Genomic DNA, 57,671 nt, shown 5'->3' on the forward strand with positions numbered 1-57,671 from the left:
GTCCGCACATGCACCAGAGATAGGGACCCGAAAAGCAAGAGTCTACTTCGGGACCGCTATTCGATCGCGCCGCCCTCGCCGACAGCCTCCGCCTCTCTGACGGCAGGCAAGCGTTGGCTATTGCCTATCCCGGAAATCGAGCAGCTTGGCGTGACGTAGCTTCTCCTCGCCCTTCAGGAACCGCACGCGGCCGACCAGACCGGGCTTGAGCCATTCTGCCTTTGCCTTGGCCAAGCCTATCGGAGCCGGCCCGCCGACCTTCCGTTGCACACGATCCAAAGCGCTTGTCGCTTATCAGCCTTGAACGTGACGAAGGCGCCGCCGGCATAGCGGCCCTTGTCTGCCATGAGGACCATGGCTGGTTTGCCCGCCTCGCGTTGAACGCCAATGATGTCCATTTCCTTTTCGGCATAGCACTTGATCTTGCGCCAGTTCATCGTCGTCCCGCTGCGATATTTGCTGTTCTTGCGCTTGGAAACTATGCCCTCCAGGCCGGCTTGGTTGACAAGGTGATAGACGGCATCGCCGGTCCCAGGCATCGCTTCGCTGAACTGGATGCGGCCACCGGTCGGGATCAATGCCTGGAGAATGTCGCGGCGGTCTTCCACCGGCATGTCGCGCAAATCGTAGCCGTTGAGGTGCAGGAGATCGAACGCCACCAGATAGAGGTCTCGCGACGGATTGCGGCTCGTGACGGCTGATTGCAGTGCATGGAAGTCAGACAGGCCAGCTTCATTGATGGTGATCGCCTCACCGTCGATGATGAAATCCGTCGCTTCGATCGCCGCTGCTTCGCCGGCAAGCTGGATATGGCGACCTGTCCAATCGTAGCCATTCTTGGTGATCAGCCGAATCCCGTCGTCGTCCTTTGTGACTTGGGTCCGGTACCCATCGAACTTGATCTCGTGGAGCCATTCGGCGCCCTGTGGCGGGGTGTCGACCAGTTCGGGCTCCATTGGCTTAATGAACTTCAGACGCATCAACTCACTCACGCAAACCGTCGATTCAATAAGCTTTAGCTAAAGTAGTTCCGGAACGTTTGGCGTGGCCGGATGTTGCCACCCGCATGACGAAGCTATCTGACCTCGGCCCCCCGATTCCCGGCAAACTGCATGGAGGGAAGCACATTGAAGAGCATCTTCACTTCTACAACTGCCCGCACTGCGGTCAGCGGGTCGACCAACGGGATCTGCGCCAAGTCTTCTGGCATGAGCGGCCTGGTCATGAACCGCTGGAGCTGGAGCCTGAGGCGAAGGTGATAGAATTTCCAAAGCGGAAATAACAAAGCCCGCCGGGCGTGAGCCAGCGGGCCGTTGACGGCAGATCTTCGATTAGCCGGTTGGGCCTGTGACCCTGTTCGACGAAGAGATTTAGGCCGTAACAGCGGACGGTGAGATCGGCAAAAGAATCGAAAGAACCGCCTACGGGCAAAGAATGCATAAACTTTGATGGGTCACATTAGAGCTTGGTTCGCCGGCTCGTGGTAATTGCACGCTCGCTAATGTCTGTCGGGGGTTTGAAATGTTCAGGATTTTGCGCGGCTTTGCCCGCTCCCGCAGCGGGTCGATGATGCCGCTCTTCCTGATGAGCCTGATGCCCCTGATCGCGGTCATCGGCTTCTCGGTCGACTATACAAGCGCGGTCCAGACCAAATCCAACCAGCAGCAGGCGCTGGATGCCGCGATCCTGACGATCACGACCATGGACATCACGTCGACGCTGGCGCAACGCCAGACGCTGCTGCAGGATTCCTTCGCCGCGAACGGTGGACAAGGCACCGCGACGCTGACCAACTTCGTGGCCGGCAATACCGCCACCGCCACCACGGCGCAGGCCACGGCGAGTTTCGCCATGCCGACCGTTTTCATGAGCATCGCCAGGATCAACACCGTACCGATCGCCGTCGCCTCTGCGGTCAGCAAGCCGCCCGCGCTGGTTGCGGCTACCTTCAAGGTCTCCGGGGTTTCGGGTTACTGGAACAAGACAATGACGCTTTACGGCACGCAATTCGGTGCGACGGTGGCCAAGCCGCTGATGACGATCGACTATACCTATGGGAACACCAAGGATCCCAAGGGCTACGGCACGACCAATGTCAACGTCCTCACCACCGATTCAGCCGGCAAGACCGTCACCACGCTGGTCCAGAAGCAGGTCTGCACCGTCGGCAACAATCCGCCAAGCGGCGTGACCCTCAAGACCGATGCGAGCGGCACGAAATACTACTGCGTCGATACGATGTATCCGGCCAACAGCGCCGGCGCGGCGATCGACGTCAGCGCGATGGGCGGCCTCTATTTGCAGATGGACGTACCGTCGGGCAACCCGAAAAAGCTGATCTCAAACGATCCAACGACGTCCAACCGGCTCTATAGCGGTTTGAGCGCGACCACCTTGACCGAGACGGCCACCGGCCAGCCTGTCGACATCTTCAGCGTGGTGCCTTGCGGCGCGACAGCCTACCAGGCTTGGGAAGATGGCGGCAACTCGGTCCCGGCGCCAGTCAGCAACGCCGACTTCTTCTACAACGTGACCGGCAAATGCGACTACAACAAGCGGCCCTCGGAGACGGCGCTGACACAGTGATGTGGACGATCCGCCACAAGGAAGACCAGTCAGTCCGCCAACCCGGCATCGTGGTGGACGATAGCATCGAGCACCGTTTCATAGACGCTGCCGGTCTCTTCCTCGATTTCCGTGCTGCTGATCCCGATCGCCTTGGCGTCGGCGAAAAGCTTCTGAATAGACTCGGCAACTGAAAATCACGTCCGAACTTGCCAGACCTGACACATTGCAGCTCATCCACTTGTCAAGGAAATTGACGCCCCGCGTGCTCATTCGGGCATAAGTCGCCGGGACGTATTAGGTTCCGCTCATCCTTCTGGCCGCGGAGTGACGCCCACTGCGGCCGCCTCACTTCCCTTTGCTTCGCTGGATCGCTTTTGGAGAGCGGCTTGCAGCCGTGCAGCGGCCAGCAAAACGCTGTCCGGGGTCGGTTCGGGGGGATTGGCCTTTTCCATGTTTTATAACAAATGTTAGTCCCGATTGTTCCGGCTGAGGCTGCTGGCGCGTGTCTACGGCGCAGTCTTTTCAAGTCGCAAGCTGCCGAGAGCTTCGAGCGACTGCGCACTCTGCCCTCGATAATGATCTCTGCCGAGGACTGTGACGCGGCCCTCGGCTTGATCAGAATGGTGATCGAGCAAACGTGTCCCGCCGGCGTCCTGCCTAGCCGAGAGATGGTCAATGCGCTCTATGGGCCGGCCCCGAGGGATGAGGCGGAGGCGCTCGCCAAAGCGATCATCGCCACTGTGGAGAAACTGACCACGCCGCCCTGAGACCGCGAGCGACGACTACTTCGTCAAACCGGGTTGGAATGCACTATAGCATCAAGGATGGTTTGATAGAGGCTGTCGACCTCCTCGTCTATCTCCCCCCGCTTTATGCCGACTGCCTTGGCATCGGCAATGAGCTTGTGCGTGAGTTCGTCAACGGAGATCACGTCCGCGTTGGTGGTCCCAGGGACGTTGTTGGCGATCCATTGATCGAGAAAGATGACGCCGCGCGTGCTCATTCGGGCATAAGTCGCCGGGACGTATTAGGTTCCGCTCATCCTTCTGGCCGCGGAGTGACGCCCACTGCGGCCGCCTCACTTCCCTTTGCTTCGCTGGATCGCTTTTGGAGAGCGGCTTGCAGCCGTGCAGCGGCCAGCAAAACGCTGTCCGGGGTCGGTTCGGGGGGACTGGCCTTTCCATGTTTTATAACAAATGTTAGTTCCGATTGTTCCGGCTGAGGCTGCTGGCGCGTGTGTCTACGGCGCAGTGTTTTCAAGTCGCGAGCTGGCCGGAACCAAAGCGGAGAATGAGTATTTCCTAATGGAAGGGGGCTCCCAGGGACGCGACACAATGGATGGACATTTCGAACTGGAGCTAGCTAAGGCCAGGCTGAGCGTGAGCCAAGCTGAATCCGACCTGAAACGCCTCGAGCGGATAACGGACAAGCGCTATGGCGTGGGCATCGATCTCGCCCTCTGCGACACAATAAGAGGCGCCCAGCGGCGTGTCGGCGAAGCAAGAGCGCACCTGACGAGGATCAAGGCCGGCAAAGCCTGATCTCGCATTAGAAAAGCAAACGCCCACTGGTGCGAGCCAATAGCCAGTCACGGACGACGGTCGCCCGCATTCGATCAGCCCTGGCTTCTGGACCCCTCATATGGAGTGGCCTGTCAGGCCTGTCGAGGTTTTGTTACCGCCCCCTACGGCTGGGTAGTGCCTAAATCCGAACGACCCTATCCAGCCTTAAGCGTATCCGCTGGCCTTCCGCATAGGACAGCGCAAAAGGTTCCAGTATAAATGACCGGGTGAGTTCCCGGTCTTTCTCAAGCACGCGGACGAACCATTCTCCGCAGGCCTCGAACACTTCAATGCAAGGCAGAGCCTTGCCGTTCAGCATCACGACAACATCATCCATCACAGCTCCCTTGAAGGCAACGCGCAACGTCATTTCTACACGTCCGTTGAAATCTGTCTTTCAATTACAAAAGACATACAACTTCGATTCTACAGTGCCGGACTGTTGAGGACATAAGGCGCTGCTGGTGGGCCGAGATTTACCCGCGCTAAGTTTAGTCCAGCTTCTGGATCCGGCCCTTTTCGATGTGGAACGCCCCGCTGTTCCCGCCTTGGCGTTCGAAATCCGACTGAATTTCGTCCCATGTGCCAAGATACTGGCCGCACTCGGCGCAGTTGATCGGCGTTGAAGGTTGAGCGTCTCCAGGAATCTGCAGGCGGATCGTGCCGCAGTATGGGCATTCCAGGAGATGGTCCAGGTACTTACCGGCCATGGTTGCTTGCAATGCACTCCGCACAGAGTTCTAGCGAGAAGAGTTCAAACGCAAGGATGTTGTCCCGCTCCGGCGCCGAAAAATTTCAATCGCTTAAGGGGCACGATTATCATATGTTAATCCCTGAAGCGCCGAAACGGGACGCGACGATGACAGGTAAGAAGCCGCCGCAGGACAACCTCATCGAAAGGCTTATCCGAGAGACCGGGATAGCGAGGCGCAAGCGACAGAGCTTGTCCTGTTGCTGGGCAGAGAGTGGAATTTGTTCGTTCGCGAGGCGAAACTCCTTCTGGGCGAAAAATAGCATGCCGGCCAGTTCTGATTGTACATGCGAGGCTCGACGGAAAAAGCCCGCCGGCCGAGCCAGCGGGCAAGGGTTACTTGGGAAGGCCGCTGGAGTGGACGGCCCGATCCCGAACACTCGTGTCCGGTAAATGTTCCATAGCTAAATTAGTCCACCAACAGTCCAGCTTGCAGTTAGTCGCGATGGTGACCTTCGCCAGCAAGTCTCTGAACAATACCGTCGCAACGGTGGTGGTGTGTTCCGAACCCGTCGGCCACCAAGGGGGACGGCGGCGGCGCGGGCGTGAGGCTGCGGAGAATCTGGCGTGATCTTCAGCAGATATCAGGCGGGCGGTGGCAACGACATGCCGACCCGGCAGTACAGACGAAAGTCGCTCGCACTTGATCAGCGCTGGCTTCTCACATCACACGTTGCTCAGGCCGGATACGGCTACCTGGGCAGCGATGCTACCCAGGCGTTCGCGCTTCTGCAGTTCTGCCTTTTCATCGGCCTTCTTCACGGTAACTCTCCCCCGCGTTGTCCCTCAGCGTAAAAAACTGGCTTTGTCGACAAAGCTTGTCAAGCAATGAAATGGCCCGCTGCCACGAGGGGAAAGCAGCGGGCCGGTGCGCCACGGGCGGGGAGCATGAGTATGGCGCCTGTGGGTGGAACTTCGGCTAATCCAACTTGTTCCGGAAGGATATGGCTCATGGTGCGCAATTGGCCAACCGACATAGTGAGCTGATCCGCTCAGCATATTTGTGGCGGAGAGTCCTTGAATGGCGGCGCCGCTGTCGCCCATGGGAGACGGAAGGCTGCTGACGTTCCAAACGTGAGATCTCTTACCTCAGTATGAATACCCGGCAATTAGCATAGGCGGCAGGATCATCATCACCAAAAACTTTGGTGACGACATGATGGGTATGATCACATGCTCGCCTTCTTGATGATCATCGTCGCCATGGCCAAGCGTGATTGTTCTTTGCCGAGTCCACGCTGGGAGCCGCCCCTGACTCAGCATCTGGTGGCGGGGCTGGCGACGGCTGCACCGACTACATCAGGCGGCCACCGGTGACCGCAATGACAGCTCCGGTGATATAGCTTGCGCCTGCCGTGGCAAGCAGAACGTAGGTGGCCGCCAACTCGGCCGGATGGGCGGGGCGTCCGATGGGCGTGTTGCGACCGAACTCGGCGACCTTTTCCGGTGGCATCGTTGAAGGGATCAGGGGAGTCCAGACGGGGCCGGGGGCGACGGCGTTGACACGGACGCCGCGCTTGGCGACCATTTTAGACAGTCCCTTGGTCAGATTCACGATAGCGCCCTTGGTGGCGGCGTAGGCCAGGAGCTGTGGGGACGGATCGGCTGCCTGGATTGACGCGGTGTTGATGATGCTGGCACCATTGCCCATGTGCCGCAATGCTGCTTTTGACAAAAAGAACTGGCTGTAAATGTTCGTCCTGAACGTCTGATCCAGCTCTTCCGCAGAGAGCTCCGCAATATCGTCAAGCGTGGCTTGGTGAGCAGCGTTGTTGACCAGGATGTCGACTTGCCCCAACTGACGCATGGCCGTCTCGACTATGTCTACGCAATGCCTTTCGTCCCCGACGTCGCCGGCAACAAGAACGGCACGCCTGCCCGCTTTCTCCACCCAGTCGGCCGTCTCGCGCGCGTCGTCGTGTTCATTCAGGTAAGACAAGACAATATCGGCACCCTCCCTGGCAAAAGCAATGGCCACTGCGCGACCGATCCCGGAGTCCCCACCCGTGATAATAGCCGTTTTGCCTTCAAGCTTGCCACTCCCCTCGTAACTGTGCTCCCCGTGATCGGGCCGCGGGGACATTGCGTTCGTCTGGCCCGGAGCACGCTGCTGTTGCTTCGGCAGTTTCTCTTGCAGGTCGAGGGTGTCCACATCAGAGATCATATTCATTCGTCTCCTTAACCGCTGCGCCCAACCACTCGAAGACCGGGATGTTCCACTGAGCCGTCGCTTAAGGACTTCAAGCGCAAGCGCCGGCCGCCCCCTCGCATCCCGTTACCATCTTCGCAGAAGGCGGTTGCACGCGCGAATACCTGGCCACGCGCTGGTCTGTCTGGCGGACAAGACTGGCGGCGCATCCAAGATGCTATGAGCAAATTTTTGGGTGCATTGCCAGAAGCCGGCACGATGAGGGCGTGCCTGTCAGGATCAGACAATTTCAACCCTAGGAAACACACAAAAAGCTCGCTGATCAGGGTGCTGGTCCACGAATATCTGCTTGCCTGCCTCACGCTCAAGCGCGTCTTGAGTGTCACGGTAGTTTCAAGAAAGTTCACGCCCTGGATTGCCAAGCAGTCACCGCGATGGATGCGGCTCATGCCAAATCAGCTCCGCTGATCCCAATGTCGCCGTCAAAGATCTTCGGAACAGTCGTGCCCTGATGTCGAGCCCTGTTTCTCTCGGCGTCCAGCAATTCATACTCCCCAGCTAAGCCGTTCATGAACAGCTTGAGTAGGTGTGCAGCCAAGCGCTCCCGCTGTGGCGACTTGGACGCGACACCGCGCTCGTTACTGATCGTCTCTGGAATGGCTCCAAAATTCTCTCCACGCACCGGAACATCGGTCCGCCGTTGCGGTTCGACAGGCAGCGGACACAGTCGATCCAAAGAAGCATCGGCCCGCTTACGACAGGCGCGAGGTCCCACCCCTAGATCTTGCGGGCAGAGGAGCAAGCTATGCGGGCGTTGGTCTGGCACGGCAAGGAAGACATACGCTGCGATCAGGTTTCCGATCCGGAAATTGTGGATGAGCGTGACGCCATCATCAGGGTGACGAGTTGTGCGATTTGCGGCTCCGACCTTCACCTCTACCATAATTTTGTGCCGGCCATGCTGCCCGGCGACATCATGGGCCACGAGATGATGGGGGAGGTCGTGGAGGTCGGGAAGGGAGTCAACGGCGCTCTGAAGAAAGGCGACCGGATCGTCGTGCCGTTCACCATAATCTGCGGTGAGTGCGACCAGTGCAAGCGACAGAACTTTTCGGTTTGCGAACGCACGAACCGTAAGAAGAATCTCGGTGACAAGGTGTTCGGGCACACCACCGCGGGTCTGTTTGGATACACTCATCTGACCGGCGGCTATCCCGGGGGACAGGCGGAGTACATGCGGGTGCCGTTCGCCGACGCCACGCACGTGAAGGTGCCTGACAGCCTTACCGACGAGCAGGTCCTCTTCCTCGGCGACATCTTTCCCACAGGATGGCAAGCCGCGGCTCAGTGCGAAATAGAGCCCACCGATACCGTTGCGGTGTGGGGCTGCGGCCCAGTTGGGCAGATGGCGATACGCAGCGCCCTGCTGCTCGGCGCGAAACAGGTGGTGGCGATCGATTGCCTGCCGGAACGGCTGTCGATGGCCGCGGCAGGCGGTGCCATAGCCATCAATTTTGCCGAGGAAAGTGTCGTTGAACGGCTGCAGGAACTCACCGGTGGGATGGGTCCTGAGAAGTGCATCGATTGCGTCGGCATGGAAAGCCACGTCTCGCTGGCCCAGCCCGATACCCTCTACGATCGCGCAAAGCAGTTGATGCTGATGGAAAATGATCGACCGCACGTTCTGCGTGAGATGATTTATGTCTGCCGGCCGGCCGGCGTGATCTCGATCCCCGGCGTCTACAGCGGGCTGGTCGACAAGCTCCCGATGGGACCGGCAATGAACAAGGGGCTCACGTTCCGCATGGGGCAGACCCATGTCAACCGTTGGACCGAGGATCTGTTACGCCGCATCGAAGATGGCCAGATCGACCCGTCCTTCGTCATCACCCATACCGTCGGGCTTGAGCAGGGACCCGAAATGTACAAGGCGTTTCGCGACAAGCAGGACAGCTGCATCAAGGTTGTACTGAAACCGTAGGAAATCGTCATGACCGTGGTTGCTAAAGGTTCCAACATCACCCGATCGCCTGGCGATCCCAAAGTGCTGAAGGCTGGGCCGAGTGTGGTCGGCGCCTCCGACGGCCTTGCCCGCAAGCTCGGCTGGTTCAGCATCGTGCTGGGTGCCGTCGAGGTGGTTGGCGCCGAGCGGATTGCCGGCGCGCTCGGCATGAGCGGCAAGGAAGGGCTGATCCGCGCGTATGGGGCGCGAGAAATAAGCAGCGGCATACTCTCGCTTTCGGTGGACAAGCAGGCCGGGTTGTGGAGTCGGGTGGCTGGCGACGGCCTGGACATCGCGACATTGCTGACGGCGTATCGGGATGACAACCCAAAGCGCGACAATGTGGGCCTTGCGCTTGCCATGGTCGCCGGTCTTGCACTGCTCGACATCATCGGTGCGAAAGGCGTGACCGGGCGCCACTCACGCAACGGAACTAAGCCACGCGACTACAGCGATCGCAGCGGCTTTCCCCGAGGCGCTGCAGTAGCCCGAGACCTTGCCCGCTCGCAGCGCGGCCGGGAGGCCGGCGCAGCCTGACAGAGTTGCCGAAACCGTGGCGGCATGCGACCCGCGAGAGGTCGTGTCCCAGAGGGGGTTGGTCTCGGCGACCCTACGTTGATAGAACAGGCTAGGCCGTGATCATGACCGTCGAGTGGCCGTTCTGTGCGTCGGAAGCATCGGGGCACGGTAGCCCGCAATGTCTCTTGGCAAGGTTCCGGCGATCCTCAGGCCGAGCCGCGTTCGGGCAAGTCGGTCTCTTCCGCCACCTCTTTTCGCAGATCTCGGCGCAAGCGTTCCGCTTCGTCGGAATTGTTTTCGTCGTCAGTCCGCTCAAGTTCGCGATCGATTGTCTCGCGCGAGCCTTCCACAGGATCCTGTTGCGGAGATGTTTTCGGGCCGGTTTCCATCTTGCCTTTGTCCGGAACGGCGCAGTCGAGAGATTTCGACATCTTCAGCTTCCCTTCGTCTGCCAACATGACCGACTTTGGAATGAGCATCGTCGGACCCTGCCGAACCGGATCGTCGATGATTTGTTCCGGGCTAGACCCCGGTTTCGTTTTGCCCGTCCGCATCAGGCGATGCCCCTCCCCCATTCCAAGTTTCGCTGAAATTCCTGTGTTTGGCGCCACCGTGGCAACGGAACTACAGCCGTGCAGAGTCGAACCGGTGAAGGCCGCGCTGGTCAAGCAGACCGATGCGGGTCCGCCTCAGCATCTCGCTGCTTGAAAGCGAGTTGTGGAAAGCTGGCAGTCGCAGGAATGGCGTTCAGGGTATCAGCTAACAGCCTAAAAAGCCCGCCTCGCTAGACTTGAGAGCGTGCTTGCAACCTATGCACCCATCGGGCGTTGGACAGCAACGGCTTGGGTTATGCGCAACGCACCAAGTGATTTTCGGGAAGCAATATGGCTGACAGGCGCTCAATCAGAACTCCGCTGGCTCGAGTGCGGGGCCTTGGATCGGCTAAACATGGAACCGAAGCGTTCATACTGGAACGGCTGACATCTACTGCACTGTTGATCCTGGTCATTTACATCGTCGCGGTCGTTATCAGGCTGATCGGAGAGCCTCGAGATGTCGTCGTCCGCGTCATCGGGTCGATCTATGTCGCACCCGCCCTCATCGCCTTCATTTTGGTCAACTGCATCCACATGCGGCTGGGCATGCAATCGATCATCGAAGACTACTGCCACGCGACCGTGCTGAAATCGATTCTGCTGATCGCCAACTGGTTGTTTTGCTGGGCGGTAGCCCTCGTCAGCTGTTTCGCCGTGCTCGTGATCAGCTTCCGATAGGCGCAGGTTCTCCCTTCAAGATCACGGCCAGCGCGGCGCGCCTTCCAACTCAGCACCGTCCCGTCACCTGTCGCGCGCGGCAGCCGCCATCATTCGATTCTCGGGAGCTTGTCCCATTGATGGAAAGGGGGTGGAGAGGGCAACTCCCACTCCAATGTGGTGGCTCCTGCTCCCCATGGGTTCATGCCGGCCGCCCTTCGCCGGGAGAAAGCCTCCAAGATGCCGAAGAGGAAAACCACGACACTCGCGGCCGACAAATATGATCCGTACGATGAAATCATGTTCCAGCCGGCGAATGCGTCGGGATAGTCGATATAGCGACGCGGCATGCTCGCCAGGCCAAGGAAGTGATGGGGGAAGAAGACGAGGTTGACACCGACGAAGGTCGTCCAGAAATGGATTCCGGCTACAAGTGGGTTGTACAGATATCCCGTCATTTTCGGGAACCAGTAATACCAGCCCGCGAATATGCCGAAGATCGCTCCGAGTGAAAGTATGTAGTGGAAATGCGCGACGACAAAATATGTGTCGTGCAATTCACGGTCGAGGCCGGCATTTGCGAGTTGGACGCCCGTCACCCCGCCAACAGTAAAGAGGAATATGAAGCCGAGCGCCCAGAGCATCGGCGTCCGCAGGCTGACTGAACCGCCCCACATAGTCGCGATCCAGGAGAACACTTTTATCCCGGTCGGCACTGCGATCACCATTGTCGCGAAGGTGAAGTAGCGCTGAGTGTCGAGGCCTATTCCGCTTGTGTACATGTGGTGTGCCCAGACGACGAAGCCGATCGCCCCGATCGCCACGATTGCGTATACCATCCCGAGATACCCGAAGATCGGCCTTCGCGAGAAAGTCGAGATCACCTGACTTACGATGCCGAAGGCGGGCAGGATCATGATGTACACTTCCGGATGGCCGAAGAACCAGAAGAGATGCTGGTAAAGCAGCGGGTCGCCTCCGCCGTCCGGCGCGAAGAACGTGGTTCCGAAATTGCGGTCGGTCAGGAGCATGGTGATGGCGCCGGCCAACACCGGCAGAGCTAGCAGCAGCAGAAAGCCGGTGATGAGGATCGACCACACAAACAGGGGCATCTTGTGCAGCGTCATCCCCGGCGCGCGCATGTTGAAGATGGTCGTAATAAAATTGATAGCCCCCAGTATAGAGGAGGCACCCGCAATGTGCAGCGACAAGATAACCAGATCGACCGCGGGACCGGGATGGCCGGAGGTCGACAGTGGCGGGTAGAGAAACCAGCCGGTCCCGGAGCCATAGCCGCCCGGCACGCTGGGCACGAAGATCGACAACAAAAGCAGCATGAATGCCGGTGGCAGCAGCCAGAACGAAACGTTGTTCATACGTGGGAACGCCATGTCGGGGGCGCCGATCATGATCGGAACCATCCAGTTGGCGAAGCCGCCGATCAGGGCGGGCATTACGGTGTAGAAGATCATGATCAGCGCGTGGGCCGTCGTGAAGACGTTATAGAGTTGCTTGCCCGCATCGATGGCCTCGTCGCCTTGATAGCCGTAGATCATCGACGCCAGTCCGGGGAAAAACTGGATCCCGGGTTGCTGCAGCTCAATCCGCATGCTCACCGACAAAAGCATACCAATGACGCCCGCGAGGAAAGCGAAGATCAGATAGAGTGTACCGATGTCCTTGTGGTTGGTCGAGAACAGCCACCGGGTGATGCCGCTTGGCTTGTGGTCGTCGCGACTGCCCAGATCTGTTGCGATATGTTCACTCATGACCGTCTCCGCTTGGGCCGTCCGTCAACCAGCACCCGAACCGTGCTGGCAGTTGAATGTTCCCCCCACAGACCTGCGTCTGGAACATTCAACGGAAGCCATGGTTTGGCTCAGCGCAGCATCACCCTGCGGAGGAGGATCAGCATTCATGCTGGCGATAATTGCTGCGGCAATGGTTCTGACGACGGTGGTTGGTGGGCTGATATCCGCCTTCTCGATCGAGGCGCGTCACGGCCTCCACGACCCCACGCTAGACCAGTCCACGCCTACGCGACGGCCCACCCCGGCCTGGAGGCAGTGGTCCTGACATGGATGCGATTACCGAGACGTTCGATCGGAGAATCCGAGCAGGGTGGCTGCTGCTCGGCTTCGCGCTCGGTGGGTTTCTCGACGGCATCGTCCTGCATCAGATCCTGCAATGGCATCATCTTCTCTCGGGCCTCGCCGACCCGGCGGGCTCCAACCTGCGCTTCCAGATCATGGCCGACGGCCTCTTTCACCTTTTCATGTATGTGCTCGCGGTGGCCGGCGCAGTGCTGCTTGTGGCCGCGAGGGCGGCCGGCGCGCGGCCTGGGACCACGACTGAGATCCTGCGGGTTGCCTTGGTCGGGTTCGGCGTCTGGCATATTTTTGATGCCGTTTTGTTCCATTGGCTGCTAGGGCTGCATCGGATCAAGATGAACAGCGACATGCCGCTCGCCTGGGATATGGCGTGGCTCGTCATCTTCGGCATTGTGCCCCTTCTTATGGTGGTGGTGCTGCCCAACCGCGGCGGACCGGCACGCGGCGCGTCGGCAGCGCTTACCAGCATCGTCTTGCTTGCAGGATTGGCAGCGGGCGCCGGCCCGCTCTTCAACGGTGCCGCCAATTCGGTCATCGTCTTTCGGGGCGGCATGGAACCAGCGACGATGATGCGGGCCATTCAAGTCGCCGACGCCCGTCTGAAATGGGTCGACGGCAGCGGCACCGTCTGGGCGGTCGACCGCGTCTCGTGGCGCGGGTTGGTGATCCTTTACGTGCGCGGCGCCCTAGTCGTCAGCACGACGCCAATTATTACCGGATGCCTCGCCTGGACCGATCCCGCCGGAGCGAGCCCTGACTTCAGATCGCTGCGAGCCATACCTGACAGCCTATGACTTTCGAACCGGACAGGAGCATCAAGCATGCAACTCGCCAAGAGCAGGCATGGGCGAATCTTGAATTCGCGCATCGTCGTGGTCGGCAGTGGCTTTGCCGGTCTGAAGGTTGCCAAGGCGCTCGGAAGGCGGAGATCGGGGGTGACGATCATCGACCGCCACAATCACCACCTGTTCCAGCCCTTGCTCTATCACGTTGCAACCGCCGCCCTGTCGGCGCCTGACATCGCCGAGCCAATCCGCAAGATACTGGGCCGCTGTCCCTCGGTTCAGTTCCTCTTCGGCGATGTCGCTGGGATCGGCACCGAGGGCGGGATGCTTGTGCTGGCCGATGGAACCCGGTTCCCTATACATACTGGTCCTGGCAACCGGTTCGCAGCCGTTTTATGTCGGCCAGGACAGCTGGGCTCGGGTTGTCCGGGCTTGAAGACCATCGAGGATGCCCGCACGATCGGGTCGCGATTGCTGCTGTCGTTCGAGCTTGCGGAACGGATAACCTATCCAGTCGAGCAATCCCGGCTAATGACGATCGCCATCATCGGAGGCGGCCCGACCGGCGTGGAACTCGCGGGCTCGATCGCAGAACTCAGCCGGCACACCCTGGCGCGCGACTTCCGTAACATCCGGCCGGAGAAGACAAGCATCATACTCGCCGAAGCCGGCGACCGTCTGCAGCTGGCGGATTCTGCGCCTGGAAAGGCTCGGCGTCGAGGTCGCCCTCGGCAATCGCGTCGAGGCGGTCGAAGCACAGAAGATCACGGTAGGCGGCAAGGTCATCCCGGTGGCCTTGACGCTCTGGGCCGCGGAGTGGCCGCTTCGCCGCTGGCGGCCCGGCTTGGTGTCGGGCTCGACCGCGGCGGCCGGGTGAAGGTTGCATCCGACCTGCAGGTAATCGGCCGTTCCGACGTCTTCGCGCTTGGCGACGTGGCGCTGTTCCTCGACGAGAACGGCCAGCCATTGCCGGACCTTTCACAGGGCGCCAAGCAGGAGCGCGAGCACCTCGGCAGGGCACTGGCACGCCGGGTGGATACCGGCGAGGCGTTGCGGCGCCAGGCTGATCGCCGAGGAACGGGTTGAACCGGGTTCACCATCGTCGCCCGTCGCGGAACAGCCAACCCCGAGAGAGGCGTTGCCAGGGATGCGGGCGCCCTCCCCGGCATTGTCCGCGCGCCACCATGAGATTATAGCGCGTGCGTTCGGGGCTCACCGGGCTGCGCTCAGGGTTGAAAACCAGCCTTCAGCGATGTCAGGAGACGCCCGGCAAACGGTCGTGGTTCAAGAGCCAGCGTGAAAATGCCGGAGGGGTTGAGGAGGGTTTGCGGCCTGGACACCGACAGGGCTGTTTCCCACCCCCAGCTATCGAGCAGCGGGTAGATGGAGTAAGCAAGCAACGGGACGCCAGCCGATGCAGCCGCAGCGCATTCCAGCAGCATCTCCTGGTGCCAGCGCGCGCCATAGTTGAAATAGGGCGTTCCGGTTTCGGTGACCATCATAGGCAGGTGGTAGCGATTGTAGTAGTCGGTGATCACCGCCTCGAGGCCCGCGCGCGCGCCTGAACTGACCTCGCCGGCATAATTCTGGGGCTCGGCACTGAGGTGTTTTCCTTTCGTGTCGAAGTCCTCGTTGTGAGCGTAATAGTCGACCCCGAAAACGGTGTCCCTCTTCATCGTTACCTTGAACTCCCTGTTTAGTTTTCGATGCAGGTCCTGGACTTCCTTCAGCATATGCAGGACCCGCTGCAGGCTGTCCGGCAGCGGCCGGCCGGTCGCCGGGCTGCCGTCGAGATAATGCTTGATGGCCCAATCCAGGGATGTGCGCGACGAGGGCGCGGTCGCGTTCCATTTCGCGAGGTGCTCGGCGGGCGTCATTAGCTCCAGCTTTTCGAAATCCGCTTCGAGCAGCCAGTCCTCTCCAAGAATCAGGTCGCTGCCGAAAAAGCGTATGTGCCGGTTGAACTCATCCCATCCTGGCTTGAAGACCGCTGCCTCGGGGTGGATGTAAAGCATGCGCCGTTTGCTTGGCGCCAGTTCCTCCTCTATGGCAAGCCGCGCCAGCACGGCGGCCTTGGCGACCTGCACGGCACGCTCGATGTAGTAGGTGGTGTGCAACGGGCTTTGCCAACGCGGAAATGCCCCGTTCCACATCTCGCTGTTGAAGCCGATGGTCGTCTCCGGCTCGTTGATCAAGGTCACTGCCTTGATCCTTGGGCCATAGCGATTGATCGCCGCCCGCGAGAAGGCGGCGAAATAGGCTGGCCACTCCTGACTGAGCTGGCCCGGCCCTGGGTGCGACCGTCCGGTCCGGCGACCCGGAACCGATCCTCGATGCCGAAATGGTGCAGGTCGAGGCTGACCCGCAGGCCGGCGCGGTCGAGGTCGTCGATCAGCCCGTCATGCGCCAGCCAGGTCTCGTCCCGCTCCGGATCAATCAAGTGGTTCGAGAGGCCAAGCCTGACGTTCAGGATCCCGAGATAGAGCAGACGGGCAGCTAGGACACGCCGCCGCTCGTGGTCAAAGAGGCCTTGGTCGTCGAGGGAATCCCAGCGGTAGCTTTCGTCGCGGGTCAAGGGATTGCCGGATTCGACACCCGTCCAGAGGAAGCTCTTAAGCGACGGCCGCCCATATATCTGCACGTATAAGTCGCTAGTCGCCGCATTCCGCGCGCGCTCGTAGGCTGATGGCGCAACGACCGGTGTCACGGCGCGACTGATCAGGGTCGGCTCATTGAACTGGGCATCTACCGATCGCGGCTCCCGGTCGAGTTGCTCGACAAGAAGGGTCTTCGCTCTTGCCCAGTTGATGAGCGCGGTGTCCGTGTCCCCGGCAAGCGCTGCCCAGCTTTGGGCGAGACTGATAGAAAACAACAGGAGCAACGCGGCGGCGGAACTCAGGCAGGTGTCCGACGGAGCCAGTTTAATGCCGGATGATCGTACGGGCATGGTCTTTCTGCTGCTCACTTAGGCCTCAGGACTTCAGGTCCCCGGGCCGAACTGCAACCTCGCCGCTAAGTTCCTCCTCCGGCAGCGTCATAGTGTCTTCGATGTGTCGGAATGGTCGAGGGTTCGTGATTGTGCGCGCCACAGCCGGAGCCTTATTGACGTTCCGTACGCGCTCCGACCATCGCCCTCGATCGGCCGCTCGAGGAAGGCCTTCACCTTGCCGTAGATCTCCTCGCACAGCCGCGAGACCTGGCTCTTGGAGATGCCGCTCATCCCCATGGCCTTGACCAGGTCGTCAACCGATCGGGTCGAGATGCCTTGCACACAAGCTTCCTGGATAACGGCGGTCAGCGCCTTCTCGGCCATGCGGCGCGTTCGAGGAAACCCGGGAGGTAGCTTCCCTTCCTGAGCTTCGGGATGCGCAGCTCGACCGTGCCGGCCCGCGTCTCCCAGTCCCGGTCGCGGTAGCCATTGCGCTGGGCGAGCCGCAGCGGGTTCTTCTCGCCATAGCCACTCCGGTGGCAGCCCCAACCTCCATTTCCATCAGCCGCTCGGCGGCAAAGCCGATCATCTCCCGCAGCAGATCGGCATCCGGGGTCTTCTCCACGAGCGTGCGCAGGTTCATCATGTCGTCGGTCATCGGTGGTCCTTCCAAAGTGGGGTTGGTGTCAACAACCAAACTCTACCGGAAAGCGCCGATGACCACCGACACGCCGCTCACTCGCTACAGCGCTACTAACGGCGCGCTCGTGAGTGGCTTCGTAACCGCCGAGCTACACCACCCGATGGGACACGACCCGACGACACGAAGTTCATTCCAGAAATCGCGGACGCGGCACGCAACCATCCACAAACCTCCGCGGTGCCGGAGCGGTAGCACCGCAGTGTCTGCATCCGGCGTGACGGTCGCGCCAGGATTATCTCAGGGCAGCGCTCCAACGCCGGTGTACTGCAGCCACTTGCGCGTGTTTGCTTGGCGTCCAGATCAGCTGGGTTGCTACCCTTATTGTTGGCTCTGCCCCTCGCTCTGCCTGCAGTACACCCGCCGCCGCAACGCTTGCTATTGTTCGGCGAGTTCATCCGGAGGGACTGAGCGAACATGTTTTATGGGCGCTGGACGTTTTACGGCTCGATGCCTCGCCTGAACACGGGCGAACGGCTGCATGGGACGTTCGGCCGGGGCCGCTCTGTGAGTACCACCTCAGCACGTCAGGAGATAGAGCTGCCGGCGCGGTATGCCGGCCGCAAACCATAATTCAACATCACTACCAGCATCATTTAATACATCGTGCGGAACATCCGCGCGACGGCGAGGTTTGGCTGGCACTGAACGCCTCTCATAATATTTCTAAGGACCAAGATGGATATCGATCTTCAGCGTAAAAACAACCACAGGCTGCCACAAATCCGCAGAAGCTTATTGTGCTTCTCTCACCTTAGATGGAACTTCGTTTTTCAAAGACCGCAGCACATTCTAACCCAGGCAAGCCAATGCTACGATGTATTTTTCTTCGAAGAGCCGATTTTTACGGAAGAAACCACTGCCTACCAGAAAAGCTATACGAGCACTGACGGGGTGACAGTGGTCGTGCCGCACATTCCCAGACATCTCAACGGACCGCAGATCACGCGTGCGCAACGCAAGCTGGTTGACGGCTTAGTGGAAAGCCTCGAAGCAACGCCGGCACTGCTGTGGTACTATACGCCCATGGCCCTGCCTCTCAGCCGGCACATTTCCGCTGAGCTTTGCGTCTACGACAACATGGATGAGCTTTCGAGCTTCCGCGCGGCGCCGCCCCGGATGATGGCGCTGGAGCGCGAACTTCTCAGGCGCGCCGATGTCGTCTTCACCGGTGGTCAGAGCCTTTATGAGGCCAAGCAGCATCGTCATCGCAACATCCACCCATTTCCAAGCAGCATCGACAAGGCTCATTTCGGCAAGGCCCGCCTTGCCGGTACGCCGTCTCTCGATCAGGACAGGATCCCCGGCCCCAGGCTTGGTTTCTTCGGCGTCATCGACGAGCGCATGGATCTGGACCTGGTGGATCGCATGGCAGCCTTGCGGCCGGATTGGCAGTTCGTGATGATCGGCCCGGTGGTCAAGATCGACCCGGCAGACCTTCCCCGCCGGCCGAACGTTCACTGGCTGGGCGGCAGGGATTACAAGCAGCTTCCTCATTATCTGTCCGGGTGGGACGTCGGCATCATGCCGTTCGCCAGGAACGAGTCGACCCAGTTCATCAGCCCGACCAAGACCCCGGAATTCCTCGCCGCCGGCGTACCGGTGATTTCGACCTCGGTCCGGGATGTTGTGCGGCCGTACGGACAGCTCGGCCTGGTCGAAATCGCGGATACTGCGGAGAAATTCATAGAGCGTGCCGAACATCTGCTAGCTCGCCCGAAGGACGAGTGGCTGCGAAAGGTGGATCGACACCTGTCGGGCATGTCCTGGAGGTCGACCTGGCAGGAAATGCTTTCGCTTATCACGGAGACGCGAGAGCGGCGCACGTCCGGTCCCCAAGCGATACATGCGTCGGAGAGCAGCTATGTTTGATTGGCTGGTTGTCGGCGCCGGCTTTGCCGGGAGTGTGCTCGCCGAGCGCCTCGCCTCCCAGCGGGGAGACCGGGTCCTCGTGGTCGACCGGCGTCCGCATGTCGGCGGCAATGCCTATGACTGCTACGATGAGGCCGGCCTGCTGATCCATAAATATGGACCACACATCTTCCACACCAACTCCGAGCAGGTCTTCGATCATCTTTCGCAGTTCACCGAATGGCGTCCGTATGAGCACAGGGTCCTGGCCGAAGTCGACAAGAAGCTGGTGCCGGTCCCGATCAATCTCGAAACGATCAACACACTGTACGGGCTGGATCTGACGCCGGAGCAGCTCGAGGAGTGGTTCGCTGCGCGCGCCGAGCCGGTCGAGGAAATCAGATCGTCCGAAGACGTGGTGGTGAGTCGTGTCGGGCGTGAGCTCTACGAGAAATTCTTCCGCGGTTATACCCGCAAGCAATGGGGCGTCGACCCCTCGGAACTGGACAAGTCGGTGACCGCGCGCGTGCCGACCCGGACCAATCGCGACGACCGCTATTTCACTGACAAGCTTCAGTACATGCCTGCCGCCGGCTATACTCGCATGTTCGAGCGCATGCTTCATCACCCGAACATCCAGGTCATGCTCAAGACCGACTATTCGCAGATGCGCGAAGAGTTCGCCTACAAGCGGCTGATCTTCACGGGACCGGTCGACGAGTATTTCGGCTACTGCTACGGCCGGCTGCCCTATCGCTCGCTGCGCTTCGAGCACAAGACGCTGCAAAAGGAATGGCACCAGCCGGTGGCCGTCGTGAACTACCCGATGGAGCACGACTACACGCGCGTCACTGAGTACAAGCACCTAACGGGTCAGCAGCATCCCTGGACCAGTTTGACCTTTGAATACCCAACGGCGGACGGCGACCCCTATTACCCCGTACCGACGGCGGAGAACGCCGATCGCTATCGGAGGTACGAGGCCCTGGCGCGTACCACGGAAGACGTCTGGTTCGTCGGCAGGCTGGCTACCTACCGCTACTACAATATGGACCAGGTCGTCGGTCAGGCCCTCGCCACCTACCGGAGAATCGAAGCCTCGGTTCCCAGTGACAACCGCGCCCCTCTTGAGACCGCGGTGTCCAAGATGAGCGGCATTCTGCAAGCGATTTAATGATTGGCGGCGACGATGCGGACCGAGACCATGCAGGCCACGCCGGAGATCTGGGGAGGCGTCGAGTGCAGCATCATTCGGTTGAGGAACCGATGGCGTGACGAATTATCGGAGACGGGACATGCCGGCAGGCTGGACGATCTGGACCGCATCCGGCAGCTTGGCATACGAACGCTCCGGTACCCGCTGCTGTGGGAATCGATCTCGCCGGACAATATCGAAACCGCCGATTTCGCCTGGCACGACAAACGGATGCCGCGGCTGAAAGAGCTAGGCATCGAGGTCATCGCCGGACTGCTACACCATGGCAGCGGCCCCCGCTACACCAATTTGCTCGATCCGGCTTTTCCCGAGCTCCTGGCTCGGCATGCCCGGCGCGTCGCCGAACGCTACCCCGAGATCCGCCGCTTCACCCCCGTGAACGAGCCGCTGACCACAGCCCGTTTCAGCGCTTTGTATGGACATTGGTATCCCCACCGCCGGCACTTGCCAGATTTCGCACGAGCGCTGATCAACCAGTGCCGCGGTGTGGCGCTTGCCATGCGGGCGATCCGCGAGGTGACGCCGCACGCGGCTCTCGTCCAGACCGAGGATCTCGGCAAGACGTTCAGCACGCCATTGCTTGGTTACCAGGCGGATTATGAGAACGAACGCCGCTGGCTGACGTTCGACCTGCTGTTTGGCCGTGTCGAGCGCAGCCATCCATGGTTCTCCCGCCTGATCGATCATGGGATACCGGAGCAGGAGCTCCAGGCCTTCGTCGACGAGCCCTGCCCTCCCGATATTGTGGGGGTCAACTACTATCCGACCAGCGAGCGTTTCCTTGACCACCGCTGCTCCAAGCTCCCAGCTGGAGCCTCGGTCGGCGGCAATGGCCGGCATCACTATGCCGACCTTGAGGCCGTGCGGATGCATCTTCCGCTTGGGTCGGACGGGCCGGAACCCCGCCTGCGCGAGGTCTGTGCGCGTTATGACCGGCCGGTCGCCGTAACCGAAGTTCACCATGGCTGCAGCCGCGACGAACAGCTTCGCTGGCTGAACGAAGTCTGGAGCGCTGCCAATCGGCTCGCTGGCGAAGGCAAGAACATTGCCGCCGTCACCGTCTGGGCCCTGTTCGGATGCGTCGACTGGAACAGCCTGCTGCTGCGCAAAGATGGAGCCTATGAGGCGGGAGCCTTCGACGTCCGCAGTCCATCGCCGCGCATGACCGCCCTGGGAAGTGCGGTACGGGAAATGGCCGGCGGCGCCGGCCTGAAGCATCCGGTTCTCGACAGCCCCGGCTGGTGGCGCCGGGACACGCGGTTCTTCAGCCCACCTTTCGAAACCACCGCCGAACGCAGCGGGGGCGGAGACGCGCGCAAGGTGCTCATCCTCTGCAAGGATGCGGCGCTGGGTAGCGCCTTTTGCCGGATCGCTGCCCACCGGGGGCTGGAATTCATCGCCTTTCCCGCCAATCAGATGGACATCACCGACCCTCATTCCATGCGCCGCCTGCTGCTCAAGTATCGGCCTTGGGCCTTCGTCCACGCCGCCACTCCGCAAGGGGCCGAAGCGGGTCCTGTCGGCTCGATTGGGACGAGCAACGGGCCGGCGGATGGCGCGGTGCTGGCATCTGTCTGTGCCGCCGCCGGTGTTGCGTTGATGACCGTGACGTCGGATGCGCTGGTCGGCAAGACGCTCACCGACCGTTTGGTCGAGAGCAGCCCCATCACCCCGGCATCGGGCATACGCAATCTCAACGCGGCAGCCGAAACGATGGTGATGAAGCATCATCCCGCCGCGCTGGTCATCCGCACGAGCGCCGTCTTCGGACCCTGGAACACCGCAGACGTGCTTTCGCAGCTGCTGGATGAAATCGCAGCCGACCGTTCGCTCCGCTTGCCGGCGGACGCAGTGTGCTCCCCCACTTACCTGCCGGACCTGGCTCACGCCGCGCTCGACCTGTTGATCGATGGCGAGACGGGAATATGGCACCTCGCCAATGACGGCGCGGTCAGTTGGTCCGATTGGGCAAGAGAGGTCGCCCAGTCGGCCGGTCTCGATGCGCGCCTGGTGCTGGGCGATCATGGCCGCGGGGTCCTCGCCCCTGCCGCCCTGGCAAGCGAACGGGGTCAACTCATGCCCTCCCTGGCAAGCGGCATGGGACGCTTCCTCCGGGAGTGTGATGTTCGCTGGAACAAGACCTCGGCTGCCCTCGGCAGCTGAGAAAGCGACTGAAGTCCTAGAGGCCGAGATGAGAGAACCGACAGCGTTTAACAGCTTTTTCCTTGGTGGATTCGAGTGCTCGAGCCATCGCCGGGCCGATGGCGTCCGCCTCGATCTGCTTCGCGCCACCAGCCATGACGAAGCGTCCGAGACCGACTATCGCGAACTCCAGCGTCGGGGGATCCGCACCGTGCGCGACGGGCTGCGCTGGCACCTCATCGAGAAAGAGCCCGGCAACTACGACTGGTCGAGCTTTCTGCCAATGCTGCGCGCCGCCGACGCCACAGGGACACAGGTGGTTTGGGATCTCTGCCACTACGGATGGCCCGACCATATCGACATCTTCTCACCGGAATTCGTCGAGCGCTTCGCCCGCTTCGCGGAAGCCGCAGCCCTGGTCATCCACGCCGAGATCGGCTCGGTGCCGTACTTCTGTCCGGTGAACGAGATTTCATACTGGTCATGGGCGGGTGGCGATACCGGCCGGATCAACCCATTCGCGAACGGCCTTGGAGGCCAATTGAAGCGCATCCTGGTAAGAGCCGCCATCGCTGCTATAGACGCGATCCGACGAATCGATTCCCGGGCCCGCTTCATCACCGCGGAACCGTTGATCAATGTGGTCGGCTATCCTCACGATGTCGAGCATCAGCTCGAGGCGGAGGGTTACAGGCTCTGTCAGTTTGAAGCGCTCGACATGCTTGCCGGGCTTCAGGAACCGGAGCTGGGCGGCCGGCCCGAATACCTCGATATCGTCGGCTTGAACTTCTATCCCGACAATCAATGGCTCCTGCACGGCCCGACAATCCCGTTCGGGCACCATGCCTACAAGCCGCTGGCCGACATGCTCGTTGAAGTCGCACAACGCTACAATCGACCCCTCTCGATGTCCGAAACGGGCGCCGAGCGCACGGCCAGGCCATCGTGGGTGCACTATGTCGTGGCCGAGGTCCTCGAGGCCATGCAGCGGGGCGTCCAGATAGAGGGAATCTGCCTCTATCCAATCATCGACTACCCCGGATGGGACAATGGCCGGATGTGCGATGTCGGCCTGCTCGGCCCGATGGGGGAGCACGGCAGGCGTCCAGTTTGCAAGCGCATGGAGGATGAATTGGGCGAGCAGAGCCGAAAACTGCTGGCGCTTCAGCGCGAACTCACGTCAGGGCCATATGCCGGAGGGACCTATGCGGTATCTGAAGCCACAGGCAAGTAGCCCGCTGCCTCCGTTCCTGGAGGGGTCGGCTGCCTTCATAAGGCATTATGTGCGCAGGCAGCTGCCGCAATTCATCATCCTCGCCGTGCTGGTGATATCGGCCGCGTCCTGCGCTGTCGCCATCCAGTACGTGATGAAGGTGCTCGTCGACGCGATGGCGGGCCCACGCGAAGGCTCAGCCGCGCAGACAGCGCTCGCCATTTTCATCAGCCTCATCGCGGTGGAGAGCATCCTCTGGCGTCTCTGCGGCTGGCTCGGCTGCAAAGCGACCCTCGCGATCGGCGTTCAGATGCGGCTCGATCTGTTCGACTTCCTGAACGGTCAGCCGATGAAGTACTTCGCCGAGAACCTGGCGGGTTCCCTTGGCCAGCGGGTTACCGCGACCGCGGGCAATTTCGGCGCCCTGACTAACATCGTCATCTGGCGGGTCGCGCCGCCGGCTGTCGACTTCATCGGCACCGTCATCGTGTTCACGGTCGTCGACTGGCGGATGGCGGTGGCCCTGGCGTCCGCGGTCGTCGTTATCATGGGCGGCCTGCTTGCCTTCGGGGAACGTGGAAAGCACCTGCACCGCACATATGCATCTTATGCGAACGAAGTCGGTGGAAGCCTGATCGATGTCATCACCAACATGTGGTCTATCAAGGCGTTCTCAGCCCGGTCACGCGAGCACGCAAGGCTGGCAGCGAGCTTTCGAGCCGAAGCCGATGCCCAGCGTGACAGCTGGATGTACACGGAAAAAGCGCGCCTCATCCACGACATTGCACTTTGGGTCATGGCCGGCGGCATGCTCGCCTGGGCGGTCCGGCAATGGAGCCGGGGGGAAATCACGCCCGGCGACGTGGTCCTGGTCAGCGCCTTGACGTTCCGCATTCTTCACGGGTCGCGCGACATGGCGTTGTCGCTCGTCGACATGGTCCAGCATTTCGGGTTCATCGAGGACACGTTGCGCATCATCGGCCAGCCGCAGACCGTGGTCGACCTTCCGGGGGCGCCGGCAATCCGTCCGCATGGCGGGGCGATCGAGTTCCGCAAGGTTTCTTTCACCTACGGCACCGAGGTCGATGCGATCCACAACCTCGACCTGTCCATCCCCGCGGGCCAGAAGGTCGGTATCGTCGGTCCGTCCGGAGCGGGCAAGTCGACTTTCGTCCACCTGCTTCAACGGCTCTACGACGTTCAGGGCGGCCAGATCTTGATTGACGGCCAGCCGATTGCCTCGGTCACACAGGATAGTCTGCGCGAAGCGCTGGCCGTCGTGCCCCAGGAGATCCTGCTGTTTCACCGGACCGTGATGGAGAACATTCGTTTCGCCCGTCCCGAGGCCAGCGATGAAGAAGCCCGCGCCGCTGCCCGGGCCGCTCACTGCGAGGCGTTCATTTCAAGACTGCACGAGGGCTATGACACGGTGGTCGGGGAACGGGGGGTGAAGCTCTCCGGTGGCCAGCGGCAAAGAATCGGGATTGCCCGGGCATTCCTGAAAGCCGCTCCGGTCATCGTTCTCGACGAGGCTACGTCTGCCCTGGATACCGAGTCCGAACTGGTGATCCAGGCCTCGCTGGTCAAGATGTTCCGCGATCGCACGGTGATCGCCGTCGCGCATCGCCTTTCCACGCTTTCCAGCTTCGACCGCATCTTGGTGATGAATGGGGGGCGCGTTGTCGAGGATGGCAACGCGGCGGAGCTCAGAGCTCATGGCGGTCTATTTGCCCGCATGTGGAGGATGCAGGCCGAAGGCCTCACCCTTGACGCGGCTGAATGAAATGCAATTAGGCGAATTTAAAGCATGCAGAAGACCCTATAGCATTCGATTGTGAGGCAACCCCGCATCGCTAACCCCTTCACGAAATCAGAACACCGGCACCGCCTGCAAGGGAATGATCACCATCACAGGCCTCCTGCTGGCAGGCCAGACGAAGTTTGGAATGCCGCTAGTTGCGGGCCGGTCACCTCTCCGGCGCCACAAGCTTCTCGGCTGCGGCTGCGGTGCTCCAGGCTGACCTCAACGCCACGCTGGCCTCGGTCGCGTCGGTGACTGGTGCGATCGCGCCGACAACGGCCGCTGTGGTCGCGTCGATCGCCGGCCACGTCATGACCGTTACCGGCGTCACCTCGGGTACGCTTGTGGCCGGTGCTGTCCTGTCCGGAGCCGGTGTCGCGGCGGGGACGGCGATCACCAATCAGCTGTCGGGCACGCCGGGCGGCATTGGCGAGTATGCGGTCTCGATCGCACAGATCGTCGCCAGCGAGGCGATCTCGGCGACCTATGGCACGCTCACGGTCACTGCGATCGCTTCCGGTACCCTGTCGGTTGGCCAGACCCTTGGCGGTGCCGGCGTGAGCGCAGGCACGCGCATCACGCAGCTCGGCAGCGGTCGGGGCCTTGCCGGCACCTATTTCGTCAACCTGACGCAGACGGTGGCGAGCGGCACGGTCACCGGTTCCGCGACGCCGCTCGGTGTCTCCTTCGAGTCCGTGGCTGGCGGCTTCGTCATCACCTCCGGCATAGCCGGCGAGCCGTCGAGCACGGCTTTTGCGACCGGCACGATTTCGGACGATCTCTTCCTCACCCAGGCGACGGGCGCGGTGCTCTCGCAGGGCGCCGATGCAACGACCCCCGCCGCCTTCATGAACGGCATCATCACCCTCACCCAGAATCGTCCTCCGGCGCCTGGCTTGGGCTCGAAGGACAGATTCAATGCATGAGATTTGCGCCATGGGTGTTCGCCATCTCTCGCATGATCTCGTTGAGCCAGTTCTCCGTGGACTGACCGAGTTGCCTATAGTCGACGTCTCGGATGGCTTGCTCAAGCGTCCGCTCGACCAGCCGGTCAGATGCGTTTACGTCTCCCAGCAACAGACGCGCTGCGAGGCGCAGTTTGGGCAACAGTGTGAAGACGTCGTCTGGCGGAGGGGGCACGGAGGTGTCCGCGTGTTCAGACAGTTGTGCGGGGAAAAGTGCGTGTAGCACGGCCTTGCTGCCTGATGATTTCCGCAAATTGCTGGCGTGGCGAAGATGTTCGGGAATAGGGATGTCGTCGTCGCCACTGAAGAAGACGAACGGGATTCCTCGGCGCATCAACTTGTCCGCAATCGGGAACACGTGTCGACCGTTGAGATTGACGTCCAGGATTGCGGCTTCGGCTTGATCGGTATGTTCAGACGCCTGCTCGACGCTCGCCGCAGGTCCGAGAACAATGGCGCCCATATTGCTGAAAAACTCCGCAAGCTCTCCCGAAATCGACCATTCGTCCTCGACAATCAGAATGTGCAGCCCCCGCAATTCGCGCACGTCCTCATCCTTTCTTCGACGGGAGTTCAGGGTGCAGAGAAGCTAGTTCCCACTCTCTGTCATCCAGCGCCGCCTGCAATTGTTTCGCAAGCACCAGCATGCGAACTGGGACGGGCCCTGGATCTAGACATTCGATTGATCGAGTCGCTTCCCGCGCCCTTGTTGCCAGGCGCTTCAAGCCAGCGGAGCGTTTTGTCATTTGAACCACCACGGGAATAACTTTCAACGTCTTACCCGCTGTATCGTTCCATTTGGGCCGAATGCGACAAATTCGGCGCGTTTCCGAGCGCAACGCACGGTCAGCATACTGAGGGAAACCACGTCAGACGGACTTGAACTGCATTGAGAGCGCGGCGGGCCTCCTGTTCCTCCAGGTTTGACCACGGGTTCAGGCTCAGACTGATGTTGGATGCGCTCCCTGTGGAGTTCGGCAATGCCATTTGATCCGCGACCTTCCGGAATCGTTTGCCACGGTGCGCGGCCGAGAGCACGACCGTCACCGTGCGGATGAGATGTTGAGCGTAGTTCCTCGCATTCTTGCGCTCGCACCCGCTCAGCCTTCTTCGCTCGACGTGCGCTGGGTTCGCAAAATGGTGCATCGCGGTCTCGTGGACAGGCATGCGCCCGCCGCCCGGTGCTGTCCGAGTTGCATCGTCTTTCCAGCACTGCTGACATCACAGCGGCTGAGCAGTCGAAACCCGAGAAGGCTACCGGCTTCTTTACCCGCCGCTGCGGTCGCGTGTAGCCGAAGCCGCGCTTTCGGCGGTCAGCCCCAAGCGTCTGATAACCCACGGCATGGTCAACCCTTGGACAAAGATGGAAAAGGCAACGACTGCGAACGCGGCAACGACTATTTGACTGCGCTCGGCGACGTTTTCAGGAAGGGCCAGCGCCAGGGCCAGAGCAAGGGCACCGCGCAGCCCGCCCCAAACCAAAACATGCTGGTAGCTTGCATCCACCTTCAGGGACGTCGCAGCAAGGAGGGCACAGAAAGGATAGATAGCCAATGTCCTGCCAACCAGCACGAGCATGATGGCGACCGCCGAGGTGCCTGAAAATATCCCAAGTGGCTGATGGGCTTCATGGCCACCGATCAATATGAACACGATCGAATTCGCCAGAAAGGCCGCGTACTCCCAGAACGCCAGAACGTGACTTCTGGCGTTGGCGGAAATCGCGCCTTTCCACCCTACGTTGCCTACAATCAAGCCTGCGGTGAGAGTAGCCAGCACGCCCGACATGCCAAGATCCTCCGCAAGCAGAAACGAACCATAGGCCGCAATCGTCGTCAGGGTTATTTCAACAAGATGATCTTCGGTCCGACCGGCGATCAGAAGGAGCAAGGCTGACACCCCTGCTCCTGAGGCAATCCCACCCGCGATAGTCCACAACAGCGATCCAGCAACGCTAAGGGGCGTCGCCTCGGCGCCTGCCGCGATTCCGGCCAAGATGCCGAAGCCAACTGCGGCTGCGCCGTCGTTGAGCAGACTTTCCGATTCGACAAGAAGAGCGAGGCGGGGCTGAACCTTCATTTCCTTAAAGGCCGCGATGACCGACACCGGATCCGTCGCTGCTATCAGCACGCCGAACAGCCCCGATCCGATCCAAGTCCATCCGAGCAGCAAATGCATGCCAGCCGCGACCACTGCGGCGGCGATCGCGACCCCAGGAAAAGCGAGCAGAACCGTGACCGGCAGGTCCAGTCGAAAATGACGCCATTCGATCGCAAGTGCCGCCTGGAAAATCAGCGGCGGCAAAAACACGGTGAAAATCAGATCCCGGCTGAGGGGGAGTTCGGCAACGCCGGGCATGAAGCCAAGGGCGATACCCGCCGCAACGAGCCCGACACTGTAGGGAAGTTCCAGCCGTCTGGATATCATCGCCACCAAAGAAGCGGTGAGCAAGATCATCCCCAGTGTGAGGATTGGAAGATCATTCATAGCGGCCTCAGATAAGGTCCGATCACACAAGTAGCGCTCTGACGTCGTACTGGACCGCCGACCAACCTCACCGGTGGTGGCGTTGGACATCACGGCCCGGGAAGGGCATAAGCGGCAACCTGATCGCCGACCTGGTCCTTCAGAATGGTGTTCCCGCCGGCCACGAACACCACGTACTCGCGGCCGCGGTACTCGTACACCGCAGGATTGGCCACCGCGGGCGCCTGGACGATGTCGGACCACAGTTCCTGTCCGTTCGCGAGAGAATAGGCGCGCACCTTCGCGTCCATCGAACCCCCGATGAATATCAAACCACCCGCCGTCACGGCGGGGCCACCGATCGTCACCGAGCCGAGGGATTCAGGCATATAGAAGCCCCACTTCTGCGATGCTCCCATCGGCCGGCGCCATTTGACGTCGCCGGTGGTCATGTCGATGGCGGCGATTTCTCCGAAGGGGGGTGCCCAGCACGGCATGCCAAGCCAGTTGAGAGCGTTGTGCAGCGACATGCCGTAGGGTGCGCCCTCTTGCGGATAGTAGCCCTGCTCATTGCCGGAATCGCCGGCGAGCCGTTGGTATTCATCGCGCGGATAGAGCTTGATGGATTGGACGACATGCGAGAAGTTGACCACCGCCGTTTGGGTGCTTGGATCGAAACCGACCCCGCCCCATTGCACTCCGCCCGCCGAATCCGGGTAGGCCAGCACGCCCTCGCCCTTGTGTGTCGGCGGGCTGTACATGCCACGATAGGAGAGGTTGTCCCATAAGCGGGAGCACTCGCCCAGGCCGACGACATCAGCTATTCGCCAGATGGGTGGCTTTTTGGACTGGTCCAGCAGCGGTGCGGGTTTGGTGGGGAACGGCTGCGTGGGAGCGTAGACTTCCCCTTGGACGCTGCCGTCGCCGCCCGGTACAGGGCGTTCATCGATCGGCCAGACGTCTTTTCCGGTGCGCCGGTCGACGACGAACAGAAAGCCCATCTTCGTCGCCTGCATGAGGGCAGGAATTTGTTTGCCCGCCACGGTGATGTCCATAAGCGTAGGCGCCGAGTTGATGTCGTAGTCCCAGATGTCGTGATGGACCCACTGTCGTGACCAGACGACCTTGCCGGTTTCAAGATCTAGTGCGGTGGTGGACGTCGCAAGCGGTATCGGGTCGGCACGATTGCCGCCCCAGTAGTTCGGCGATGGGCTGGAGACCGGGAGGTAAACAAGCCCGAGCCCTTCGTCCACGGACATTGCGGTCCAGACGTTGGCGGTCCCAGTACGTTTTGCGATCTGCGCCGGCAGCGACGAGAACGACCACTGTCGCGCGCCCGTCTGAGGATCCAGCGAGAAAACCGTGCCGGGGGGAGCCTCGGCATAGGCCCAATCCTTTCCAGCCCAGCCGAGGATGACGTGGTCGCCGGCCACGGTGGGCGGCTGCAATAGGGAAAGCGGGTACTTGGCGTTGATGTCGTTCCACTGGTTCACATCCAATACGCCACCCGAGCCAAATTTCTTGCAGAGCTGTCCGGTATCGGCATCGAGCGCAAAGAGGTGCGCATCCATGGTGCCTAGATAGACAATCTTCTGACAGCCCTCGCCCGCCACGGCATTCTTGCTCTGCCAGTAAGCAACGCCACGGTTTTTCAGGGCCGGCTGCGTCAAGGCCTTGAGAGTGGATTTGGACTCGAATTTCCATTTGATCGCCCCTGTGCCCGGGTCGAGCGCAAGCACCCCATAGAAGGGGGTCCCGATATAAAGGGTGTCATTGGCGAAAATGGGGGTTGCGGACCAGACCGACGGTGGCAATGCGCCCGATCCGTCTGACATATCGCCAGTATGCAACTCCCATACTTTGCGGAGCGAACCGACGTTCTCTGCGGTAATCTGTGTAAGCGGAGAGTACTTCTGGCCATTGAGCTGGCCGTGAAAGCTGTTCCAGGTCGGCTGTGGCGGGATCAGCGGGATTGGCTTGGGCTCAGGGAGCGGGGCTGTTGCCGCCTCCTCCGGCGAGCCTGCTTCCCCGGCCAAAGGGCTGGCGCTCCCGCTGCTGTCCTTCGGCTGACTGCCGGCATCCGGTATGCCGCCCGGTTGTGACGCGGGTGAAGTATTGTCATTCTGGGCAGAGACGGAATGAATGCCGAGCCCCAGCAACAGAAAGACGGCAAATGCCAGGCTCGAGCCGAAGACGGCAGTTCTCATCGGGACGTATCCTGAATGTTGGTCTGACGGAAACCCAGGGTGATCAACAGCCCAGCCAGCACAACGGAAACGGCCGCCACGAGCCACCAAGCGTGGAGAAAGATGGCCGCAATGAATGTGCCGAGTGCTCCTAGAAGGCCCAAGACCCACGCTAGGGTGAAAACGACACCACCTCTTCTGAAGCGCAGTACAAGCCCATCCAGCGCAAGAGCCAGGCTGGCGACGAGCACGAGCATGGCTCCGGGGGTTCCGGTTACCCCAGTCAGCGGGGTGGCGAAGTAATAGAACGCGATTGCGAATGCCAGTACCGCCGCTGTGATGACGACGAGCGGGCCACGATGACTAGTGTTCGGCAGTAGTTGTGTTTTCATGAACGTTCCTGCGACGTTTCTTAAGCGACCGGTTTCTTAAGCGACCGTCCGCGGGGGGGGCGTCTTGCGATACGAAGCACGTCGCTAACCCGAGCTCAGCCGGTATGTTCCAACCTCCGCTTCACCATCGCGTGAGCGGCGGACGCGCCAGAGAAATGCGGTTTTTGACATTCTCCGGTCTGGATTGCCTTTCCGGCCTCAACTTCGCGGGCATCATACCACCCAGATATGTGCATACGCTTCAGCACTGGGCGGCTTTCGCACCTCACGAGGCCGGGAGTATAGGGGAGCAATGTGGCGCGGAATTCATCCCAAAGCGGCAACGAACAATGTGGCGCGCAATTCACCCCAAGGCTGGCAGCCGACTATCCGAAAGCCGCTGTCGGAAAGAGCCGCGGCAGGAAGGGCGAGCGCCTGGCGATCGAGCCGGGTCGCCCCTCGCAACGACTGGCGCTCGATGGCGAGATCGGAGCGCACGGCAAGCGCCAGCCGCCGGCGTACGTGAGCGTGCTCGAGTTTGCGCAGTTCAACGACCGAGCCATGCCGTCGCGTTGGCAAGCGCCCTTAGACGCCAACCATCTGGGAAATGCCCATGGGCTGTCGAACTATGGCACCCCAGGTGCCGCTGGTCATCTTCTTCTTCCACGAAGACAGCGCGCGCACGATCGGGTGAGCGCGGAGCTTTTCGTTGAAGGCGCAATAACCCATCTGCTGGCCATCGATCCCATCCGCAATGAACTGTACTTCATTGCCGGCAGCGATGCCGCCCGGGTTGATAGCGGTTTGCCCCCTATATTGCACCGCTGAAACCACGCGAAGGTTCGGAAAATTCTTCTTGAGCAAATCCTCGACATTGACGTTGAACGAGTTCGTCGCGGTCATCGCGAGCTGAGATTCCGGCGACATGGCCAGTGTCATCTTGGTGTTCTGGTCAACCAGGCCGGCGGTTTGGGTGACGAGCTGGAGCCAGAGCGACTGGAGGTCGGCATAGATTTCGTTCGCAGTCGCGACGATCTGGCCATTGTTGATCCACTTCACGCCCCCATAAGCTTTCGGGGACGGGGTAATCGGCGCGGCGAGGTTCGGATCATTGAGAAGGCCGAAGTTCTGCAGGCCCTGCACGCCCTTAAAATAGGTGGTGTTCAGAAAGCGGTGAAGCACCGTCACGCCGGCGGCGTCGACCTCGCCGACCCAATTGACGCGGCCAAGACCGGCACGCTCGATTTCCAGCTCGCCGTATTCGGAGATCGTCTGGAAGAGATAGGACTGGCGCTGAGGCCAGTTCATGTTCGCGCCGGCTCGGCCGTTGTCGTTGTAATCGCCGTAGCTCGACACTTCACCAGTCTGCTCGATGACGGGGAACATCGCCGTCTGGTCGATCCAGGTGCCCTTCCGGGTTTCGCCGAAGATCTCGGCGGCCTTAGTGGGGGCAAAGAGGATGCGGTAGACCTCTGGGTCGACCAGCGTGGTCAGGAATGCCGGAATGCCGGCATTCGACGCCGTCGCCAGGGAGGGCTGCGCATCCATCGCAAGATGGTTGGTGCGGAAAGCCTCGACGATGTAGGCTCGTGCTTCGGGAAGATAGATGCCGGCCTGCTCGAACATGGGGCGATGCTGCGTCCACGTCGCGGCGGCCTGATTGTAGTCATGGAATTGCATTGTGGTTCTCCTCAACAGACAGCCGCTTCACGGCGCATTGGTTCGAGGTTGATGGGAAAGGGTTTAGCCCTGCGGCCAGGAAGTGATTTTCATCAGCTCGCCCGGTTGGGCAAATGAACGCACGGTCCACTTGGTCTCGACGTTGGTGGCTGCGGTGAGAGCCGCAGCATTGACGACGGTGTTGACGTCCACGGCATATGTTCCGACTCCGCCGGTAGGGCCGGTGAGCTGCTGGGTGAGCGTGGTGACGGCGGTGATGCCGGCGCCAGTGAGCGTGTCGCCGTTGCCGAAGACGCCAACGACGTTGCCGCCAGCCGTGAACACGCCATAGGTGCCCGCAATCACGGTGCCCGGGTCGACATTCTGGTCAGGGATCGACACCGCATAGGTGCCGGTCTTGCCCAGTGAGCCGTCGATTTCGGCGCTGGTGAGCTGCTGCACGATCTTGGTGCCGTTCGCCACGTCGGTACCGGAGATGGTGGTGCCTGAGTAGATCGTGCCGGAGTTGAGAGCGGAGACAGTTAGCACGTTGCCGACGATCGAAGCGACAAAGCCGCTGGTTGCGGCGGCGATCGAGCCTGCCGAGGTGGTTGCGCCATTCGGCGTGCCGGTCGGAGCGGCCGTAGACCTGCCATCGGCATAGTTGGCATAGACCTTCTGGCCGTACAGTGCCGGGGTGGCGCCGGAGTTCTTCACCCAGAAGTCGCCTTCGTTGAAGACGGTGATGGGGAAGCCGGCCGGAACCAGCATGGTCGATTCCTGCAGGTAGACCTCGATCAGGCCCTGCTGCTCGCGGTGCACGAAGCCGGCGACGGGCCCGGTACCAAAGGTATTGACCACGGCCGGCGCATTGTCGCTGTCGAGCTGGGCATAGTTCAGCCAGGCAAAGCGGCCGACGATCGCGCCCAGCGCACCGCATACCAGCGCGCCAGCGGCGGCCAGGATCGTGCTGCGGGGGTTGGTGGAAGCGAAGTCGCCCTCAACGGCGGGGGCGGGATTGTAGGCGACCTGCGTCTGAAAGCCAGACATGGGCGGTTCTCCTCAAAAAGCAGCCGGCATGTTGGCCGGCTCGAAGGGGGTTTCTGGCATTTAGGCCGCTCGCTTAGAGCGACCTGACAATGTGGGACTTGGCTGCCGGGAACATCTCGTGGAACAAGCTGACGCCTGCAGCGTCCATGGCGACACGGGCAGGCTGCTGCGCCTGGCCGGCGCCAGGCAGAGGCTGGGCCTTAAGGATGGCCGGCAGTGCCGAGGGATGAACTCCGTCGATATTGACGCCTAGCGACGTGAGCGCGGTGCGATAGACGGCATCGGCGCTGTCGTGAGCCATGGCGAGCTTACCGATGTAGGGGCGCACGGCCTCTTCCGCAGCGCGAACCTGGGCGGACTCTTCGCGGGCCTCGCGCTTGGCGCGATCGACAGCAGCCGAAACCGCAGCGGCGATCGCCGTGTCCATGGCCTTCTTGTCGACCTTGTCATCGTCGTCGTCATCGTCCTTCTCCGCGTCTTCAGCGGCTTTCTTCTTTTTGTCCTCTTCCTCGACGGCGTCGTCTTCGGCCTTTTTCTTCTTGGCCTCTTCGTCGTCCTCGTCCTCTTCGTCGTTGGCTTCCTTCACCTCGACCCCGTCGAGCGCGACCAGGAGCGCCTCGAGATCGTCGAGCTTGGCGTCAGCGGCCAGCTTGCCCTGGGTCGCCTTGCCGACCGCCTCGATGATGGCGGGCCGCTTGGCCTTGAAATTCTTGGCGGTGATGTCGGCCAGAACCGGGCGCAGATCGATCTTCTGATCGGCGGCCAGCTTGGGCATGACGTGGGCTAGGATCGCGCCGTGGGCGACGGACGCCATGCGCGAAGCAGAGCTGTTTTCTTCATCGTGTTGATCTCCTGTTTGCTGTCGCCGACCACAACATCAGGCCCGGCGCGGCCTTCCTCAACCAAGGCGACGTGATTGGCGGAAATGTCCCGCATCACGCCGTCGTAGGATTCTCCAGCCAGCGTGCCGGGCGTCATGTCGGCCCGGTAGCGATAGCTGCTCGATAGTTCTTTCTGCCGATCCGATTCGATCAGCGCGATTGCAGCGCCATCCCAGATGCTGAGCGGCGCCATGAGGTACGGCGCATGGAACTCGACGGCATCGCCCAGAGCCCCGACAACGGCTTCGCGCGGGTGTTCCTTGGCGCTGACTGGAATGTGCTTGAGCAAGAGCGGCTTGCCGACGAAGGACGGGGCGGCCTTGGCCAGCTCCTCCGCATTGCGATAGAGGCGGAAGACCCGCTCGGGATCCAGCCCCAGCGCTTCGAAAGCCGGGATCTCGCGGCCGTAATAGGGGCAAACGTTGGCCTTGGAGATCGGCGTCATCTCGACGCGCAGATGACCGTCCTGGTCGAACACGCGCACGCTGTTGCGATCCATCGCCAGTGCGTCGTTGGCCTGCTTCGGCCGCGCAACGCCGGTACCCTCGCATTCGTCGCAGACGATCCCAGGACCGGCGAGTTCACCGGTGCCACCGCAAAGCGGGCAATCGGCGGCTGCGATGCCCTCGTCCTTCGTCCATTTCACGAAGTTGGAGCGCAGCTGATCCCACGCCTCGGGAGCCATGTCTGCGGCGATGCCAAGACGCTCGCCCAGCATGTCGCGCAGGCCCGGATGCACCGGCTCAGGCAGCGAGCCCAGAGGGGCCCAGGCATATCCGGAGTGCTCCGCTGACAGCCTGGGCTGGAACTTCTCGACCACCGGCTGCGCATACGTGTAGTGCAGCCAGCCTTGTGGCGTAGGGCGCACTCCAGCAGTTTCGCGGGGCCGGCCTCCAGGAACATCTCGGGCCCTGTCGCTTCCTCTCCCGTCTCGCGCGTGGCCGTCTGGAGCGGCGTTTCGCCTTCCTCAGACTTGCCGCCGGGCCAGCACCAATGGCCGGGCCAGTTGGTGTCGGTCGACGAGCGGCGCAGCACCAGGACATCGCCATCGGGCGCGACCAACATCAGCGAGGCGGCTTGGCCGGCACTGTCCTTGCCGACGAACTCATCGCCGATAGGCTTCGGAATGCCGAGCGTGGACATCAGATCAATTTCCTGTAATGTAAGGCCGCGCCTCACAAACTTGTTGACTTGGAATGTGTGAGGCGTTACCTTACAAACATGCTCAAGTCTTTCCGAAACAAAGCCCTGCAACGCTTCTTCGAGACCGGCAGTCCGCGCGGTCTCAGCGTGCAAGACGACAAGCGTGTCGCCCGCATCCTTCGGGCCTTGGAAGCAGCCTCAAAGCCGGAAGACATGGACCTTCCCGGCTATCGCTTCCACGGCCTTTCGGGCGATCAGAAGGGGCGCTATTCTGTTCGAGTGAACGGAAATTGGCGCATCACCTTCGGTTTTGACGGCGAAGACGTTATCGAGGTAGAACTAGAGGATTACCACTGATGAACACGGCACCCATCAAGCGCGGCCTGCCCGCGATGCATCCCGGAGAGCTTCTGCGCGAGGACGTCATCCCGGCGCTCGACAAGTCGAAGACCGAGATCGCCAAGCTGCTCGGCATTTCCCGGCGCACGCTCTACGACATCCTGGACGAAAAGCAGCCCGTCACGGTCCCCATGGCGTTGCGCCTCGGCAAGCTGGTTGGCAACGGTCCGGTGCTCTGGCTCAACCTCCAGCGCAACTATGATCTGGAACAGGCCGAGAGGGCGCTCAGCGCCGAGATCGAGGCGATCCCGACGCTGACCGCGGCGTGAGGCGCATGGCAACCGATCGGTTGGACCGTCTGGCAATTTTTCTAGCGGCAGGGACAGGCGGGTTCTGTCTCGGTGCGTTGCTGGCGCCGGCGATGGTGAACCAGCGAATTCAATGGGAAACACTCGCGACCGGCGTTCTGGCCATTGCTGCTGCGGCGTGGTCTGTGCGTGCGGCTATGAAGCTGGACCGTGAGCAGGGACGCCGCCACAACGACACTCAACGGTTAACGCTGCGGGCAGACCGAGCGAGTGCCGCCCGTGCAGCTTATCTGGCCGGCGACTTCTTCGACATGACGTACTTGGCCGAAGTTGATGAGCTTCTCGCTGACGCTGGACCGGAAACGGTGATGGCGTCCAATGCGAGACTCGTTCAGCGGGCTCGAGATTGGAAAGTAGACATCCGAGGCAAGTTGAACTCTGTCCTCATCACCGAGGCCAGGCCGCTCTTCGACCCGATGACAGCGGTGCACTACGACACCCTCGAACAGTTATCGGACGAGATCGAACATCCGCTGGACGCGCTTGATGCTGTGGGCGCTTTCGAAGATGTCGAGCTGATGCTTGACCGGCGCTCTGCCGTCGTCACGGTGATGGAAGACATTCGCGCACACCTTAAATGTTCGCTGACGACCTTGCGGAACTTGGGCAGACCTTTTTGTAGGTCACGAAAACCCCTTGATGACTGGCTTCCCGACACAGCGGCAACCCGGCTCCTCACCTGGTCGGATGAAGCGTTTGACCGCTGGGTCGTACCAGCCAGTCGAAATCTTGTAGCGGACCTTTTTACGGCCAGCCGCAACGTGCGTGGGGCGAGGTTCTTTCCCGCCGCCGCTGTGGTGCCATTCGGCTTCGTCGATGCCGAGTTCCAACTGGCGTGCGGTATTGAAGGCCGCCGTCGCCTTGTTGTTCTGGTCGAGCGCGATGAAGGCCGCGCGCCGCTTCGTAATGCCCGAGTAGCGCTCCAGCTCAGCCACTAGGCCGGCAAGATCGCGGCCGGTCTGCACCGACCGCATGACCGCGCCTTCGACCTGGTCGAAATACTGCGACGGGATCGACTTGATCAGCGACACGTTGGCGTGGACCGTCGCGTCGACAACGTCGCGCATCGCTGCCGTCATCTTGAATTCGACCGAGATGCCGCCATCGCGAAGGATCTTGCGGAGCGCCTGGCTCGATCGCTTTTCCACCGAGAGCGCGAAATAGTCGCCCAGCTGCAACGAAGCCACGTCGAAGCGCTTGGTCCACTGCACAGCGAGTTTGCGGATCGATCGGCGCAGCGCATCCGCCGGCGTCTCGTCCGCGCCATACGGGGCGTATTGGCCCGGTAGGAGGCTTTCAGCCAGTAGATCACGCTCTGGCTCATGGCCTCGATCAGCGCGGTCACCTTGCCCCTGTAGGCGGCTTCAATCCCGGCGTTGGGTCGGACGGGGCGAAGCACCTTTTCGTTGCGCTTTGCGGTCCGTCGGCTTTGCAGGCTGGACATCGCGATCCCTCAGCGTCTCGGCGATCTCGTGATCGTCGGGCGCCTGTGCTTTGAGCATTTCGAAGAGGTTGGAACTCAAACCGTGATCTCGCAGACCGGTACCTCAAACCGATGCGCCCGAGTTCGCTTACCACCACCATCTCACGTGCCTTCGGCAACCGATCGCGCCGACTGGGACCGCTCGAGGCGCGGTACGACAATGCGTTGAGAATGCGATCATTGGACGGTGGCCTGGACTTTGAAACATTGGCTCTCAGCTGCTCGGCGGGATGTTCGGGTTGCTGCGACCGTGTTGGGGCATGCTGGTCCCAGGCCTCGCCTCGGGTTGTTAAGGGCCGGGTCTGATTCCAACTCTTATCCGGTGCCGAGCCGAGGATTCGATGGCACCAGCGACGTTGCGTCCCTATATCAACGAATGCCCCCCGAACGGGGCCGACCGGCCCCTTCACTTGAGAGCCAGCTCGCCGTGACCTTGCCTGCCACTGCTGAACAATCCCGAGGCACCCAGATGCAGCTTCCCGCCCTGCGCAACAGCTATGCACAATTGCCCGAGCGCTTCTTCGCGCAAACAGGTCCGCAGCCGGTGTCCGAACCTCGGCTGATCCGCTTCAACCGACCCCTCGCCGAGGAACTAGGGCTCGACGCCGACCAGTTCACCAGCCCGGACGGAGTGGAGATGCTTGCCGGCAGCAGATTTCCGGAAGGCCTGCAGCCAGTCGCCTTGGCCTATGCGGGCCACCAGTTCGGTAATTTCGTGCCTCAGCTCGGCGACGGTCGCGCCCTCCTGCTTGGCGAAGTGGTGGACGTCAACGGCATCCGCCGCGACATACAGCTGAAGGGATCGGGGCCGACGCGGTTCTCGCGCAACGGTGACGGCCGCGCCGCACTGGGTCCTGTCCTACGTGAGTATGTGGTCAGCGAAGCGATGGCGGCGCTGGGCATCCCGACGACGCGAACCTTGGCGGCGGTGCTCACCGGCGACCCCGTGCATCGCGAGGTCCGGCTGCCCGGCGCCGTGCTGACACGAGTGGCGGCAAGCCATATCCGGATCGGCACCTTCCAATATTTCGCCGCGCGCCACGACACCGAGGGGCTCAAGATCCTCGCTGACTATGCCATTGAGCGTCATTTCCCGCACTTGTTAGGGCAAGCACGGCGGTACCGCGCTTTGCTGGACGCCGTGGTCACAGCACAAGCGGATCTGGTGGCGCGCTGGATGCTTGTCGGCTTCATCCACGGCGTCATGAACACCGACAACATGGCGATCTCGGGCGAGACCATCGACTATGGCCCATGCGCCTTCATGGACGCCTATGACCCCGGCTCGGTGTTCAGCTCGATCGACCGCGTCGGCCGCTACGCCTATGCCAACCAGCCTCGCATCGCCACATGGAACCTTGCGCGCCTTGCCGAGACGCTGCTGCCGCTCATGAGCACGGATGAGAATGAAGCTGTCGCAGAAGCCGAAGAAGTGCTGAGGTCGTTCCAGCCCTCCTATGAGGCTGTGTTGCAGCGCGGGTTCCGCAGAAAACTCGGATTGCTGACCGAGGCGGAGGCCGACCTGCAGCTCGCGGCTGATTTCCTCGATGTGCTGGCTCGCGGCGAAGCCGACTTTACGCTCGGCTTCCGACGCCTGGGCGACGACCTCGACGCCTCGGAAGGTCAGGGCACGGCCCGGGAGCTGTTTAGGGATCCAGCCGCATTCGACGCCTGGTCGGTGCGGTGGCGCGAGCGGATCGCAAGTGAAGCAGCCGACACTGTTACGCGACGGGCGGTCATGCATGCCGTCAATCCCAAATTCATCCCTCGCAACCATCGCCTTGAGGCGATGATACAAGCGGCGCTGGGCGGCGACTTCACACCCTTCGATGAGATTCTGAGGGTCGTGAGCCATCCCTTCGATGAGCAGCCAGAAATGGAAGGCTATGCTGACCCGCCACGCCCGGATGAACGCGTCCTACAGACATTCTGCGGCACATGAGACATTCATGATGGAGGTCTAACATGTGCAAATGCGGGAGCGCTTTTCGCACGCTATCGTGGTGGCTACTACTCTCGGAAGGATGCGAACTGTGACAATTATAGAATTAGCATTCGAATTGCTGGCACGGAAGCTAGTAGACCACACCGGAATATCCGACGAAGATGCTCGTGACCTTGTCGCAGCCATGGGCGCTGACTGGTCATCGCTCGTGCGGGCAGCGAGGGTGATGAAAGAGATTTAGGTCTTTCAATCTTTCGGCAATTAGCCGCAGGCCATGGAAAGGCCGATCCTCCCGATCCGGTACCGGATAGCATTCTTTTGGCGGCTGCAAAGTTGCAAGCGGGTTCCGGCAAAGATTGTAAAGGAGTGATGGAGGCCGACGCAGCGCCCGAGAGCTATCGCGCGGCCCCAGTCGCGAACGCCGCCAGCTTGATCGCATCGAAACAGGCGCCGGCAAGTTGAGCCTTTACTGTTGATCCAGCACCCTCCAGAACCTCTCCATGCCGCAAGGTGGCGGGCTTTTCGAGTTGGACTTGATCCGGCGCCGCCGCCACGCCGCACAAAAGGTCGTCGCGATGGCCCCGCGAGATTCAGGCAGTCCCTTGTCACCCCCGAGCCTGGGGCCTGAGATAGACTGCCAGGCAACAACTACAGATCCCCAGTCCGACGATTGGGTAGCTCAATGCCAAGATAGCGGCGAGCCCAAAAAGGCTGCATGACCCGCTGCACTTGTGGTGACACCTCCTCCTCTGGCAACGGATCAATGAGTTCGCGGATCAACAATAGATATGTCAGGTTAACCAGGAAGAACACGGTCGCATAGAAGGCGACCGGCTGCGGTGCCAACTCGCTTACGGCCATCCATGCCGTGGCCAGGGGGAGCAGCGAGACTGAGAACAGGTGCGCGAAATTGTACCACATTAAGGATGCCGTGCTCTCTTTCGCGTAGCGCAAGAGATGATGGTGGTTCGCCCAGACAATCGCAATGAAGAGATAGCTTACACCGTAGCTAAGCCAGGTTTCCCATGATGCCAAAAGGGCTTCGAGCGTCGGCACTTCCGGCGGGCGCAGGTCCAAAACTAGAACTGTGATCAGTACGGCGAACACGCCATCGGAAAATGCGTTCAGCCTTTCCAGGCCAGGTGAAGGTATCACGTGCGTCCCCATTTTATTCCTGAGCTAATGCTAACCCATTCCAGTCGCTGCTCAATAGACACCCCGGCTTCATTGGCCCAAGGACCCCCCTCGCCGCCATTACTCTAGTTGCGCGGCTGGCAATTTTGCCCGGTCCTTCGTCGTGGTATCTCGATCCGCAATGACACGAGACAGTCGCATGCTGATTATCAAGGTTGCGGTCGTGGTTCTTTCTTTGTGGCGGCCGCCGAGCTGGTGATCGGGTAGTGGTCAGTCCGAAATTCAGCCCCGATCACAATATGCGCTCCGGTCCAGCCTTATCGACAGGCACTGCGCTTGCTTGAGGAGGCCCAGGCAGAAACCTGCCGGCAATCCGTCGCGTTCGCAGCCTTTGTCAAAGCCGCAAGAGATCAGGACATGGTTGTTGTTTCTGATCAGCCGAGTGAGGCCCTCAAGCGCCTCGACGCTGGCAAGCTCGATCTGCGACCAAGATTGCCAGTTGCCGCGCTCGGTTTGAGCAACAAGCGCACAGCGCGTCCAGCCTGCGAGGCAAGCCCGCGCCCCTCGGCAGAAAAGCGCGGGCCGACCAAGTTTGCCCTTGGCCAGCAGCGCGGAGGGACGTCGGAGTGCGCTGCGTTGGCCCAAACTTGCATTGAACCAAGCTGTTCCCGCAAAGCAAAAAAGGCCGCCGTTGGGAGCCCGCGGTCAGGTTAGAAGTGTCGCGGCAAAAAGCCACCCGTACCAAGCCGGGCGACCGAAAGCAAATGTTAGACTGCTCTAATGGATGATTCGAATGTTGGGCGACCGTGGCCTATCAGGTGCGAGAAATCTTGTCGGGGCGAATGCTTGCCGAGTATCACGTCGAGGCCAGCACCTCTTTCAGAGCCGCCGAGCAGGCTACAGGGCGCCCGCTGACGCTTCACAGATGGGGTGAGTATTTCCTTGAAGTGACAGACGAGCGGAGCGGGCGAGTATCCACATATCAGTACGCCGACTTGCCCTACTGAGCAGTTCGAGTTGTGGGGACAAGTATCAATAAGAAAGCTCGCCACCAGACAGGCAGCGGGCGGGTGGTAACGCTAGACCTTTTCCGTTAGCCGGTCGGTCCGGTGTGACCGTGATCGATGAATAAGTTCGGGCCGTAGCGGACAAACGTTCACGCTTGGTCAGAACGGGCTTCGCGTATGTTTTTCTTCATCGCGCAGCTCACACCTTGCTCGGGCGGATACGGGAACGAGCTGATCGATTCCAACGCACTCTCGCTGACTGTTGAGCGACGTCTCGCGATAAATTTCAATCCTTATTGGGAACCATCATCAAATGTTAATCGTTGACCGCGCCGAAACGGGGACGCGACGATGCAGGGGACAGTGAGAAGCCGCCGCAGGCCAGCCTTATCGAAAGGCTTATCCGAGAGACCGGGATTAGCGAGGAGCAAGCCATAGAGCTTGTCCTTTTTCTGGGAAGAGAGTGGAGTTCGCTAGTTCGCGAAGCGAACTCCTTCTGGGCAAAAAATAGCATGCCAGCCAGTTATGATTGTACATGCGAGGCCGGCTGAAAAAGCCCGCCAGCCAGAGCCAGCGGGCAGTCACTTGGGAAGGCTGAAGTAGGCGGCCCGCGCCCGAACCCGCAGTCTGATATGTGTTCCACGGCTAAATTAGTTTGCCATCAGTCCCGGTCCGTGTGCCTCGATCCGGGAGTGCTCCGGAGCCGCGGGCGCGGTGGAAACAGGTCAACCCGGCAACTGGGCCGTCCACATCAATCGCTTGAGGAAAGCGCAGGCCGCACAGGCCCGGTGGCATTCCACTGGATGAACTCGACTTCCTTGCGCGTCGCTTCCCGCACGGACTTCAACAGCGCATCATGCAGGGTGCGCGTCGCGCGGTAATGGTCGCAGTGTGGCGATATAAACGGCTTTATGATGCTTTTGTGCAGCGCTTCCGCCGCCATCAGAAAGCGCTCGATTTCAGCCTGGGAAAGCTGTTTTGATGGTTTGGACCTAGCCATTGGCAAACTCCGTTTTAGGGGGTTCGCCGCAACAGGGAGGATTATATTCCCCTTCTTTGAATAGTTGGCAAGCCCTATCGTCAATCGGCCAAGCTGCCATCACGGTGCTGCATCGCCTGCAGAATGACTTCGAAGACGCTGCCGACCTCGTCGGTGATCTCCACCGGGTCGATGCCGTCGCGCTCGGCCGCTCGCATCGCCTCGCTGGCGAGGTCGCTCGCCGCGATCGGATCGTCCGTTTGGCAGATGCTCTGCCATCCACCGGTCGAGGAAATTGGCACCGCGAGTGCTCATCGGGGCATAAGCCGCCCGGAGACATTAGGTTCCGCTTATCCTTCCAGTCGCCGAAGAGCGGCCTGCGCGGATTTCAGATTTTCGAGTAAGCTTTCAAGCAGCAGCTCGTCCTGCTCTGTCGGCCGCCCACTCCCCCTCCCGCTTCAATATCTGATCTTGGATGGACAAGGCGACGGATGCTCTTTAATCTCCATTCTGGACTCATACTAGAACAACAGGGACTAGCCATGCCCCCACGGCTGGGTAGCGTCCATGGTGGAGGCTAGCTGCTTGGTGTCCCACCGCCTAAAACCGCGTTCAATAAGCAGAACGATGCATATCCCGATCGCGATATACATCCCGGCGCGTGCTACGATGCTGCGCAGGTCACCGTTGAAAATCATGTACAAGATATGGCCGAGGAAGACGCCAACCGCCCCGCCGCGTCCATAGCCTAGATCTGTGCACCATATCAGTGCCTCTCCGTTTTGCCTGCGGCTGGGGTAGCGCCACTTAATCGCCCTCAGAGGTGCCGGCCTGTATCGCCGACAAGAATCGCCTCTGCTGGCTTGAACGCAAAAAGCCCGCCGGCCGGAGCCAGCGGGCAAGCCACTTGGGAAGGCCGCGGGAGTGGTGCGGCCAGCTCCCGAACCATGGTCGCAGCCAGATGTTCCGCAGCCCTTGAAAGAGCCCGCCGCCTTTCCCCAGGGGGGGTTCGTTGTCTTCGGCGTTTGTGGCGCCCTCTGCGCGGATGCACGCTCGACGACTGCGCGAAATCTGTCGGGTCGCTTCGAGTCTTAGGCGTGCGCTCAAAGGAGCCGTTTCAATTGCTTTGTGCACGTGACAATATAGTCTCCTAGGGGTGCCGCGCTTTTGCTGCCGATACTGCGGCAACCTTGTTATTCTCACGTCTAGCGCTTGCTCGCTGCCGCGCCGCTGCGATCATCTCGCTCTTCGTCGTAGGGAACCCAGCAAGCCCGTACGCATTCACAATCGAGCCGAAGCGCTTCGTGAAAACCTTGCATTTCGGCAGGCCGCTGGCAGCGTTGATCAAAGCCATCGTGACGAATCCAAATTCGGCATGCAGTCGGCGGACGCCGTCTAGAAGTTCATCATCTGAGTAGTATTTGCCCCGTAGGCCAGTTGGCGGGCACTCAAAACCAACGGCCCTGTAGGCGGTCAGGAGGCTGCCGAAGTGCGCGGAATAGCATGCGAGGATGGTGTGTAGCGGCACTCGTTGATAGTATCTTGTGAGAGCTTCTTTTTAGATCGGAAGAGCCGCTTCAGCTTCTTCAGCATGTCCGCTTCCTGCAAGGGATAGATCCGTTGCGAACGAAGCTCCCGCTGCGCCCGAGCAAACGTTTTGGGAGCCACTATAGGTTCCATCACCTTGCATAATGAACTTCAGGCGCATCAACTCACTCCGGCAACCGTCAACTCAATAAGCATTAGCTAAAATAGTTCCGGAACATTTAGCATGGCGGATGTTGCGGGCCGCATGACAAAGCTAGCCGACTTGGCCCTCCGATTCCCGGCAAACTGCACGGAGAGCAGCACCTCGATGAGCATCTTCACTTCTGCCCGCATTGCGGTCAGCGGGTCGATCAACGCGATCTGCGGCAATCTTCTGGCATGAGCGGCCTGGTCATGAACCGCTGGAGCCTGAGGCGAAGGTGATCGAATTTCCTAAACGGAAATCCAGCGAGGACGGAAATCCATGATGGGTGCGAGTCAGTCGGCCAAGCTGCCATCGCGGTGCTGCACTTGCGGCGGATGGCGGCGGACATCCAGCAGTTGGAGGCGGGTCGGCTAATCGTTGGCGCTTACCCGGCGCTAGCCAGTTATGTGCTACCCCGCTTTGTCGGGACGTTCGCCCGATGCCACCCCAAGCTGCGGCTGTCGCTGGAGCCGGAAGCTTCCGTACGGATCGCTGAGCTCGCTGCCAGCAAGCAACTCGACATTGGCTTGATGACAATGCCGGTGGTCGACCCGGCGACCACCTGCTCTCATCTTTGAGACGGCTTCGGTCTGCGTACTGCCGACGGGACATCCCTTGAGCGAGAAGGATGCGATCGAAGCTGCTGATATCCGCGATCGAAGCTTCATCGCACTTGGACGCGAGGACGGCTCGCGCCAAGCCATCGACCGCAGCCTCGAGAACGCGGGAGTTCGCGTCGAGGTGCGCTTCGAGGCTCATTATAGCGACGCCGCTTGTGCTCTCGTGGCTGAGCGGCTTGGCGTCTCCATCCTCGACAAGGTCAGCGGAACGCTCGCCATCAAGCCGTTCCTTCCCTACGTGGCCTGCCATGTCTACTTAACCCGCAGCCGCACGCATATGCCGTCCCTCCTCCAAGATCAGTTGGAGCGGGAGTTCCGCGTCTATCTGGAAGAGCACTTTTCGTAAAAACACATCAGCTGCTCAAATGTGCAGCAAAGGAACGAGGGGTTGGCAGCACCCTCGGGGGATGTCCCGTTTGGGGCGCGTATCAGGGTTCGTGCTGACGCGCTATCAGGAAGGCATATGTCCCGGAAGTGATGCCTCCCAAACTGTCCAAATGCCGAACCTAGTGTCCCGCTTTGTCCATAAGCGCGCGCAACTCGGGCTGAGACGTGACCCAAAAAAGTTCGAAAAGCTTCCAAAAACCCCAGTCGATGGCGAATTGTAGAACCGTCTGACGTACGGCTCTCCGTTGGCTAGGGGTTCGTTCGGCTTTTGCAGTTCCTGATTCGTGCGGGCATATATCCGGCGATTATCCGGTTGACAAACCCAAGGTGGAATAGGAATATAATCATGACAGGCCGGCATTAACTGATTTGCTATCGCTCCCCTTGAAGCCCCGGCTTTGGCCGTCATATTCCCGTATATGCCTGGTAGGGACATTTCCATCTTCGATCTAGACGAGCTTCGTGAGGCATTCATGAAGTCTGTCCGCGAAAACAACGTCTCGCCTGCCGAATGGGGCGAACATGCCCAATGGTTCATTCAACAGCTGGCGGTTCACAAGCTTTCGGATGCGGCGGTTAGCCAGATCACCGGAGAGCCGGACGATAGCCATCCATAGAAAAGCCCCCAGTGCTGGGTGATGCATTGGGGGCTTAAGGCATGTATCCAGCCGTAGCGGAATGGCCGGCGCGGGGGCGGCATTTAGGGATGCGGTTCCGCGCCGGCCACTGCGGTGGAATTGATGTTCCTTCCGCACAGATTAATTTATAGGCACATTAGCTATCACGCAACTACGCCTATCGGCGCTACCCAGCCGTAGGGGATGGCAGGCCGACAATCTGAGTCAATCCGTCGCACCCGTTAACTCTTATTTAACCTTATGATTCTGTTATGATTTCTCCCTTAACGGAGGGCGAATCATATGGATGCTACCTACAATCTCAACGGCGGCTTTAAGCCAACGATGAAAAGGTTTGCCGATCTCGCCGGGCCTGACTATTTCCCAACGCCTGCCTGGGCCACCCATGCCCTCATGGAAAACGAGACGTTCACCGGAGAGATATGGGAAAGCGCCTGCGGCGACGGCGCTATGTCCCGGGTGCTAGAGACAAGGGGCAACCCGGTGCGCAGTTCGGATTTATACAACCGTGGCTTTGGTGAGGCTGGCATCGACTTCAACATTGCCAAGATGCGCGCCGACAACATCGTGACGAACCCGCCCTATAACAGCGCAGAAAGCTTCGTACGGTCTGGCGTCAAACTGGCCCGCAACAAATTCGCGCTGCTTCTTAGGCTCGCGTTTCTGGAGGGGGCAAATCGGGCAAACACGATCTTCGCCGAAAGCCCGCCAGCGCGCGTGTGGGTCTTCAGCGAACGGATCACATTCTACCCAGCCGGAGCCGTGCAAGCCGGTAGCGGCACCACCGCCTACGCGTGGTTCGTCTGGGATAAAAGCTCCCCCGCAAAGACCGAATTGAAGTGGTTCCAGCCCGGCTACAAGGCCAAGTATCGGTAGCTATATGGCGTGACGGGCCTGCTGATGAACCCTACCGGCGGCAGTTATCCGAAGTCCGCCGTCTATCTGCTCTAGAAAACCCCGATAGATGAAGTTTCTACTGGAACCCTTGTGCGACGTGATGTTGCGTACACGTTGTTCCCAAATAGCTTCATTGGGCCTCGTCGCGGAACCTTGATAGTCACCTGCCGTAAGAGCAATTCGGCTTGGTATCTCATGGATGAGCGCAGCTATCGGCGCTTCACCATTTGGACGCTCAACCAAGATATCTTCCACAATCTCTGAAAGCCGCCGTTCTGTTGTCATGCCTTAAACCCTCCCGAAGTAATGGAGGGGACAATACGGCGCACCGATAAAGAGTCAACAGACGCAGCGCTGGGCTGATCAGGGTTTTTCTTGCTCGCGCTTACGTCGCACCAGTTCCTTTATCTGCTCGTTGGTGAGTTTCGGTGCGCGCGCGATCTTGTCCAGCACGGCATCGAACGCCGCGTCGGACTGATCGGTTTTCAGTTCGCGCGCTGCTTCGCGGAATTTGTCCAGTTGACTCTTTGGGGGATTGGTTTTTGACATCTCAGGATGCACTTCATTTACATTGATGATTCAAGTGAACGCCCGACGCACATTTTCTCTGCGATAGCCGTTCCTGTGAGTCGGTGGAACGAAACATTTCTTGGCCTAAAGCAATGGCGGACGCATCTGCGCACGACGCACGGGATTTCCACTACATACGAGCTTCACGCCAACCAATTCCTCTCGGGGCGTGGCTCCCTCGGCACTCTAAATACCATTAGTCGCCACAAGCGCGCACAAATTTTTCATACCTCGTTTGCGGTCACCGAATGGCTGCTGGGCTTCGATGCTCGCGTTTTCAACGTATGCCTGAACAACGATAGACAAGACTGGGCATTCGAAAGGCTCTTGAACCGGATAAACCGAACCATGCACTCTTGGGGCTCTTACGCGCATCTCATTTGCGACGAAGGCAAGGAAGAGCATTACACGAAAATGGTTCGTCGAATGAGGGTGTTCAATCCGATACCCAGCAACCGTGGCATATGGGATGACACCGGGGCACTCACCAGAAACATTACTTTGGATCGCATAATCGAGGATCCACAATTCAAGAGTTCAGCGCGCAGCTATTTCATACAGCAATGCGATTTTGTGGCTTATGGCCTACTGAGAAAAGAGCGCCCTACACCAAAAACCAAGCGCTATGGAATCCACAAGTCGTTCGAGCAACTGGACGGTACGTTGGTCCGCGAATGCAATTTGAGAGACCCGCACGGGATTATCAGATGAAGAGAGGCCAAGGGGTTGCCTTGGCCTCTAAGCAGAACCTACCCCGGCCACTACAACCGGATCGATTACCGCAGAGCAAAATATAGGGTTCAAGATAGGGAAAAGCAAGTAAAATCAGAAGCTTAGGTTATTTTCTGCTAACCCTTTGTTTATGAATCGCTTTTGCGTTTCCGCTTCGGTCGCACCCTCGCGTAGCGCCAGAGCGGCAATTCCAACTGCACCGGCTTTCGGAAGTGTGTTCGCTTCGCGTCAATCAGGTCTGCGATAGGTGAGGCGCTTACCGGCGGCACCCTTCAAGGCGATGAATGCGCGAGTGCCGTCATCAACGCCCATGGCGATACGGTTTGAATAGCGGAAATCGAATTCGGCAAGGTAGCGGTGCAAGTGCTGCTCGCCGCAATGCTGATAGACGCCCTTCATGCCGCGCTTGAAGATCGAATAGAAGCCTTCCACGGTGTTGGTGTGGATGGTCTTTGCGCCTTCGTAGCGGACATATTCATCCTTGGAATGCGTGACGACATCGTGCGAAGCGAATTCCTGGCCCACGCGGCGATACATGCCAGCCTCGTCCGTCATCAACGCGCTTTCCTTGGCGATGTTGGCGCGAACGATAGGCATAACGGTGCCAATGCGGGCGGTATCGACATGGAAGGAACGGGCGCGACCACCGCGCTCAACAAGCGTAACGACAGTGTTCTTGTGAGAAGTGCCGGCCTTTACCGGGGTATCCTTCAAGCGACCGATATACGTCTCGTCAGCTTCAACGGTCTTGCCATTGCCACCAAGCGGGGACAGGTCGCCAGACGCCATTGCAAGGCGAATGCGATGGCACAGGAACCAAGCGGCCTCATAGGTGCATTCGAGTATGCGGTGCATCTGGTGGGCGCTGATACCCTTCTTGGACGCGCACATAAGGTGGATAGCCTGTAGCCACTTGGTCAGCGGCAAATGGCTTTCCTCAAAGATCGAACCCATACGGACGGTGAACTGCGAGCGGCAAGCGCTGCACTTGTACAGGCCATGACGCTCGACGCCGTGCGGGTTCTTTTTGGAGGGCTTGGTGCGAACGCCCTTCAATGCGTAGTGGCGATCAACGCTACCGCACTTCGGGCACACCGGACCGTTGGGCCACAGTATCGACTCCACATGCTCGAAAGCCTTGGCTTCGTCGTGGAATTCGGGGCGGGACAGAACGGACATGGAAATCTCCTATGTCCTTACCCTACGTAATCAGGTTGGGTTTGTCAACCGGATAATCGCCATATATCCGACCTGTAGGTGCGGCCATTCATGTGTCGCTGCCACAATGCCATTCGCGCGGCTCAGGCCCAATCGTAAGCTCGCACTTGAGGTGCACGGCCCCAGTCGGTTTTCCTGATCCGGCGGCATCAACCGGCTTCGTGCATTAGCTCCTGCCCGCACTTTCCAAACTCGTCAGTGATCGCTCGCCTTTGGTTCGGTTTATGCGATGAGCGGCTCCCTGTAGCGCTCGCCGTTCGCTGGACACGAGTCCCTAAGTGCACGGTTCGGGGGAGACTGAATTACCCAAAAGTTTGACTGGCGAGGGCATAGGTCACCGGTGCAACTGCGCCGTCGATGCCAAAATCGGAGAGGTGTTTGCCCAGCGACATGGTGAGCACCGTGTCGAAAACTGGCATTCCGCTGTGCGACAGAAAGGCAGCGAACTCGCCATTGTCCATGTGGGTGTCGATACGCAGGAAAGACCCCGCATGGTCGGCCACGTGCGGCCGGACGATCGCCACGGCGTCGGCGTCGCTTTCCGCCACGACCGGCCCCACGACATGGCCCCGTCCGAACGGCCGGCAGAGCGCGAATGCGTTCAGCTTATCGCCCTTGAAAAGACCATAGCCGGCCGAGTGTGCGAAAAGCTTCTCGATGAGCGCCGCCCGCCTCACGCCAAACCCTGCCGCGTCGAGCGCGATCACGGCGGGAATATCATTTTCGACTAAACTCCGGACTTCGCCGCGGGTATTTTCCTGCCCAACTGCCGTCTGCGCACGGACGATGCCCTGGCATTGATAAACGGTCTTCTCCGGCTGGAAGTCGAGCGAGAGATAGAGCCGCCTTGCCGCGCGCGTTGCGTTGAGGCGCAAGTCGCGGCCGACGACCTTGTCGAAGACCCGCTTCATCAACCATTGCCCCGCCCCCAGCGTCTGGAGTCGCGGTGAGGTGATGACCATGCCCACGGTGGCGAAATCGGTACCATGGGCGAACCACATGGCCGAGCCGAGAACCCGGCCGATCTCATCGAGCGCCACCAACCCCTGCCCCGACTCACGCACGAATTGCCAATCCTCGGCGCGATGCGGCCACCCCACGGAGAGCGAGAGCGCGTGCAAACGGTCCAGTTCGACGTCTTCGATGTCGCCAATCCGCATCGAGAAGGTATCGATTTTCAAGCTTCCGGACGGCTTCAATTCCATGCCCCTGCAAGATTTCCGCAACCAGAGCGCCACGCACCGATGGCCACCCTCTGCCGCCAACGCTAAACGAGCAGACCGATACGATTTGCTCGAAAGCCGCGCAGCAACGCAAGATTCAACTGAAACATTTCAGCTTTCGGCACGCAATCGCGAAAGAACGCAGGCATCCTCTTTGGAAATCTGGCAGCATATGGTCGACGGCACCGATCCCGGCCAATCCGAAACGCTTTGAGGGCTGGAATGGACGTCTTCGACATCCTCGATCGTCTCGTCGCCTTTCCATCGGTCGCCGGCAGGCCGAACGGCGACGTCGCCGGCTGGATCGAGGCCTATCTCGCGGAACAGGGAATCCAGGTCACCGTGCTTCCAGGTCCGGAAGGCGATCGTTCCAATCTTTTCGCGACGATCGGCCCTGCCGATAACCCGGGCTACATACTGTCCGGCCACATGGACGTTGTTCCTGCCAGCGAGCCGCAATGGAGCTCGAGCCCTTTCGCGCTGCGCAAGGAGGGCGAACGGCTCTACGGACGAGGCACCACGGACATGAAGGGGTTTCTTGCCGCAGCACTCGCGGCCGCTCCCAGGCTTGCGGGACTGCGCCTTGCCAGGCCCATCCACCTCGCCTTCTCCTATGACGAGGAAGTGGGATGTCGCGGCGTGCCGCATTTGATCGCCCGCCTTCCCGAACTTTGCGCCAAGCCGCTCGGCGTCATCGTCGGCGAGCCGAGCGGCATGCGCGCCGTGCGCGGCCACAAGGGCAAGGCAGCCGCCCGCGTATCCATCAAGGGACGTGCGGGGCATTCCTCAAGACCCGATCTCGGCCTCAACGCCATCCATGCCATGGCCGCTGTGCTGGGCGCGGCCGTGAACGAGGCTGAACGGCTGACGCACGGTCCATTCGACCCTGCCTTCGAGCCATCCTACTCCTCGCTGCAAGCTGGCGTCGTCGCGGGCGGACATCAGGTCAACATCATCCCCGACACCTGCACGCTGGACCTGGAGGCACGCGCCATACCTGGCGTCGACCCGGCGAGCCTGCTGGCGCCTGTGAGGGCACGCGCAGAGGCTCTCGCGGCGGATGGCTTTCGCACCGAGTGGAGTCCGATGAGCGCCTATCCGGCGATGTCGCTGCCGCCGGACGCGCCACTCGCTGGACTGCTGCACGCCTTGACCGGCGAGGTGCCGCTTGCCGCCGTCAGCTACGGTACGGAGGCCGGACTTTACCAGGCCGCCGGGCTCGATGCGATCATCTGCGGCCCCGGCGACATCGACCGCGCCCACAAGCCGGACGAATACATCCTTGCCAGCGAACTTGCCGCCTGCCAGCGATTGATCGAAGCGCTGGGCGCCCGCTGCGCGGCTTGAAAGGGAACTGGAATGACATTCCTGTTCAATTCCGATGCGCGCCGCGGGGCGGTCTTCGCCGATGCCTTCGCGAGAGACCTGCCGGACGTCCCCTTGACGATGAATGCCGCAACGGTCAATCCCGACACCGTGCGTTACCTGATCAGTTGGACCGTGCCGGATAATCTCGCCCGCTACAGGAACCTGGAAATCCTGTTCTCCATCGGCGCCGGCGTCGACCAGTTTCGCCTCGATGCGGTGCCTGCGAAGGTGAAGATCGTGCGCATGATCGAGCAAGGCATCGTACGCATGATGCAGGAATATGTGACGCTTGCCGTGCTCGGGCTCCACCGCAACCTGCCTGGATATCTGGCGCAGCAGCGCGCCCGCGAATGGGCCGATATCGCGCAGCCGCAGGCCGGGTCGCGTCGGGTTGGCGTGCTCGGCCTCGGGCAGCTTGGCCAAGCCGTCCTCGATCGCCTGAAGCCCTTCGGCTTCCCGCTTGCAGGATGGAGCCGCTCGCCGCGGCGGATCGAGGGCGTGACCTGTCATCATGGCGAGCCCGGATTGAACGAGATGCTTGCGGCCAGCGACATTTTGATCTGCCTGCTGCCGCTGACCGAGGAGACGCGGAGTTTCCTCGATGCCGGCCTGTTTGCGAAACTGCCCGAGGGCGCGGCGCTCGTCCACACCGGCCGGGGGCCGCAGCTCGACCAGGAAGCCCTTGTCGCCGCACTCGACAGCGGCCACATTTCGGCGGCGATGATCGACGTCACCGATCCCGAACCGCTGCCGGCGGGCCATCCGTTCTGGTCGCATCCGAAGATCATTCTGACCCCGCATGTCGCCAGCGTCACCCAGCCCGCCAGCGCCGCACAGGCCGTTGTCGAAAACATCAAGCGTTACCGCGCCGGTCTTGACCCCATCGGGCTCGTCGACCGGTCGCGCGGCTATTGAATTTCAACATGAAAGGCTATCCCTTGTCCCTGCTCAAGACCGTCGATACCAGCCCTGCCTTCCAGCCGCGCGAATCCGGGGCGCTGCCCGAACGGCTGATTTCCGGCAACCCCGCCTTCAAGACCTGGGCTCAGGATGTCGCCAAGGGCGACCTCGTCCATACCGGCGTCTGGGAGGCGACGCCTGGCCAAACGCGCTCGATCAAGGGCGAGACTTTCGAGTTCTGCCACATCCTCTCCGGCGTGATCGAAATCACGCCCGACGGCGGCAAAACGGTGACCTACCGCGCCGGCGACAGCTTCGTGATGAAACCTGGCTTCACCGGCATTTGGAAGACCATCGAAACGGTCCGCAAGATCTACGTAACCGTGGGGTAGCGGGAGCGCGAGGGCGCCGGCCTCCGCAACAGATTTTGCCGTCTGTCATCGCCGGCACACAACAATCATCCGCGACCGATCGTCGAACGGTGCATGCTGCGCCAGAGCCCGCGCTAGGCTCCTGCAGAATATTCCAGAGTGGGTGCCATGGGCCTGAGCTTCGACCCGGATACCGTCTCCCTTCCCGTCGGCCATTTCATTGGCGGGGAACTGATCGCGGCCGAGGGTGCGATCGAGATGCACCGACCGTCGGACGGCAAGGCATATGCCGCTTGCCCGGTGGCCGGCGTCGACATGGTCGACCGTGCCGTTGAAAGCGCCAACGCGGCGCTGAAGTCCAGCAACTGGGGCGGCGTTCGGCCGCGCGAACGGACGAAGGCACTCCAGGCCTGGGCCGACCTGATCGAAGCGGAAGCCGAAACGCTGGCCAGGATCGAGGCGCTGTGCTCCACCCGGCCTGTCGGCCAGCTCGTCGCCGGCGACATCGCGATAACCGCCGAGCAGATCCGTTTCTTTGCCGAATTCGCCGACAAGGAAGGCAGCGAGCTCGTGCCGACCGACGACGCCACTCTCGGCATGATCATGAGCGAGCCCTATGGCGTGGTCGGCGCGATCACGCCCTGGAATTTTCCCATCTCGATGGCCGGATGGAAGCTCGGTCCGGCATTGGCCGCGGGCAATGCGGTCGTGCTGAAGCCATCGGAGATGACGCCCTTTTCGGCAGTCTACATGGCGCAACTCGCCGTCAAAGCGGGCCTGCCGGCAGGGCTCATAAACGTGGTGCTGGGAGACGGTCCGACGACCGGCACGGCGCTGACCGGCCATCTCGATATCGCCAAGATCAGCTTCACCGGCTCGACCCGCGCCGGATCGGCAATCATGGAGAACGTGGCCCGCACCGGCGTCAAGCCGATGACGCTGGAACTCGGCGGCAAGAGCCCGCAGATCGTCTTTGCCGATGCCGATCTGGACAAGGCGGCAACGGCCGTCGCCGGCAGCGTCACTTTCAATGCCGGCCAGGCCTGCGTCGCCGGCACACGCCTGATCGTCGAGAGGAGCGTGGCCGACAGGCTGGCGGCCGCGATCCTGGAGAGGATGAAGGCTGTGCGCCCCGGCCCGACCTGGGACGAGGCAACGCAATATTCGCCTGTTATCTCGGAGCGGCAGCGGGCGCGTGTCGACTGCATCGTGCGGGCCGCGATCGACGCCGGCGGCGAATGCCTGACCGGTGGCGGCGTCATGGACAGCCCCGGCTATTTCTACCAGCCGACGCTGATCGCCGATGTCGACCAGGCCAATCCGGCGATTGTCGAGGAAATCTTCGGCCCGGTCCTGACCATTCAGACCTTCGAGACGGAGGAAGAGGCGCTGGCGCTGTCCAGCCATCCAACCTACGGGCTGGCTTCCGGCCTGTTCACTTCCGACCTGTCCCGCACGATCCGCTTGGCGCGCAAGCTTGAGGCGGGCACCGTCTGGGTCAATCGCTACAGCCGCTCGCGCGACCATATCCTGCCGACCGGAGGCTACAAGCGCTCCGGCATCGGCAAGGATCTCGGCCGCGAGGCCTATCTCGCCAACCGCAGGACCAAGAGCGTCCTGATCAGCCTCTAGAGAGATGCCGATGAAGTCCTATTCGATTGCCCTGATTCCCGGTGACGGCATCGGCAGCGATGTGACCGCCGCCGCCTGGACGGTGCTGGAAACGGTGGCCGGAAACTTCGGCTTTGCGCTGACCGGAACCGAGTTCCCCTGGTCCTGCAAATTCTTCAAGGATACCGGCCGCATGATGCCGCAGGACGGCATCGAGACCTTGCGCGGCTTCGACGCCATCCTGCTCGGCGCGGTCGGCTGGCCGGCGGAAGTGCCGGATTCCGTCTCGCTACACGGTCTGCTGCTGCCGATCCGCAAGGCGTTCGTGCAGTACGCCAACATCCGGCCGCATCGCCTGCTGCCGGGCGTCACGGGACCGCTGCGGGCGGAGAACTTCGACATATTGTGCATCCGCGAGAATACCGAAGGTGAATATTCTGGTGCCGGCGGGCGCGTGCATCAAGGCACGCTGGACGAGGTCGCCGTGGAGACCTCGATCTTCACCCGCGCCGGCGTCGAGCGCATCCTGCGCTTCGGCTTCGAGCAGGCGCGGGCAAGGCGAGGCAAACTTGCCTCCGTCACCAAGTCCAACGCGCAGAAATACTCGATGGTGTTCTGGGACGAGATCACGCGAAAGCTGGCCGCGGACTATCCTAATATCGAAGTCACCAGCTATCATGTCGACGCGCTTGCCGCGCGCATGATCATGGCGCCGGAGAGTCTCGACGTGGTCGTTGCCTCCAACCTGTTCGGCGATATCCTCACCGACATCGGCGCGGCAATCCAGGGCGGGCTCGGCTATGCCGCCTGCGCCAACATCAATCCCGGCCGCTCGGCACCATCCATGTTCGAGCCGGTGCACGGCTCGGCGCCCGACATTGCCCATCTCGGCATCGCCAATCCGGTCGCCGCCATCTGGTCCGGCGCCATGATGCTCGATCATCTCGGTGAAAAGGCAGCGGCCGACCGCGTCATCAAGGGGGTCGAGGCTGCAACCGCCAGAGGCATAGGCACCATTCCCGGCAAGGACCGGACGGAGGCCATCACGGCCGCCGTCGTCGCCGCGCTCACGTGATTGCAAGGTCGTATCCGATGAAAAACCTCAGAGACAAAGGCCTCTTCCGCGAAGCCGGCCTGATCGGCGGCGAATGGGTTGCTGCCGGCTCCGGCAGGACGGTCGACGTCATCGATCCGGCAACCCAGGTGGCGATCGGCACGGTGCCCGACATGGCCGGTCCGGAAACGCATGCGGCCATAGAGGGCGCGGCTGCCGCCTATGGGGACTGGAAGAAGAAAACCAACGCCGAGCGTGCTACGCTGCTGGAGGCATGGCATGGCCTGATGCTTGCGCATCTGGACGATCTCGCGCTGATCCTGACGACGGAACAGGGCAAATCGCTGGACGAAGCCAAAGGCGAGATCCGTTACGGTGCGTCCTTCGTCAAATGGTTCGCGGAGGAAGCGCGCCGCATCAATGGCCACACCATCCCCTCACCCACCTCCGACCGCCGCATCATCGTGCTGAAAGAACCGGTTGGCGTTTGCGGCATCATTACGCCGTGGAACTTCCCCAATGCGATGATCACCCGCAAGGTCGCGCCGGCACTGGCCGCCGGCTGCACGGTGGTGATCAAGCCATCCGAGTTCACGCCCTATTCGGCGCTGGCGCTCGGCGTGCTTGCCGAACGCGCCGGCATCCCCGCCGGCGTCATCAACATCGTCACCGGCATGCCCACGGAGATCGGCAAAGAAATCATGGCGAACGAGGCCGTCCGCAAGATCTCCTTCACCGGCTCGACGCGGGTCGGCTCGCTGCTGATGCGCGGGGCCGCCGACAGCGTGAAGCGGCTCAGCCTCGAACTCGGCGGCAACGCGC

The 57,671-nt window shown here is 60.9% G+C and carries 53 protein-coding genes and 4 pseudogenes (1 of these 57 running past the window's edge); 28 read left to right on the forward strand and 29 right to left on the reverse strand.

What is annotated here, in order from left to right:
• Positions 1-117: 117 nt before the first annotated feature.
• Positions 118-980 (reverse strand): annotated as a pseudogene (locus LB516_RS23260) (RNA ligase family protein).
• A gap of 541 nt (positions 981-1,521) precedes the next feature.
• On the opposite strand from LB516_RS23260, the gene LB516_RS23265 reads away from it, so the two are divergent.
• The 3 genes from LB516_RS23265 (at position 1,522) to LB516_RS23275 (ending at position 3,335) form a co-directional block, all read left to right on the forward strand.
• A complete protein-coding gene (locus LB516_RS23265; protein ID WP_140722154.1) occupies positions 1,522-2,586 on the forward strand; it encodes a TadE/TadG family type IV pilus assembly protein in 1,065 nt (354 codons plus the stop codon).
• Positions 2,586-2,759, forward strand: coding sequence for a hypothetical protein (locus tag LB516_RS29060; RefSeq protein WP_318011847.1), 174 nt, complete (start codon positions 2,586-2,588; stop codon positions 2,757-2,759). The genes LB516_RS23265 and LB516_RS29060 overlap by 1 nt, the downstream gene beginning before the upstream one ends.
• Before the next feature lie 429 nt (positions 2,760-3,188).
• Positions 3,189-3,335, forward strand: a complete 147-nt coding sequence (locus LB516_RS23275) for a hypothetical protein (RefSeq protein WP_224720446.1) — start codon at positions 3,189-3,191, stop codon at positions 3,333-3,335.
• A gap of 23 nt (positions 3,336-3,358) precedes the next feature.
• On the opposite strand, the gene LB516_RS23280 is transcribed toward LB516_RS23275, so the two are convergent.
• The gene (locus tag LB516_RS23280) at positions 3,359-3,571 is read right to left on the reverse strand and encodes a DUF768 domain-containing protein (protein ID WP_140661373.1); all 213 of its coding nucleotides are present in this window, start codon (positions 3,569-3,571) and stop codon (positions 3,359-3,361) included.
• Between the two features lie 331 nt (positions 3,572-3,902).
• Between LB516_RS23280 and LB516_RS23285 the strand changes: the two genes are divergently transcribed.
• The gene (locus LB516_RS23285) at positions 3,903-4,109 is read left to right on the forward strand and encodes a hypothetical protein (protein WP_140716941.1); all 207 of its coding nucleotides are present in this window, start codon (positions 3,903-3,905) and stop codon (positions 4,107-4,109) included.
• A 160-nt stretch (positions 4,110-4,269) separates the two neighbouring features.
• Here the strand turns inward: LB516_RS23285 and LB516_RS23290 are convergent, their stop codons facing one another.
• From LB516_RS23290 to LB516_RS23300, 3 genes are all read right to left on the reverse strand, one after another.
• Entirely contained in the window at positions 4,270-4,500 is a 231-nt protein-coding gene (locus tag LB516_RS23290) for a hypothetical protein (RefSeq protein WP_224720447.1), read from the reverse strand.
• A gap of 121 nt (positions 4,501-4,621) precedes the next feature.
• Positions 4,622-4,840 carry a hypothetical protein gene (locus tag LB516_RS23295; protein WP_140663629.1) on the reverse strand — a complete coding sequence of 73 codons (219 nt, stop codon included), beginning with the start codon at positions 4,838-4,840 and terminating at the stop codon, positions 4,622-4,624.
• A 1,335-nt stretch (positions 4,841-6,175) separates the two neighbouring features.
• Positions 6,176-7,045, reverse strand: a complete 870-nt coding sequence (locus tag LB516_RS23300) for an SDR family oxidoreductase (RefSeq protein WP_140717143.1) — start codon at positions 7,043-7,045, stop codon at positions 6,176-6,178.
• Positions 7,046-7,835: 790 nt separating this feature from the next.
• Here LB516_RS23300 and LB516_RS23305 point away from each other — a divergent pair.
• Both LB516_RS23305 and LB516_RS23310 read left to right on the forward strand, forming a co-directional pair.
• On the forward strand, positions 7,836-9,011 hold the full coding sequence (locus tag LB516_RS23305) for a zinc-dependent alcohol dehydrogenase (RefSeq protein WP_140722151.1): 1,176 nt from the start codon (positions 7,836-7,838) through the stop codon (positions 9,009-9,011).
• Between the two features lie 9 nt (positions 9,012-9,020).
• Entirely contained in the window at positions 9,021-9,569 is a 549-nt protein-coding gene (locus LB516_RS23310; RefSeq protein WP_140722148.1) for a hypothetical protein, read from the forward strand.
• Positions 9,570-9,757: 188 nt separating this feature from the next.
• Here LB516_RS23310 and LB516_RS23315 read toward each other — a convergent pair whose 3' ends face one another.
• Positions 9,758-10,219 (reverse strand): hypothetical protein, encoded by a 462-nt coding sequence (locus LB516_RS23315; protein WP_140722145.1) that lies wholly within the window; start codon positions 10,217-10,219, stop codon positions 9,758-9,760.
• Positions 10,220-10,435: 216 nt separating this feature from the next.
• On the opposite strand from LB516_RS23315, the gene sdhD reads away from it, so the two are divergent.
• On the forward strand, positions 10,436-10,825 hold the full coding sequence (sdhD, locus tag LB516_RS23320; protein ID WP_140722142.1) for a succinate dehydrogenase, hydrophobic membrane anchor protein: 390 nt from the start codon (positions 10,436-10,438) through the stop codon (positions 10,823-10,825).
• A gap of 89 nt (positions 10,826-10,914) precedes the next feature.
• Here the strand turns inward: sdhD and ctaD are convergent, their stop codons facing one another.
• A complete protein-coding gene (ctaD, locus tag LB516_RS23325; protein ID WP_140722139.1) occupies positions 10,915-12,573 on the reverse strand; it encodes a cytochrome c oxidase subunit I in 1,659 nt (552 codons plus the stop codon).
• Positions 12,574-12,881: 308 nt separating this feature from the next.
• Here ctaD and LB516_RS23330 point away from each other — a divergent pair, with 308 nt between their 5' ends.
• Both LB516_RS23330 and LB516_RS23335 read left to right on the forward strand, forming a co-directional pair.
• Complete coding sequence (locus LB516_RS23330; RefSeq protein WP_140722136.1) at positions 12,882-13,709, forward strand: DUF2243 domain-containing protein; 828 nt, start codon at positions 12,882-12,884, stop codon at positions 13,707-13,709.
• 27 nt (positions 13,710-13,736) lie between these two features.
• Positions 13,737-14,786: an NAD(P)/FAD-dependent oxidoreductase gene (locus LB516_RS23335; protein ID WP_224720448.1), complete on the forward strand. Its 1,050-nt coding sequence runs from the start codon at positions 13,737-13,739 to the stop codon at positions 14,784-14,786.
• A 140-nt stretch (positions 14,787-14,926) separates the two neighbouring features.
• Here the strand turns inward: LB516_RS23335 and LB516_RS23340 are convergent, their stop codons facing one another.
• The 3 genes and pseudogenes from LB516_RS23340 to LB516_RS23350 form a co-directional block, all read right to left on the reverse strand.
• A complete protein-coding gene (locus tag LB516_RS23340) occupies positions 14,927-15,901 on the reverse strand; it encodes a hypothetical protein (protein WP_140722134.1) in 975 nt (324 codons plus the stop codon).
• Positions 15,898-16,665 (reverse strand): hypothetical protein, encoded by a 768-nt coding sequence (locus tag LB516_RS23345; protein WP_140722131.1) that lies wholly within the window; start codon positions 16,663-16,665, stop codon positions 15,898-15,900. Before LB516_RS23345 ends, LB516_RS23340 begins: the two co-directional genes overlap by 4 nt.
• 162 nt (positions 16,666-16,827) lie before the next feature.
• Positions 16,828-17,287, reverse strand: a pseudogene (locus tag LB516_RS23350) (transposase); the annotation flags it as partial.
• A gap of 720 nt (positions 17,288-18,007) precedes the next feature.
• Here LB516_RS23350 and LB516_RS23355 point away from each other — a divergent pair.
• The 6 genes from LB516_RS23355 (at position 18,008) to LB516_RS23380 (ending at position 26,478) form a co-directional block, all read left to right on the forward strand.
• Entirely contained in the window at positions 18,008-19,201 is a 1,194-nt protein-coding gene (locus tag LB516_RS23355) for a glycosyltransferase family 1 protein (protein WP_140722126.1), read from the forward strand.
• Positions 19,194-20,354 (forward strand): UDP-galactopyranose mutase, encoded by a 1,161-nt coding sequence (gene glf, locus LB516_RS23360; protein WP_140663645.1) that lies wholly within the window; start codon positions 19,194-19,196, stop codon positions 20,352-20,354. The genes LB516_RS23355 and glf overlap by 8 nt, the downstream gene beginning before the upstream one ends.
• A 15-nt stretch (positions 20,355-20,369) precedes the next feature.
• On the forward strand, positions 20,370-22,559 hold the full coding sequence (locus tag LB516_RS23365; protein ID WP_224720449.1) for a sugar nucleotide-binding protein: 2,190 nt from the start codon (positions 20,370-20,372) through the stop codon (positions 22,557-22,559).
• Entirely contained in the window at positions 22,519-23,772 is a 1,254-nt protein-coding gene (locus LB516_RS23370; protein ID WP_224720450.1) for a beta-glucosidase, read from the forward strand. Before LB516_RS23365 ends, LB516_RS23370 begins: the two co-directional genes overlap by 41 nt.
• A gap of 49 nt (positions 23,773-23,821) precedes the next feature.
• The gene (locus LB516_RS23375) at positions 23,822-25,534 is read left to right on the forward strand and encodes an ABC transporter ATP-binding protein (protein ID WP_224720451.1); all 1,713 of its coding nucleotides are present in this window, start codon (positions 23,822-23,824) and stop codon (positions 25,532-25,534) included.
• Between the two features lie 173 nt (positions 25,535-25,707).
• A complete protein-coding gene (locus tag LB516_RS23380; protein WP_140663651.1) occupies positions 25,708-26,478 on the forward strand; it encodes a DUF3383 domain-containing protein in 771 nt (256 codons plus the stop codon).
• Here LB516_RS23380 and LB516_RS23385 read toward each other — a convergent pair.
• From LB516_RS23385 to LB516_RS29180, 10 genes and pseudogenes are all read right to left on the reverse strand, one after another.
• Positions 26,468-27,064, reverse strand: coding sequence for a response regulator (locus LB516_RS23385; protein WP_181173032.1), 597 nt, complete (start codon positions 27,062-27,064; stop codon positions 26,468-26,470). The two genes, LB516_RS23380 and LB516_RS23385, sit on opposite strands and share 11 nt — an antisense overlap.
• Positions 27,065-27,783: 719 nt before the next feature.
• Positions 27,784-29,004, reverse strand: a complete 1,221-nt coding sequence (locus LB516_RS23390; RefSeq protein WP_140663655.1) for a cation:proton antiporter — start codon at positions 29,002-29,004, stop codon at positions 27,784-27,786.
• An 89-nt stretch (positions 29,005-29,093) separates the two neighbouring features.
• Positions 29,094-31,190, reverse strand: a complete 2,097-nt coding sequence (locus LB516_RS23395) for a pyrroloquinoline quinone-dependent dehydrogenase (RefSeq protein WP_140663657.1) — start codon at positions 31,188-31,190, stop codon at positions 29,094-29,096.
• Positions 31,187-31,561: a hypothetical protein gene (locus tag LB516_RS23400; protein ID WP_140663659.1), complete on the reverse strand. Its 375-nt coding sequence runs from the start codon at positions 31,559-31,561 to the stop codon at positions 31,187-31,189. Before LB516_RS23400 ends, LB516_RS23395 begins: the two co-directional genes overlap by 4 nt.
• A gap of 306 nt (positions 31,562-31,867) precedes the next feature.
• Positions 31,868-32,119 carry a hypothetical protein gene (locus LB516_RS23405; RefSeq protein ID WP_181177913.1) on the reverse strand — a complete coding sequence of 84 codons (252 nt, stop codon included), beginning with the start codon at positions 32,117-32,119 and terminating at the stop codon, positions 31,868-31,870.
• Positions 32,120-32,125: 6 nt separating this feature from the next.
• On the reverse strand, positions 32,126-33,166 hold the full coding sequence (locus tag LB516_RS23410; RefSeq protein WP_140722123.1) for a DUF2184 domain-containing protein: 1,041 nt from the start codon (positions 33,164-33,166) through the stop codon (positions 32,126-32,128).
• A 117-nt stretch (positions 33,167-33,283) separates the two neighbouring features.
• Positions 33,284-34,249, reverse strand: a complete 966-nt coding sequence (locus LB516_RS23415; RefSeq protein ID WP_140722120.1) for a hypothetical protein — start codon at positions 34,247-34,249, stop codon at positions 33,284-33,286.
• 73 nt (positions 34,250-34,322) lie between these two features.
• Positions 34,323-35,063, reverse strand: coding sequence for a hypothetical protein (locus LB516_RS23420; protein WP_140722117.1), 741 nt, complete (start codon positions 35,061-35,063; stop codon positions 34,323-34,325).
• The gene (locus LB516_RS29065; protein ID WP_224720452.1) at positions 35,033-35,998 is read right to left on the reverse strand and encodes a DUF2213 domain-containing protein; all 966 of its coding nucleotides are present in this window, start codon (positions 35,996-35,998) and stop codon (positions 35,033-35,035) included. The genes LB516_RS23420 and LB516_RS29065 overlap by 31 nt, the downstream gene beginning before the upstream one ends.
• Positions 35,999-36,054: 56 nt before the next feature.
• Positions 36,055-36,273 (reverse strand): annotated as a pseudogene (locus tag LB516_RS29180) (NUDIX hydrolase); the annotation flags it as partial.
• A gap of 78 nt (positions 36,274-36,351) precedes the next feature.
• Here LB516_RS29180 and LB516_RS23435 point away from each other — a divergent pair.
• Both LB516_RS23435 and LB516_RS23440 read left to right on the forward strand, forming a co-directional pair.
• On the forward strand, positions 36,352-36,630 hold the full coding sequence (locus LB516_RS23435; RefSeq protein ID WP_140663671.1) for a type II toxin-antitoxin system RelE/ParE family toxin: 279 nt from the start codon (positions 36,352-36,354) through the stop codon (positions 36,628-36,630).
• Positions 36,630-36,941, forward strand: a complete 312-nt coding sequence (locus LB516_RS23440; RefSeq protein WP_140663673.1) for a HigA family addiction module antitoxin — start codon at positions 36,630-36,632, stop codon at positions 36,939-36,941. Before LB516_RS23435 ends, LB516_RS23440 begins: the two co-directional genes overlap by 1 nt.
• Positions 36,942-37,603: 662 nt before the next feature.
• Here LB516_RS23440 and LB516_RS29070 read toward each other — a convergent pair.
• Positions 37,604-38,191, reverse strand: a complete 588-nt coding sequence (locus LB516_RS29070; protein ID WP_210242406.1) for a phage minor head protein — start codon at positions 38,189-38,191, stop codon at positions 37,604-37,606.
• A gap of 741 nt (positions 38,192-38,932) precedes the next feature.
• Between LB516_RS29070 and LB516_RS23450 the strand changes: the two genes are divergently transcribed.
• Entirely contained in the window at positions 38,933-40,405 is a 1,473-nt protein-coding gene (locus LB516_RS23450; protein WP_140722628.1) for a protein adenylyltransferase SelO, read from the forward strand.
• Positions 40,406-41,056: 651 nt separating this feature from the next.
• Here the strand turns inward: LB516_RS23450 and LB516_RS23455 are convergent.
• The 4 genes from LB516_RS23455 to LB516_RS23470 all read right to left on the reverse strand — a co-directional run bounded on the left by LB516_RS23455 (position 41,057) and on the right by LB516_RS23470 (position 44,882).
• Positions 41,057-41,563, reverse strand: coding sequence for a TMEM175 family protein (locus tag LB516_RS23455; protein WP_224720453.1), 507 nt, complete (start codon positions 41,561-41,563; stop codon positions 41,057-41,059).
• Positions 41,564-43,300: 1,737 nt separating this feature from the next.
• Entirely contained in the window at positions 43,301-43,549 is a 249-nt protein-coding gene (locus LB516_RS23460; protein ID WP_140722111.1) for a hypothetical protein, read from the reverse strand.
• Between the two features lie 80 nt (positions 43,550-43,629).
• Positions 43,630-43,830 (reverse strand): DUF768 domain-containing protein, encoded by a 201-nt coding sequence (locus LB516_RS23465; protein WP_181177914.1) that lies wholly within the window; start codon positions 43,828-43,830, stop codon positions 43,630-43,632.
• An 848-nt stretch (positions 43,831-44,678) separates the two neighbouring features.
• On the reverse strand, positions 44,679-44,882 hold the full coding sequence (locus LB516_RS23470) for a hypothetical protein (RefSeq protein ID WP_140663680.1): 204 nt from the start codon (positions 44,880-44,882) through the stop codon (positions 44,679-44,681).
• A gap of 713 nt (positions 44,883-45,595) precedes the next feature.
• Between LB516_RS23470 and LB516_RS23475 the strand changes: the two are divergent.
• The 3 genes and pseudogenes from LB516_RS23475 to LB516_RS23485 all read left to right on the forward strand — a co-directional run bounded on the left by LB516_RS23475 (position 45,596) and on the right by LB516_RS23485 (position 47,781).
• Positions 45,596-46,226: pseudogene (locus LB516_RS23475) on the forward strand (LysR substrate-binding domain-containing protein).
• 514 nt (positions 46,227-46,740) lie between these two features.
• Positions 46,741-46,884 (forward strand): hypothetical protein, encoded by a 144-nt coding sequence (locus LB516_RS23480; RefSeq protein WP_181174550.1) that lies wholly within the window; start codon positions 46,741-46,743, stop codon positions 46,882-46,884.
• A 303-nt stretch (positions 46,885-47,187) separates the two neighbouring features.
• Positions 47,188-47,781, forward strand: a complete 594-nt coding sequence (locus LB516_RS23485) for a hypothetical protein (RefSeq protein ID WP_140722108.1) — start codon at positions 47,188-47,190, stop codon at positions 47,779-47,781.
• On the opposite strand, the gene LB516_RS23490 is transcribed toward LB516_RS23485, so the two are convergent.
• Positions 47,782-48,087: a hypothetical protein gene (locus LB516_RS23490; RefSeq protein WP_140722106.1), complete on the reverse strand. Its 306-nt coding sequence runs from the start codon at positions 48,085-48,087 to the stop codon at positions 47,782-47,784. It lies immediately after the preceding gene.
• A gap of 78 nt (positions 48,088-48,165) precedes the next feature.
• Positions 48,166-48,351, reverse strand: coding sequence for a hypothetical protein (locus LB516_RS23495; RefSeq protein ID WP_140722104.1), 186 nt, complete (start codon positions 48,349-48,351; stop codon positions 48,166-48,168).
• Between the two features lie 6 nt (positions 48,352-48,357).
• Here LB516_RS23495 and LB516_RS23500 point away from each other — a divergent pair, with 6 nt between their 5' ends.
• On the forward strand, positions 48,358-49,083 hold the full coding sequence (locus LB516_RS23500) for a DUF3800 domain-containing protein (RefSeq protein WP_140722102.1): 726 nt from the start codon (positions 48,358-48,360) through the stop codon (positions 49,081-49,083).
• Between the two features lie 249 nt (positions 49,084-49,332).
• Here LB516_RS23500 and LB516_RS23505 read toward each other — a convergent pair whose 3' ends face one another.
• The gene (locus LB516_RS23505) at positions 49,333-50,283 is read right to left on the reverse strand and encodes an IS1595 family transposase (RefSeq protein WP_140722100.1); all 951 of its coding nucleotides are present in this window, start codon (positions 50,281-50,283) and stop codon (positions 49,333-49,335) included.
• Positions 50,284-50,624: 341 nt separating this feature from the next.
• Positions 50,625-51,527 (reverse strand): GNAT family N-acetyltransferase, encoded by a 903-nt coding sequence (locus LB516_RS23510; RefSeq protein WP_140722098.1) that lies wholly within the window; start codon positions 51,525-51,527, stop codon positions 50,625-50,627.
• Positions 51,528-51,767: 240 nt separating this feature from the next.
• Between LB516_RS23510 and argE the strand changes: the two genes are divergently transcribed.
• The 6 genes from argE to LB516_RS23540 form a co-directional block, all read left to right on the forward strand.
• Positions 51,768-52,892 carry an acetylornithine deacetylase gene (gene argE, locus LB516_RS23515; RefSeq protein WP_140663687.1) on the forward strand — a complete coding sequence of 375 codons (1,125 nt, stop codon included), beginning with the start codon at positions 51,768-51,770 and terminating at the stop codon, positions 52,890-52,892.
• Positions 52,893-52,904: 12 nt separating this feature from the next.
• The gene (locus LB516_RS23520; RefSeq protein WP_140663689.1) at positions 52,905-53,828 is read left to right on the forward strand and encodes a 2-hydroxyacid dehydrogenase; all 924 of its coding nucleotides are present in this window, start codon (positions 52,905-52,907) and stop codon (positions 53,826-53,828) included.
• 23 nt (positions 53,829-53,851) lie between these two features.
• Positions 53,852-54,205, forward strand: a complete 354-nt coding sequence (locus LB516_RS23525) for a cupin domain-containing protein (protein ID WP_140664006.1) — start codon at positions 53,852-53,854, stop codon at positions 54,203-54,205.
• A gap of 147 nt (positions 54,206-54,352) precedes the next feature.
• Positions 54,353-55,816 (forward strand): aldehyde dehydrogenase family protein, encoded by a 1,464-nt coding sequence (locus tag LB516_RS23530; protein WP_140722096.1) that lies wholly within the window; start codon positions 54,353-54,355, stop codon positions 55,814-55,816.
• A gap of 10 nt (positions 55,817-55,826) precedes the next feature.
• Complete coding sequence (locus tag LB516_RS23535; RefSeq protein ID WP_140663693.1) at positions 55,827-56,870, forward strand: tartrate dehydrogenase; 1,044 nt, start codon at positions 55,827-55,829, stop codon at positions 56,868-56,870.
• A gap of 17 nt (positions 56,871-56,887) precedes the next feature.
• Positions 56,888-57,671, forward strand: the 5' portion of a protein-coding gene (locus LB516_RS23540) for an NAD-dependent succinate-semialdehyde dehydrogenase (protein WP_140663695.1). 674 nt of this gene lie beyond the right edge of the window; only the first 784 of its 1,458 coding nucleotides appear in the window; it begins with the start codon at positions 56,888-56,890; its stop codon lies beyond the right edge, outside the window.

It is taken from the genome of Mesorhizobium sp. CO1-1-7 (assembly GCF_020164885.1).
In the GTDB taxonomy this organism is placed as follows: domain Bacteria; phylum Pseudomonadota; class Alphaproteobacteria; order Rhizobiales; family Rhizobiaceae; genus Mesorhizobium; species Mesorhizobium australicum.

Coding starts and splice junctions, on each gene's coding strand:
- LB516_RS23275 (WP_224720446.1), top strand. CDS start 3,189: ATGGTGATCGAGCAAACGTGTCCCGCCGGCGTCCTGCCTAGCCGAGAG.
- LB516_RS23290 (WP_224720447.1), bottom strand. CDS start 4,500: ATGACGTTGCGCGTTGCCTTCAAGGGAGCTGTGATGGATGATGTTGTC.
- LB516_RS23335 (WP_224720448.1), top strand. CDS start 13,737: ATGCAACTCGCCAAGAGCAGGCATGGGCGAATCTTGAATTCGCGCATC.
- LB516_RS23420 (WP_140722117.1), bottom strand. CDS start 35,063: ATGGCGTCCGTCGCCCACGGCGCGATCCTAGCCCACGTCATGCCCAAG.
- LB516_RS23530 (WP_140722096.1), top strand. CDS start 54,353: ATGGGCCTGAGCTTCGACCCGGATACCGTCTCCCTTCCCGTCGGCCAT.
- LB516_RS23435 (WP_140663671.1), top strand. CDS start 36,352: ATGCTCAAGTCTTTCCGAAACAAAGCCCTGCAACGCTTCTTCGAGACC.
- LB516_RS23520 (WP_140663689.1), top strand. CDS start 52,905: ATGACATTCCTGTTCAATTCCGATGCGCGCCGCGGGGCGGTCTTCGCC.
- LB516_RS23280 (WP_140661373.1), bottom strand. CDS start 3,571: ATGAGCACGCGCGGCGTCATCTTTCTCGATCAATGGATCGCCAACAAC.
- LB516_RS23500 (WP_140722102.1), top strand. CDS start 48,358: ATGCACTTCATTTACATTGATGATTCAAGTGAACGCCCGACGCACATT.
- LB516_RS23505 (WP_140722100.1), bottom strand. CDS start 50,283: ATGTCCGTTCTGTCCCGCCCCGAATTCCACGACGAAGCCAAGGCTTTC.
- LB516_RS23300 (WP_140717143.1), bottom strand. CDS start 7,045: ATGATCTCTGATGTGGACACCCTCGACCTGCAAGAGAAACTGCCGAAG.
- LB516_RS23485 (WP_140722108.1), top strand. CDS start 47,188: ATGGATGCTACCTACAATCTCAACGGCGGCTTTAAGCCAACGATGAAA.
- LB516_RS23495 (WP_140722104.1), bottom strand. CDS start 48,351: ATGTCAAAAACCAATCCCCCAAAGAGTCAACTGGACAAATTCCGCGAA.
- LB516_RS23355 (WP_140722126.1), top strand. CDS start 18,008: ATGGATATCGATCTTCAGCGTAAAAACAACCACAGGCTGCCACAAATC.
- LB516_RS23390 (WP_140663655.1), bottom strand. CDS start 29,004: ATGAATGATCTTCCAATCCTCACACTGGGGATGATCTTGCTCACCGCT.
- LB516_RS29060 (WP_318011847.1), top strand. CDS start 2,586: ATGTGGACGATCCGCCACAAGGAAGACCAGTCAGTCCGCCAACCCGGC.
- LB516_RS23460 (WP_140722111.1), bottom strand. CDS start 43,549: ATGGCTAGGTCCAAACCATCAAAACAGCTTTCCCAGGCTGAAATCGAG.
- LB516_RS23440 (WP_140663673.1), top strand. CDS start 36,630: ATGAACACGGCACCCATCAAGCGCGGCCTGCCCGCGATGCATCCCGGA.
- LB516_RS23265 (WP_140722154.1), top strand. CDS start 1,522: ATGTTCAGGATTTTGCGCGGCTTTGCCCGCTCCCGCAGCGGGTCGATG.
- LB516_RS23295 (WP_140663629.1), bottom strand. CDS start 4,840: ATGGCCGGTAAGTACCTGGACCATCTCCTGGAATGCCCATACTGCGGC.
- LB516_RS23305 (WP_140722151.1), top strand. CDS start 7,836: ATGCGGGCGTTGGTCTGGCACGGCAAGGAAGACATACGCTGCGATCAG.
- argE (WP_140663687.1), top strand. CDS start 51,768: ATGGACGTCTTCGACATCCTCGATCGTCTCGTCGCCTTTCCATCGGTC.
- glf (WP_140663645.1), top strand. CDS start 19,194: ATGTTTGATTGGCTGGTTGTCGGCGCCGGCTTTGCCGGGAGTGTGCTC.
- LB516_RS23410 (WP_140722123.1), bottom strand. CDS start 33,166: ATGTTCGAGCAGGCCGGCATCTATCTTCCCGAAGCACGAGCCTACATC.
- LB516_RS23310 (WP_140722148.1), top strand. CDS start 9,021: ATGACCGTGGTTGCTAAAGGTTCCAACATCACCCGATCGCCTGGCGAT.
- LB516_RS23480 (WP_181174550.1), top strand. CDS start 46,741: ATGAAGTCTGTCCGCGAAAACAACGTCTCGCCTGCCGAATGGGGCGAA.
- LB516_RS23330 (WP_140722136.1), top strand. CDS start 12,882: ATGGATGCGATTACCGAGACGTTCGATCGGAGAATCCGAGCAGGGTGG.
- LB516_RS23395 (WP_140663657.1), bottom strand. CDS start 31,190: ATGAGAACTGCCGTCTTCGGCTCGAGCCTGGCATTTGCCGTCTTTCTG.
- LB516_RS23285 (WP_140716941.1), top strand. CDS start 3,903: ATGGATGGACATTTCGAACTGGAGCTAGCTAAGGCCAGGCTGAGCGTG.
- LB516_RS23415 (WP_140722120.1), bottom strand. CDS start 34,249: ATGTCTGGCTTTCAGACGCAGGTCGCCTACAATCCCGCCCCCGCCGTT.
- ctaD (WP_140722139.1), bottom strand. CDS start 12,573: ATGAGTGAACATATCGCAACAGATCTGGGCAGTCGCGACGACCACAAG.
- LB516_RS23470 (WP_140663680.1), bottom strand. CDS start 44,882: ATGGCTTTGATCAACGCTGCCAGCGGCCTGCCGAAATGCAAGGTTTTC.
- LB516_RS23365 (WP_224720449.1), top strand. CDS start 20,370: ATGCGGACCGAGACCATGCAGGCCACGCCGGAGATCTGGGGAGGCGTC.
- sdhD (WP_140722142.1), top strand. CDS start 10,436: ATGGCTGACAGGCGCTCAATCAGAACTCCGCTGGCTCGAGTGCGGGGC.
- LB516_RS23400 (WP_140663659.1), bottom strand. CDS start 31,561: ATGAAAACACAACTACTGCCGAACACTAGTCATCGTGGCCCGCTCGTC.
- LB516_RS23535 (WP_140663693.1), top strand. CDS start 55,827: ATGAAGTCCTATTCGATTGCCCTGATTCCCGGTGACGGCATCGGCAGC.
- LB516_RS23490 (WP_140722106.1), bottom strand. CDS start 48,087: ATGACAACAGAACGGCGGCTTTCAGAGATTGTGGAAGATATCTTGGTT.
- LB516_RS23370 (WP_224720450.1), top strand. CDS start 22,519: ATGTTCGCTGGAACAAGACCTCGGCTGCCCTCGGCAGCTGAGAAAGCG.
- LB516_RS23450 (WP_140722628.1), top strand. CDS start 38,933: ATGCAGCTTCCCGCCCTGCGCAACAGCTATGCACAATTGCCCGAGCGC.
- LB516_RS23510 (WP_140722098.1), bottom strand. CDS start 51,527: ATGGAATTGAAGCCGTCCGGAAGCTTGAAAATCGATACCTTCTCGATG.